The organism is Pseudomonas sp. SO81 (assembly GCF_030374125.1).
Classification (GTDB): domain Bacteria; phylum Pseudomonadota; class Gammaproteobacteria; order Pseudomonadales; family Pseudomonadaceae; genus Aquipseudomonas.
Genome location: NZ_CP126126.1, coordinates 1,284,686 through 1,341,566, shown reverse-complemented (window position 1 = coordinate 1,341,566; position 56,881 = coordinate 1,284,686). Strand labels below are relative to the sequence as shown.

Genomic DNA, 56,881 nt, shown 5'->3' with positions numbered 1-56,881 from the left:
CTAACCAAGCGTTTTGCCCAACATACGGCCGTCGATGGCCTCAGCTTTCAGGTCCAGCAGGGGGAAGTGCTGGGCTTTCTCGGCCCCAACGGCGCCGGTAAATCCACCACCATGAAGATGCTCACCGGGTTCCTGGCGCCGACCTCCGGCACGGCCAGCATTCTCGGCTTCGACATCCAGCGCGACACCCTCAAGGCCCAGCAGCAGATCGGCTACCTGCCCGAAGGCGCGCCCTGCTATGGCGACATGACGGTGCGCGGCTTCCTCGAATTCATCGCCGAGGTTCGCGGTTATCGCGGCGCCGAGAAGAAGCAGCGGGTGCTGCGCGCGGTGGCCCAGGTGGAGCTGGACAAGGTGCTGGAGCAGAGCATCGAGACCCTGTCCAAGGGCTTCAAGCGCCGTGTCGGCCTGGCCCAGGCGATCCTCCATGATCCCAAGGTGCTGATCCTCGACGAGCCCACCGACGGCCTCGACCCCAACCAGAAGCACCAGGTGCGCCAGCTGATCCAGAGCCTGGCCAAGGACAAGATCGTGATCATCTCCACCCACATCCTCGAAGAGGTGTCGGCGGTGTGCACCCGCGCCGTGGTGATCGCCGCCGGCAAGGTGGTGGCCGACGGCACGCCGCTGGAGCTGGAGAGCCGCTCGCGCTACCACCAGGCGGTGACCCTGGTCGCCGAAGGCGACTTGGATCGCCAGGCCCTGGCCGCGCTGCCGGGGGTGATTGCCGTGGAAGACAACGCCGAGGGCAGCCTGACCCTGGTGGCCGCGCCTGGCCAGGTGATCTTCCCGCAGATCAATGAACTGATCCGCCAGCGCGGCTGGCAAGTGACGGAGCTGGACGTGGAACGCGGCCGGCTCGATGAAGTGTTCCGCAGCCTGACCCGGGGAGAGGCGGCATGAAGCAGTTGCCCGTGATCTTCAAGCGCGAGCTGGCCAGCTATTTCGCCACGCCGCTCGCCTATGTGTTCATCCTGATCTTCCTGGTGCTGTCCGGGGTCTTCACCTTCTACCTCGGCGGCTTCTACGAGAGCGGCCAGGCGGACCTGTCGCCGTTCTTCAACTTCCACCCCTGGCTGTACCTGTTCCTGGTGCCGGCCATCGCCATGCGCCTGTGGGCCGAGGAGCGCAAGTCCGGCTCCATCGAACTGCTGATGACCCTGCCGATCACCCGCGCCGAGGCGGTGCTGGGCAAGTTCCTCGCCGCCTGGGTGTTCGCCGGCATCGCCCTGCTGCTGACCTTCCCGATGATCATCACGGTCAACTACCTGGGCGAGCCGGACAACGGCGCGATCTTCACCGGCTACTTCGGCAGCTGGCTGCTGGCCGGTTCCTACCTGGCCATCGGCTCGTGCATGTCGGCCCTGGCGAAGAACCAGGTGATCGCCTTCATCCTCGCCGTCAGCGCCTGCTTCCTGTTCATCGTCAGCGGTTTCCCGATGGTGCTCGATGCACTGGCCTGGGCGCCGCAGTGGGCCGTCGACGCGGTCGCCTCGCTGTCCTTCCTGACCCGCTTCGACGCGATCAGCAAGGGCGTGATCGACCTGCGTGACCTGCTCTATTTCATCACCCTGATGGGCGCCTGGCTGGCTGCCACCGCCATCGTGGTCGATCTGAAGAAGGCTGACTGACCATGAAGAAACTGATGTATTCCGGCGCCGGCCTGCTGCTGATCGCCGTGGCCTTCCTGGCCTTCAACATGCTCTCGGCCCTGGGCCTGGGCAACGTGCGCCTGGACCTGACCGAGCAGAAGCTCTACACCATCTCCGAAGGCACCGAGCGCATCCTTGGCGAGCTGGAAGAGCCGATCAACCTGTACTTCTTCTACTCCGACAAGTCCGCCCGCGACCTGGCCGTGCTGCGCAATTACGCGGTGCGCGTGGAGGAGATGCTCAAGGCCTACGAGCGTGCGGCCAACGGCAAGATCAAGCTGCACATCATCGACCCCGAGCCGTTCTCCGAGGACGAGGACAAGGCCGCCGGCTTCGGCCTGCAGGCCGTGCCGGCGAACCAGAGCGGCGAGCAGATCTACTTCGGCCTGGCCGGCACCAACGCGGTGGACGACAAGCAGGTCATCCCGTTCTTCCCGCTGGACCAGGAGGAGTTTCTCGAATACCAGCTGAGCCAGCTGGTGCAGGGCCTGGCCAAGCCGGAGCGGCCGGTGGTCGGCCTGCTCTCCGGGCTGCAGCTCAACGGTGGCTTCGACATGATGGCGCGCCAGCCGATGGCGCCCTGGATGGTGATGGAGGAAGTGCGCCAGCTGTTCAAGATCGACAGCCTCAAGGCCGGCATCGACAAGATCCCGGACCAGGTCTCGGTGCTGTTGCTGGTGCACCCGAAGAACCTGCCGCAGCCGACCCTGTACGCCATCGATCAGTTCGTCCTGCGCGGCGGCAAGCTGCTGGTGTTCGTCGACCCGCTCAGCGAGGCGGACAACGCGCCGCCGATGATGCCGGGCGATGACGAAGGCAAGGCCTCCGACCTGGAGCCGCTGTTCAAGGCCTGGGGCCTGCGCATGGTGCCGGGCAAGGTACTCGGCGACGGCTCCTACGCGCTGTCCGTGAGCATGGGCCAGGGCCAGCGTCCGGCGCGCCATGCCGCCTGGCTGGCGCTGCCGAAGCGGGCGATGAACCAGGACGACGTGGCCACCTCCAGCCTGGAAAGCCTGAACATCGCCACCGCCGGTATCCTCGAGCCGGTCGAGGGCGCCAAGACCCAGTTCGTGCCGCTGCTGCAGAGCTCGGAATACGCCATGCCGTTCGACGCCGCGCGCTTCGCCGCCCTGGGCAACCCGGAGGAGCTGATCCGCGACCTCGAGCCGACCGGCGAGCGCTACGCCATCGCCGCGCGCATCAGCGGCCCGGCGCAGTCGGCCTATCCCAACGGCATCGAAGGGCAGAAGGATGGCCTGAAGTCAGCGGACAACATCAACGTGATCGCCGTGGCCGATACCGATCTGCTCACCGACCGCATGTGGGTGCAGGTGCAGGACTTCTTCGGCCAGCGCGTGCCGCAGCCGTTCGCCGATAACGCCGGTTTCGCCATCAACGCGCTGGACAACCTGTCCGGCAGCGATGCGCTGATCAGCGTGCGTTCGCGTGGTCGCTTCAGCCGTCCGTTCGAGGTGGTCGAGGCCCTGCAGCGCGACGCCGAGGCGCAGTTCCGGGTCAAGGAAGAGGACCTGCAGAAGCGCCTGGCCGAGACCGACCAGAAGCTCGCCTCGCTGCAGCAGCAGGACCCGAGCAAGCCTCTGGAGCTGACCCCCGAGCAGCAGGCCACGGTGCAGCAGTTCATTGCCGAGAAGCTGCGCATCCGCAAGGAGCTGCGTGAGGTGCGCTTCCAGCTGAACGCGCAGATCGAGGACCTCGGCCGCACCCTCAAGCTGGTCAACATCCTCGCCGTGCCGCTGCTGCTGACCCTCGGCGTGCTGGCCCTGTGGCTGTGGCGCCGGCGCAAGGCCGCGTGACCCGTGGAAGGGGAGAGGGCCTGGCCCTTTCCCCTTCGCTCTCCCTTTCCCATTCCCATTCACCGACTCCTTGATCGAGGAGAACAGCCTATGAGTCGCAAAACCCTGTTCGTGCTGGGCGTGCTGGCGCTCGCCCTGGTAGCCGGCTGGTACTTCACCAGCCAGGTACAGAAACCCCGTGCGTCCGTGCAGGCCGAGGCCTGGTTGCCGGGGCTGCAGGCACCGCAGGTCGAAGCCATCGAGATCCAGCGCGTCGGCCAGCCGCTGGTGCGTCTGCAGCGTCGCGAGTCGGGCTGGGTGTTGCCGGACAAGGCCGATTACCCGGCCGATCAGGCCGCAGCGAACAAGCTGCTGAAGGCGCTGACCGAGGCACGCAAGGTCGAGCCGCGCACGGCCAATCCCGAGTTGTACGGGCGTCTAGGCCTGGCCGACAAGGGCGACCCCGAGCAGCAGGGCGTGCGTGTCACCCTGCAGGCGGCGGGCCAGCCGCCGCTGCCGTTGCTGATCGGCAAACCCGGTCAGCAGTCCGGGCAACTGGTGCGCCGCGCCGACGAGGCGCAGAGCTGGCTGGTCAGCCAGCGCATCGAGCTGCCGGCCACCGAACTGGAGTGGCTGGATCGCCGCGTCACCGCAGTGCCGTTCAGTGCGGTGCGTGAACTGGATCTGCAACATGCCTCCGGCGAGCACCTGAGCCTGGTCCGCGACAAGCCCGAGGATGGCAGTCTGCAGCCGCGCGAACTGCCCAAGGGCAAGCGCCTGGCCTTCGAGGGTGCCGCCAACGGCATGGGCCAGTTCTTCGCCGACCTGCGTTTCGCCGATGCCGCGCCGCTGGCGCAGCTGACCTTCGAGGGCAAGCCGACGCTGCAATTCAGCCTCACCACCTTCGCCGGCAAGACCCTCAAGGGCCGTCTGTATGGCAAGGCCGATCAGCACTGGCTGTTGCTGGAAAAGGGCAGCGACCTCGCGCCCGAGGAACTGTTCGGACGTAGCGACTGGGCCTATCGGCTAGAGGCTTACCAGTACCAGAGCCTGGCCAGAAAGCTGACCGATCTGCTCGCCGCGGATTGATCGAAAAAGCGCTGCAGGCCAGGTTTCACGGGGCCTGCAGACGGCCGAAAAAATCCCTTGGCAAGACGAACGCTTGTTTTATACTCGCCAGGCGGTCGCATCAGGACGCCTTTCGGAATACCGCTCCACGCTCGTTTTGGTCGGGGTCGGAAAGAAGAAGAAGAACGTTTGCGCCGAACCGTCGAAGCCCATCAGGGCAACAACAAAATCGAGAATCGAGGGAAGTGGTAATGGCTGATCGTGAGGTCGGAACCGTCAAGTGGTTCAATGATTCCAAGGGGTATGGCTTCATTCAACGCGAAAGCGGTCCGGACGTATTCGTCCACTACCGCGCCATCCGTGGCGAGGGTCACCGTTCACTGGTTGAAGGCCAGCAGGTCGAGTTCTCCGTGATCCAGGGCCAGAAAGGCCTGCAAGCGGAAGACGTATCCAAGGTCTGACAGAAGACCCGCTGCACAACAAAAGGCCCGTCATCGACGGGCCTTTTGCTTTTCTGCTTCTCAGGTCGCCTTCACATCCAGCACGTAGGAGGAATGGCCGGCGGGGAACGCGCGCACCGTGAACGGCCCCGAATACTTACCGGACGTCACCAACTGACCGTCATGCGAGATGCCGAGGTGGAAGTGCCCACTGGCGACTCTCTCGCAGCTGACCTGCAGCACCAGGCCGGAGGGAAGCGTCGCGCTCATTGGGGCAGGCAGGGAGAACAAGCCAGGACTGGCCGAGCTTTCCGTCATCTGTGCGGATGCGAGGCGGACAGCTGTACTCTCGGAAAAACTGTCCGGATTGGAGTCGATCCAGATCTCAACCGAAAACATATGGCCATCCTGGCTGTCGTCGGCGGAGCAGGAAACCAATAGCGGAGCGCTTGCCAGAACAGGCAATGCGCTTAACAGCTCGCGTCGCTTCATTTAGGCCTCGACGATCAATGAAAAGGGGGCTGCTCACTCCGTACGCCAGATAAATTCCTGCTCGCCCTCGGCGTTGACCTTGATCCAGCGGTCGGCGTCTTCCTCGCCCTGTTCCTCGCTCCAGCCGCCGGTGGAGCAGCGGATCTCCACGCCGAGCGCGGCGAAGGCGGCATGGGCGCAGGCGACGTCGTCGCCCCAGGGCGTGGCGTCGCTCTCCAGCATCAGGCTGTGCCACTTGCCCACGGCCTTGGGCAGGAACACCACCGGAATCGCACCGGCCTGGCATTTGAAGGTCTGGCCGCGCTGCTGCCACTCGGTGCAGGAGCCGAAGACCTCGCTCAGCCAGGCAGTGATGGCGTCCTGGCTGGCGTCCTTGAGGTAGATCTCGATATCGGGTTGGCGCATGGCGGGCTCTCTAGATTTTCTCGATCCAATCGTAGCGAATGGATACGGTCACTTCGAAGTCTTCGGCAATCACCGCGGCGCGACGTTCGGCGCTGGCGCGCCAGCCGTGCGGGGTCATGGCCAGCAGGTCGGCACGGGCCTGGGCATCGGCCAGCAGCAGCGGGAAGCCGATGGTCTCGCTGTGGGCCAGGCGCATGCCCGCGGGGATCAGCTCCAGGTGCTTCTGGTCATCGTAGTCGCGCACCTCGTCGTACAGCTTCTGCCGTAGCTGCATCAGGTGCACGCTGGTCGGGCCCATGCGCAACAGGCCGCCGCCGGGCCTGAGCAGGCGCAGCGCTTCCTGCCAGTCCAGCGGGCTGAACACGCTGGCCAGCAGGTCGCAGCTGGCATCGCTCAACGGCACGCGGGCCATGCTCGCCACCAGCCAGCTCAGCTGTGGGGCGCGCTTACAGGCGCGTTTCACCGCCTCGCGGGAGATGTCCAGGGCATAGCCGTCGGCCTCGGGCAACAGTTCGGCGAGCTGCGCGGTGTAGTAGCCCTCGCCACATCCGATATCCAGCCAGGTGCGCGGGCCGCGTTCGGCGGCCAGCTCGGCCAGGCGCTTGGCCAGCGGCGCGTAGTGACCGCCGTCGAGGAAGCGCCGGCGTGCCTCGACCATGGCCTGGTTGTCACCGGGGTCGCGACTGTTCTTGTGCTGCACCGGCAGCAGGTTGTAGTAGCCCTGGCGGGCACGGTCGAAGCGGTGGTTGGCCGGGCAGGCCAGGCCGTTGTCGACCGCACTGAGCGGCGCCTGGCAGATCGGGCAGATCAGACTCATGCGAGGAGTTTGACCAGGGTCTGGTAGTAGACCTCGGTGAGCAGGTCCAGGTCGCTGGCCAGCACGCGCTCGTTGATCTGATGGATGGTGGCGTTGACCGGGCCCAGCTCGACCACCTGCGTACCCAGGGTGGCGATAAAGCGCCCGTCCGAGGTGCCACCGGAGGTGGACGGCTTGGTCTCGCGACCGGTGACGGCGCGGATAGAGGCGGCCACGGCATCGAGCAGCTCACCCGGCTGGGTGAGGAACGGCAGGCCGGACAGGGCCCAGTCGATGTGGTAGTCCAGGCCGTGCTTGTCGAGGATGGCATTCACTCGCTGCTGCAGGCCTTCCACGGTCGACTCGGTAGAAAAGCGGAAGTTGAACACCGCCTTCAGCTCGCCGGGAATGACGTTGGTGGCGCCGGTACCGGAGTTGAGGTTGGACACCTGGAAGCTGGTCGGTGGGAAGTAGGCGTTGCCGTCGTCCCAGTGCTCGGCGGCCAGTTCGGCCAGGGCGCCGGCGGCCAGGTGGATGGGATTCTTGGCCAGGTGCGGGTAGGCCACGTGACCCTGTTTGCCGTACACGGTGAGGGTGGCGCCGAGGGAGCCGCGGCGGCCGTTCTTCACCACGTCACCGAGCAGGCTGGTGCTGGAGGGTTCGCCGACGATGCACCAGTCCAGGCGCTCGCCGCGCTCGCGCAGGCGCTCGACCACGGCCTTGGTGCCGTGGTGGGCCGGGCCTTCCTCGTCGCTGGTAATGAGAAAGGCAATGGCACCCTTGTGGTTCGGATGGTTGGCGACAAAGCGCTCCACGGCGATGATCATCGACGCCAGGCTGCCCTTCATGTCCGCCGCGCCACGGCCGCAGAGCATGCCCTCGTCATCCACGCGCACGTCGAACGGCTGGTACTGCCAGGCTTCCAGCGGGCCGGTGGGCACCACGTCGGTGTGGCCGGCGAAGCACAGCACGGGGCCTTCACCACCACGCTTGGCCCAGAAGTTCTCCACTTCCTCGATGCGCATGCGCTCCACCGCGAAGCCGGCAGCGGCCAGGCGGCGCATCATCAGCTCCTGACAGCCCTCGTCGACCGGGGTCACGGAGGGGCGGCGGATCAGGTCGAAGGCGAGCTCCAGGGTGGGGGTGAGGGCGGTCATTGCGGCTCCGGAACAGCGGAATTCAGAAAGGCCGCCATCTTAAAGCAAAACGGCGGCCTCAAGGCCGCCGTTTCGACAGACAGGTCACCCTATCAGGCCGCGCCAGCCGGCTCGCCGGCGTCCGTTTCCTGCGGTTTGGGCAGGGAGGACAGCAGGGCCATCAGCAGCGCCGCCAGGTACGGCAGCGACTGCACCAGCAGGGTGGCGACCCAGAACTTCACGTCGGCATTGCCGATGTCCTGGGCGAAGCTGATGCCGATCGCCGCGCCCCACAGCAGGAGCATGACGAACACCTCTTCGCGGGCTTCCGCCAGGGCCACCATGATGCCGTGGTTGCTGGCCATCTTCGGCGTGCGGAAGAACGGGATGGTCTTGGTGAAGGTCCCGTACAGCACGGCCTTAGCGATGGTGTGCGACAGCGCCAGGCCGGCGATGGCGGCCTGGAACGAGCGTGCCAGGTCCACGCCCACCGCCTTGCGGTAGAGGAACATGATCTTGCCGAACTTGAAGAAGAACAGCGCCAGCGGCGGGATGGCGAAGATCATCAGCGGCGGGTCGACCCGGTTCGGCACGATGATCATCGCGGCCGACCAGAGCAGGGCGCCGACGGTGAAGAAGATGTTCAGGCCATCGGCGATCCATGGCAGCCAGCCGGCGATGAAGTGGTAGCGCTGGCCGCGGGTCAGCTCCGAGCCTTCGCCGCGGAACAGGCTGCGCGCGTGGCCCTTCATGATCTGGATGGCGCCGTAGGCCCAGCGGAAGCGCTGCTTCTTGTAGTCGATGAAGGTGTCCGGCATCAGGCCGCGGCCGAAGCTCTCGTGGGCGTAGGCCGCCGAGTAGCCCTTCTCGAACACGCGCAGGCCCAGCTCGGCGTCTTCGCAGATGGTCCAGTCGGCCCACTTCAGCTCGTCCATCACGCTGCGGCGGATCATGGTCATGGTGCCGTGCTGGATGATCGCGTCGCGGTCGTTGCGGGTGACCATGCCGATGTGGAAGAAGCCCTTGTACTCGGCGTAGCAGAGCTTCTTGAAGGTGCTTTCGTCACCGTCGCGGTAGTCCTGCGGCGACTGCACCACGGCGATCTGCGGATCGCTGAAGTGCGGCACCATGTGCTTGAGCCAGTTCTTGTTGACGCAGTAGTCGGAGTCGATCACCGCGATCACTTCGGCATCCGGCGCGGTGTGCGGCAGGATGTAGTTCAGCGCGCCGCCCTTGAAGCCTTCGATGGGCGCCACGTGGAAGAAGCGGAAGCGCGGACCCAGCTGCTGGCAGTAGGCCTCGACCGGCTCCCAGACCTTCGGGTCCTTGGTGTTGTTGTCGATGATGATGACTTCGTAGTCCGGGTAGTCCAGGGCCGCCAGGGCGTCCAGGGTCTGCTTCACCATCTCCGGCGGTTCGTTGTAGCAGGGCACGTGGATCGACACCTTGGGCCGGTAGGCGGTGTCGGCCAGCACCGGCAGGAACGGCCGGCGACGGGTCTTGGTCCAGGCAGTCTCGGCCAGCTCGTGGGCCTCGGTGAGCAGGACGATGAACACGCCCAGCGCGCCGATGCCGAGCAGGCCGCCGACGGTCAGGCTGAACCAGGTGCTGTACTGCTGGCTGTAGTCGTAGGCGATCCACACCAGGGCGGAGCCGCCGACGAAGGCGACGAAGGTGAGGAAGGTGCGGCCGCGCTGACGCAGGGCCGAGCCGTCGATCAGCATCAGGGCCAGGGCCAGCAGGCCCATCACCACCGAGGCCACGGCCAGCATGCGCCATTGCGGAATGGCCACCACCGGGCCCTCGAAGGCGAACTTGGCCTGGCGGTCGAGGTTGTACACGCCCCAGTAGGCGCCCACCGAGCCCTCTTCGCTGGCCTTCCACGGCTGGTCGAAGGCCTCGATGACGAAGTAGTTGTAGCCCTTGGCGTTCAGTGCGTTGACCAGGGTGCGCAGGTACACCGCCTGCTCGGCCTGGTCGGCCTCGGCGCCGCCACGGGTGCGGCCGTTGCTCGGCCAGCCCACTTCGGAGAGCAGCAGCGGCTTCTTCGGGAACAGGCGCTTCATGTCCTTGGCGCGTTCGAGGACGAACTCGGTGGAGTCCTCCATCGGCACGAACTCCCAGTAAGGCAGCACGTGGGCGGCGATCAGGTCGACGTGCTTGGCCAGCTCGGGATTTTCCTGCCAGATGTGCCACTGCTCGGAGGTACTCACCGGCACCTTGACCGCGGCGCGCACCCGGTCGATGTAGGCGATCAGGTCCTTGACCTCGATCTCCTGGCGGAACAACGCCTCGTTGCCCACGGTGACCCGCACCACGCTGCGCGACTCGTTGGCCAGCTCGATGGCCTTGGCGATCTCGCGCTCGTTGCGCTCCAGGTCGTTGCCGATCCACACGCCGAGGGTCACGCGCAGGCCGAATTCCTCGGCCAGGCGCGGGATGTCCGCCAGCTTGCCGTCCACCGAGTAGGTGCGGATGCTGTCGGTGTGCTTGCTCAGCAGTTCCAGGTCGGAGCGGATCTGCGCGTCGCTCGGGTAGACGCCGGTCTGCGGGCTCTGCCCGACACGGAACGGCGAGAAGGAGAAGCCGGATATCTGCTCCGGCCAGTCCGGGGCACTGACCGGACGGTTGTAGAGTGCCCAGAGGCCGGTGAACAGGGCGGCGACCGCCACGATGACCACCAGATTGATACCGAGTTTGCGCGTTGGCATGGCTGCTTAGAGGTTCCGCGAAAAGGAACAGGGAAAGGGCCGGCGGACGCCGGTCGGCGCGCATGCTACCCCGCAGCCACTGGCCTGTATAGCACCGCCGGGCCTGCGACAGGCGCACCTGTCCGGCTTGGGCAGGCGCAGCCGCCGTGGAGTTCCATCGCGCATCGTCACAGGGCGCGCAGGAGGATGCGTTCACAGGCCGGCAGGTCGATCGCCGGGGACTCGCCGCTGGCATCGCGGCGCTGCAGCTGGGTCAGCACCGCTTCCACGGCCTCGGCATCCAGGCCGTGGGCGGACAGGCGCGTGGCCACGCCCATGCGGCGGAAGAAGCCCTCGGTGGCGATGATGGCGGCGGCGATGCGCTGTTCCGAGCCGCCCTGCAGGCCCCACACCCGCTCGGCGTACTGCAGCTGCTTGGCCAGGTGCACCGGCTCGCGCTCGCCGAGCAGCGCCGGCAGCAGTAGCGCCATGCTCTGCGCGTGATCGAGGTGGTAGAGCAGGCTGAGCTGGCGGCCGAGCACGTCCAGGCCGTCGTCCTGCGCTGCGCCGCAGCCGAGCAGGCCACTGCGCGCCTGGCTGGCGCACCACATCAGGTTGGCCCGGCTGGCGTAGTCCAGCGGGTTGGCCAGGGCCTTGGGCCCTTCCTCCAGCAGGGTCAGCAGCAGGCCCTCGGCCTGGCGATCCTGCAGCGGCGTGTCGCCGGGCAGGGTGAGGTACTGCTGCAGGGTATGGACGAAGGTGGCGACCACACCGTTGCCGATCTGCCGAGGTGGCAGGCTGAAGGTGGCGCAGGGGTCGAGCACGGCGAAGCGCGGGTACAGGCAGGGGCTGGAGAACGGCAGGCGCGCCTGCAGGCCGGCGTGGCAGAGCACACCGTGGGGGTTGCTCTCCGAGCCGGTGGCGGCCAGGGTCGGCACGCAGCCCAGGGGCAGGGCGCGGCGGATCGGCGTACCGCTGAGCAGGTCGAAGGGCTCGCCAGGGTAGGCGAGGGCGGCGGCGATGAACTTGCTGCCGTCGATCACCGAGCCGCCACCGACGGCGAGGATGAAGTCGCAGTGCTCGTGGCGGGCCTGCTCCACCGCGCGCAGCAGGGTGTCGTACTGCGGGTTGGCCTCGATCCCGGCGAAACGGCTGACCCAGTGGCCGGCCAGGGCCTGCTCGACCTCCTGCCACACGCCGTTCTGCAGGATGCTGCCGCCGCCGTGGGTGACCAGCACCCGACTGTCGGCGGGGATCTGCTGGGCCAGGCCGGCGATCTGCCCGGCGCCGAACAGGATGCGCGTCGGGTTGTAGTAGTTGAAGTTGCGCATGGCGTAACTCCTGCGGAGCGTCCTTGCACTATAGAAGCGTGCGCCGGGCCAGGGTCGTATAATGCCGGCCGAATTCTGAGGGTGCGACGAGATGGCAGATGAACAGCGCTTCGGCGGTATAGCCCGGCTCTATGGGCGTGAGGGGCTGGAGCGCCTGGCGGCGGCGCATGTGGCGGTGGTCGGCATCGGCGGCGTCGGTTCCTGGGCGGCCGAGGCCCTGGCCCGCTCAGGGGTGGGCGAGATCTCCCTGTTCGACCTGGACGACGTATGCATCACCAACACCAATCGTCAGGTCCACGCCATCGACGGCGCCGTGGGCAAGGCCAAGGTCGACGAGATGGCCGCGCGCATCCTCGCCATCAACCCGGCCTGCAAGGTGCACGCGGTGGCCGACTTCGTCACCCGCGAGACGATGGCCCAGTACATCACCGAGCAACTCGATGCGGTGATCGACTGCATCGACAGCGTGGCGGCCAAGGCCGCGCTGATCGCCTGGTGCAAGCGGCGCAAGATCCAGGTCGTCACCACCGGCGGTGCCGGCGGCCAGGTCGACCCGACGCAGATCCAGGTCGCCGACCTCAACAAGACCTTCAACGACCCGCTCGCGGCCAAGGTGCGCAGCACCCTGCGCCGCGACTACAACTTCTCCCGTACGCCGGGGCGCACCTACAGCGTGCCCTGCGTGTTCTCCACCGAGCAGCTGCGCTACCCCAAGCCGGACGGCACCGTGTGCCAGGCCAAGGGCTTCGTCGGCGAGGGCGTCAAGCTCGACTGCGCCGGTGGTTTCGGCGCGGTGATGATGGTCACCGCCAGCTTCGGCATGGCTGCGGCGGCGCGCATCATCGACAAGCTGGTGGCCGGCGCACGGCGCCCGGCCGAGCGTGCGGGCAAGCCCGACTAGCCTTTTTCCGCGCCGCATGGCGCCCCTGAGAGTTCCCATGAACAACAATGACGTGCTGCGCAGCCTGCGCTACCTGCTGGACATCAGCGACGCCCAGCTGGCCGATATCTGCCGCCTGGCCGATTACCCGCTGGAGGCGGAGGCCGTTGCGCCGCTGCTGAAGAAGGACGACGAAGAGGGCTTCCTGCCCTGTACCGATGCGGTGCTGGGGCATTTCCTCGCCGGCCTGGTGCTGCACAAGCGCGGTCGCGACGAGAGCCGCCCGCCGCTGCCGGTGGAGAAGCGCCTGACCAACAACATCATCCTGAAGAAGCTGCGGGTGGCCTTCGAACTGCGTGACGACGACATGCACGAGATCCTGCGCTCCGCCGACCTGCCGATGACCAAGGCCGAGCTCAGCGCCCTGTTCCGCAGCCCCGAGCACAAGAACTACCGCGCCTGTGGCGACCAGCTGTTACGCAACTTCCTGCGGGGCCTGACCCAGCGCCTGCGCGGCTGACGGGTGGGGCCGCCCGTCCGTGCGGCTCGGCTAAGCTCTACTGGGTATGGGGTGGCCTGGCCACTCCTGCAGCGGGACGTGTGTCGTGAGGTGCCCAGTGTTTCAGCCGTCTGTCTGCCCCTGCTACAGGTTGTCACGCCTATCGCTGCTGCGCTGGCTGCTGGTCGGCGTGCTGCTGGCGCTCGCCCCGCTGGCTAAGGCCGAGCGGGTGGTACGGATCGGCACCGGTGACTGGGTGCCCTACGTCGACCAGCAGCGCGAGGATGCAGGAGCCCTGGCACGCCTGGTCAAGGCCGTGTTCGCCGCCGCGGGCCACCGGGTGGAGTTCGTCTTCTATCCCTGGGATCGCAACGTGCTGATGCTGCAGCAGGGTGCGCTGGACGCGATCATGCCCTACAGCTGCAGCCCCATGCGCCTGGACTACGGGGTGTGCAGCGAGCCGCTGGTGCGTGGCGAGGTGGTTCTGTTCCACCGCAAGGACCTGGCGTTCGACTGGACCCGCGTCGAAGACCTGAAGAACTACCGCATCGGCACCACCCTCGGCTATTCCTACGGGCCGCAGTTCGACGCCGCCCTGCAGAAGGGCCAGCTGCGCATCGAGCAAAACAGCAAGGAAGACACCGCCTTCCGCCTGCTCGAGCTCAAACGCATCGACCTGCATCCTCAGGACCGCGCCGTCGGCTATTCCATGCTGCGCCGCCTGTTCCCCGGCGAGCAGGGCATCACCCACCACCCGCGCTACCTCAACACCGAGCCGCTGCGCCTGCTGTTCCGCAAGGACGACCCGGAGGCCGAAGAGCTGCTGCGCAGCTTCAACCAGGAGCTGGCGCGCTTCGCCGAGCGCGGCGAGCTCAAGCTCCTGCAGGAGGCGTTGTACTCCGGCGATGCCGACAGCTGGCGGCCGCGTCCCTAGTGCGCACGGCTGGCGAACAGCGGTAGCAACACCGGCAGCACGGCGAGGCCGGACAGCAGGTGCTTGATGCTGTGGCCGGACAGCCATTCGCCACTCAGCTGGAACAGGCCACCGTCGTTCAGCTCGCACAGCTTGGCTAGGGCATACCAGGCCACGCACAGGCCCAGCCGCAAACCATGGGCATCGCGCCGCGACCGGCAGCAGGCGAGCGTGGCCAGCAAAAGCATGCCGCCGGCCTGCAGCACTATCCAGGGCAGCAGGTTGTCTCCGGAGTGCCAGGCCCACAGCGCCGCAGCGCCGCCCAGTGCCACGCCGAGCACGGTCATGCGAGCCGCGCCGAAGCCCAGGCGATCGGCCGCGGCCAGGCCGAGAATGGCGGCGAACAGCACCAGCATGCCGAGCCGGTCATAGAGCAGGCCGGCGTCCGCGGGTGCCAGGTGGTAGGCGCTGGAGCCGAGGAAGGTCAGCAGCAGCCCCAGGCACAGCAGCAGATACAGGCCTTTCCAGCGTGCGTCGGCGACAAGCCGCAGGCGGCTCATGCCGAACAGGCCGAGCAGCAGGAACGGCAGGTTGCTGAGCACGTCGAGGGCATGGGGGATGCCGAGCAGGGCGCGCTGGTCGGCGAAGGCATGGTACAGGGCCGGCTGTTGCACCGCCGGGCCGAAGGCGGCGATGAGCGCCAGACAGAGGCCGAACAGGCGGAGGATGGTAGTGCTGCCGTTACTGCGTTGTGGTGCCGAGATGCTGTGCATGGCCTGCTCCTTCAGGTCGTTGCTGTGGCGGCAGTCTGGTTTTCCTTGCGATGAAAGTCTCTTCCCGGTGTGCTCGGTAGCGTATAACTGCCTGTCTGGTTCATCAGGGCGATACTCATGGGCGCAACCACGGATCTGATCGACATCATTAAGCGCGAGCTGAAGGCGCAGCAGCTGACCTACGCCGACCTGGCACGCGAGCTGGGCATGTCCGAATCCAACGTCAAGCGCATGCTGGCCAAGGCGGATATGCCACTGTCGCGAGTGGACGCGATCTGCCGGGTGCTGCAGCTGGAGTTCGCCGACCTGGCCCGCCAAGTGGCGGACGCCCAGCCGCTGCTCGCGACCCTGAGCCTGGAGCAGGAGCAGGCCGTGGTAGGGGACGAGAAGCTGCTGCTGGTGGCCATCTGCGTGCTCAGCCAGTGGACCTTCGAGCAGATGGTGGCGGCCTATCGCCTGAGCGATGCCGAGGCGGTGCGTGCGCTGATCCGCCTGGACCGGCTCGGGGTGATCGAGCTGAAGCCGCTGAATCGCTACCGCCTGAAACTGGCCAAGACCTTCCGCTGGCAGCCGGACGGGCCGGTGATGCGCTACTTCCGCAAGCAGGCGCTGCAGGACTATTACGCCGGTGACTTCGCCGGCAGCGACGAGGGCCTGCTGCTGGTGCACGGGCGCATCAGTCGGGCGCTGGCGCCGACTTTCGTCGAGCGCCTGCAGCGGGTGGCCCAGGAGTTCGCCCAGCAGCACCTGGCCGACCAGAAGCTGGCCGAGGCCGAGCGGGAGGGGTACACCCTGGTGCTGGCGATGCGGCGCTGGGAGTTCGCCCTGTTCGAGGCGATGCGGCGCTGATCAGCCCGCCGCCAGTTCGCGCATGCGTTGCAGCACGGCGTTCAGGCCGTTGCTGCGCGAGGGGGAGAGCTGACGGGCCAGGCCCAGCTGGTTGAACCAGTCAGGTAGATCCAATTGTTGCAGTTCGACGCCCTCCAGGCCGTCGACCCGGGCCAGCAGCACAGCCAGCAGGCCGCGGATCAGGCGCGCATCGCTGGCGGCGCGGAACTGCCAGACCTCGCCGCTGCGCGCGCCGACCAGCCAGACCTGGCTCTCGCAGCCGCTGACCCGATTGGCCTCGCTGCGTTCGTCCTCGCTCAGTGGCTGCAGGCGTTCGCCCCATTGCATCAGCAGACGCGCCCGCTGCTCCCAGCCGAGGCAGGCGGCGAAGGCATCCAGCGCCTCCTGGGCGGCGGCCGGCAGGTTCATCGCAGCAGCTCCAGGGCCTTGTCCAGGGCGGCGAAGAAGCGCTCCAGGTCGGCGCCGTCGTTGTACAGGCCGAGGGAGACGCGGATCGCGCCGGACAGACCCAGCTGCTTGAGCAGCGGCATGGCGCAGTGATGGCCGGTGCGCACGGCGATGCCCTGGTCGGTCAGCAGATGGGCCAGGTCGGCACTGTGCACGCCGTCCACGGTGAAGCTGGCCAGGGCCAGCTGTGGTTCGCCGAGCAGGTGCACGTCGTCGCGCACGGCCAGGCCGGCGAGCAGCTTGGCGTGCAGCGCGGCCTCGTGGCCGGCCACGGTGGCAGCGTCCAGGCCGCTCAGGTAGTCCAGCGTCGCACCCAGGGCGATGACGCCGGAGATCGGCGGCGTGCCGGCCTCGAAGCCCAGGGGGGCAGGGCGGAAGCGCGATTCCCGGTAGTCGGCCTGCAGCACCATCTCGCCGCCGAACTGCCAGTGGCGCAGCTGTTCGAGCGCCTCGCGGCGGCCATGCAGCAGGCCGACGCCATCCGGGCCGTACAGCTTGTGACTGGAGCAGACATAGAAGTCGTAGCCCAGTGCCTGGATATCGTGGCGGCCGTGCACCGCGCCCTGGGCGCCGTCGATCACTGTCAGCGCGCCTTGGGTGCGGGCCAGGGCGATCAGCTCATGCACCGGCTGCCAGCGACCGAGCACGTTGGAAAGCTGCGACACCGCCAGCAGGCGGGTGCGCGGGCCGATCAGCCTGGCCGCCTGCTGCAGGTCGACGCTGCCACTGGCGTCCAGCGGCAGGACTACCAGCTCCAGGCCGCGGCGCAGTGCCAGCTGCTGCCAGGGCAGCAGGTTGGCGTGGTGCTCGAGGGCGCTGACGACTATCTGCTCGCCGGGCTGGAACAGGTGCTCCAGGCCGTAGGCCAGCAGATTCAGGGATTCGCTGGTGCCACGGGTGAAGACGATCTCCTCGCGGCTGGCGGCGTTCAGCCAGGCCGCGGCCTTGTCCCGGGTCGCCTCGAAGGCGCGGGTGGCGCGCTCGCCGGGTAGGTGCTGGGCGCGGTGCACGTTGGCCGCACCGCTGGCCAGGTAGCCGAACAGGCTGTCCAGCATGACCTGGGGCTTCTGCGCGGTGGCGGCGCTGTCCAGGTAGGTCTGGCCTTCGGCGTCGAGGGCCAGGATGCCGGGGAAGTCGGCGCGCCAGGGAGAGGTGAGGGACATGGGCTTCGGCACTGCTGGGATATGTGCTGAGTATAAATAGACAGGCCGGGCATGGGCCCGGCCTGTGGCAACTGCGCTGCGCTTAGTTGTGCGCGTGCAGCGCCTCGTTCAGTTCGATCGCGGTCTTGTTGGTCTTGCATTCCACCGCGCCGGTCTGCGAGTTGCGGCGGAACAGCAGGTCCGGCTGGCCGGCCAGGTCGCGGGCCTTGAGTACCTTGACCAGGTTGTTCTGCTCGTCGAGCAGGGCCACCTTGGTGCCGGCGGTGATGTACAGGCCGGACTCCACGGTGTTGCGGTCGCCCAGTGGGATGCCGATGCCGGCATTGGCGCCGATCAGGCAGCCTTCGCCGACGCTGATGACGATGTTGCCGCCGCCGGACAGGGTACCCATGGTCGAGCAGCCGCCGCCCAGGTCCGAGCCCTTGCCGACGAACACGCCGGCGGAAACGCGGCCTTCGATCATGCCCGGACCGGCGGTACCGGCGTTGAAGTTGACGAAGCCTTCGTGCATCACGGTGGTGCCTTCACCGATGTAGGCACCCAGGCGCACGCGGGCGCTGTCGGCGATACGCACGCCGGCCGGCACCACGTAGTCGGTCATCTTGGGGAACTTGTCCACCGAGAACACTTCCAGCAGCTCGCCCTTCAGGCGGGCTTCCAGCTGGCGCTCGGCTAGTTCGCCCAGGTCGACGGCGCCCTGGCTGGTCCAGGCAACATTCGGCAGCAGCGGGAAGATGCCGGTCAGGTTCAGGCCGTGAGGCTTGGCCAGGCGGTGCGACAGCAGGTGCAGCTTGAGATAGGCCTCGGGGGTGGAGGTCAGCGCGGCGTCTTCGGCCAGCAGGGTGACCACCAGCGGACGCTGGCTCTCGGCCAGGCGAGTGAGCAGGGCGGCCTGGGTGGCGTCGATGCCCTTGAGCGCGTTGGCCAGCTCGCCGGCCTGGTTGGTGGTGATGGCGATGGCCTGGTTACCACCGGCATAGCCCAGCTTCTCGGCAACGGCAGCAACCAGCTCGGCGGCCGGGTTCAGCAGCGGCTGGGCGTAGAAGACTTCCAGCCAGGCGCCCTGGCGGTTCTGGGTGCCGACGCCGAAGGCCAGGCTGAACAGGGATTGCGACATGGTGTGTTCCTCGTAAATCGAAATAGGTGGAAATCAGGCGGTGCGCCCGTTCACTTGAGTGCTGCGGCGTAGAGATCCGGCTTGAAGCCGATCAGGGTCTTGCCGCCTAGGTCCAGTACCGGACGCTTGATCATCGACGGCTGGGCCAGCATCAGTTCGATGGCCTTGTCCTGGTTCAGGTCGGCCTTCTGCGCGTCGTCCAGCTTGCGGAAGGTGGTGCCGGCACGGTTCAGCACGGTTTCCCAGCCATGTTCGGTGCACCACTTCTGCAGGTTGGCGCGGTCGATGGCGGAAGTCTTGTAGTCGTGGAAGGCATAGCTCACGCCCTGCTCGTCGAGCCAGGTGCGGGCCTTCTTCATGGTGTCGCACGCTTTTATGCCGTAGAGGGTGTAGGACATCGGGGTTCCTCGCGGGGCTGTCGGCCCACTGCGCTTGCTTCGCGTAAATCGGGGTGGCGATTATGCCATGTCGGACCAGCGACAGCCCGGCATGCTGCCGGAAGATCGTTTCACGATCCTTTCACGCGTGGCCGGGCAGGGTGAGCGTGACGCTCCTACTGCCCGGCCCTCGTGCCGGGCTTCTTTTTTCCTGCCATCAGCCCTGCACGAAGCGGCGAATGCGTTCGGCGGCTTCGATGCATTCGGCCAGCGGCGCGACCAGGGCCAGGCGCACGCGCCCGGCGCCCGGATTCTCGCCATTCACTTCACGCGACAGGTAGGAGCCGGGCACCACGGTTACGTGCTCGCGGGCGAACAGCTCGCGGGTGAAGGTGGCGTCGTCGCCCGGGGTCTTGGCCCACAGGTAGAAGCTGCCGTCCGGGCGCTGTACGTCCAGCACCGGCTGCAGGATCTCCAGCACGGCGTCGTACTTGGCGCGGTACTGGTCGCGGTTGGCGCGCACGTGGGCCTCGTCCTGCCAGGCGGCGACGCTGGCCAGCTGGGTCTGAATCGGCATGGCGCAGCCGTGGTAGGTGCGATACAGCAGGAAGGCCTTGAGGATGTCGGCATCGCCGGCGACGAAGCCGGAGCGCAGGCCCGGCAGGTTGGAGCGCTTGGACAGGCTGTGGAACACCACACAGCGCTTGAAGTCGCTGCGGCCCAGCTCGGCGCAGGCGGTCAGCAGGCCGGGCGGCGGATTCTCTTCATCGAAGTACAGCTCGCTGTAGCACTCGTCGGCGGCGATCACGAAGTCGTGCTCATCGGCCAGGGCGATCAGCTTCTTCAGTTGCTCCATCGGCACCAGGGCGCCGGTGGGGTTGCCCGGCGAGCAGAGGAAGAGGATCTGGCAGCGCTGCCAGATCTCAGCAGGCACGGCGTCGAAGTCCGGGTTGAAGCCGTTGTCTTCCAGGCACGGCAGGTAGTGCGGCTCGGCGCCGGCCAGCAGGGCCGCACCCTCGTAGATCTGATAGAAGGGGTTGGGGCTGACCACCAGGCCGCCCACGTCACGCTGCACCACGGTCTGGGTAAAGGCGAACAGCGCCTCGCGGGTGCCATTGACCGGCAGCACGTGGCGGGTGGCATCCAGCCAGCCGTTTGGTACGCCGAAGCGGCGCTCGCACCAGGCGGCGATGGCTTCGCGCAGCGCCGGGATGCCCAGGGTGGTGGGGTACACGGCCAGCTGGTCGAGATTGTCCGCCAGGGCCTTGGCCACGAAGTCCGGCGACTTGTGCTTGGGCTCGCCGATGGACAGGGCGATCGGGCGCTTGTCCGCCGGCGGGGTGGCGCCGGCGAGCAGGGCGCGCAGCTTCTCGAAGGGGTAAGGCTGCAGCTGGGTCAGTGCGTGGTTCATAGCGTCTCTTTCTTGCGGGGCGGGCCGCCGGCTGTTGCCGGGGCCCGGTTCAGATACTGATCGAGCCGAGGTTGACGGTCTCGCCGTTGGCCTGCGACAGCTGCTGGACGATGGCGTCCTGCAGGCGCGCGCACAGCTCCGGGTCGGACAGCGGCTGGTTGTGCGCGTCGGTGATGAAGAACACGTCTTCCACGCGCTCGCCGAGGGTGGCGATCTTGGCGTTCTGCAGCGACAGATCGAAGTCGAGGAAGATCTTGCCGATCCGCGCCAGCAGGCCGGGGCGGTCTGGCGCGGTGATCTCCAGCACGGTGACCGGGCGCTGGGCGTCGTTGTGGATGGTCACCTGCGGCGCGAAGGCGAAGTGCTTGAGCTGGCGCGGCACCCGCCGCTGGATGATGTTCGGGTAGTCGTCCGGGTTCTTCAGCGCTTCCACCAGGCCGTCGCGGATCTCCTTGATGCGCGCCGGGTTCTCGCCGATACGGCCGCCGTCGGCGTCCAGGACGATGTAGGTGTCGAGGGTGAACTGGCTGGTGGAGGTGATCACCCGGGCGTCATGGATGTTCAGGTTGAGCTGGTCCATGGCAGCCACGGTCACGGCGAAGAAGTCGTGTTGGTCCGGGGCGTAGATGAAGATCTGGGTGGCGCCCTCGAACTCGCGCTGGGCGGTTTCCTTGATCAGCACCAGGGGGTTCTTGCCGGCCGGGTGCTGGAGGATGGCCTCGGTGTGCCAGGCCACGTCGGCCGCGGCGTGGCGCAGGAAATAGTCGTCGCCGAGCTGGCTCCACAGCTGCTCGGCGTCGTCCTGGTCGGTGCCGTTGCGCACCAGGATGTCGATGGCCGAGGTCTGGGTCTGGCGAATCTGCTCCTCGCGATCCAGCGGGTTCTCCAGACCGCGGCGCAGGGCGCGCTTGGTCTCGGTATAGAGCTGGCGCAGCAGGCTGGCGCGCCAGGAGTTCCACAGGCTGGGGTTGGTGGCGTTGATATCGGCCACGGTCAGCACGTAGAGGTAGTCCAGGCGGGTCTGATCGCCGACCAGCTGGGCGAAGTCGAAGATCACCTGCGGGTCGGACAAGTCCTTGCGCTGGGCGGTGGTCGACATCACCAGGTGGTTCTGCACCAGCCAGACGATCAGGCGGCTATCCCACAGCGGCAGCTGATGGCGGGCGCAGAAGGCCTCGGCGTCCACCGCGCCGAGCTCGGAGTGATCGCCACCGCGGCCCTTGCCGATGTCGTGGTAGAGGCCGGCGAGGTAGATCAGCTCGGGCTTGGGCAGCTTGTCGATGACCTTGCTGGCCAGCGGGAACTTCTCCGACAGCTCCGGCCACTTCAGCTTGCGCAGGTGCTTGATCAGGTTGAGGGTGTGGGCGTCCACGGTATAGATGTGGAACAGGTCGTGCTGCATCTGCCCGACTATGTGGCCGAACTCCGGCAGGTAGCGGCCGAGGATGCCGTAGCGGTTCATTCGCCGCAGGTTGCGGTGGATGCCCTGGGGCGACTTGAACAGCTCGATGAACAGGCTGGTGTTGCGGATGTCGCGACGGAATTCGTCGTCGATCAGGCCACGGCTGTCGCGCAGCAGGCGGATGGTGTCGGCGCGCACGCCCTTGATCTCGGGGTGCTGGGCCATCAGCACGAAGACTTCGAGGATGGCGAACGGGGTGCGCCTGAACACGCCGGGACTGGTCACCTCGATATAGCCATCGCGCACCTGGAAGCGGCTGTTCAGCGGCTGCGCCTGACCGCGTTCGCCCTCGCGCAGCAGCACATCCTCGAAGTGCTGGTTGATCAGCTCGGACAGCTCGGCAACGCCCATCACCACCCGGTAGTACTTCTGCATGAAGCGCTCGACGGCAAGCCGGCCGTCGCCGTCCTCGAAGCCGAGCAGGGCGGCGATCTTGCGCTGGTGGTCGAACAGCAGGCGGTCCTCGGCGCGGCCGGCCAGCATGTGCAGGGCGTAGCGAACCTTCCACAGGAACTCCTGGGCGGAGGCCAGCATGCTGTACTCGCTGTCGACCAGGAAGCCCTCTTGCACCAGGGAGTGCAGATTCAGGCTGCCGAACTGGCGGCGGGCGACCCAGAGGATGGTCTGGATATCGCGCAGGCCGCCGGGCGAGCCCTTCACATTGGGTTCGAGGTTGTATTCGGTGTCGTTGTACTTGGCGTGGCGCGCCTTGGCTTCCTTGCGCTTGGCCAGGAAGAAGTGCTTGCTCGGCCACATCTGCTCGGTGTTGGTGACCTGCTGCATGCGCTGGCGCAGGCGCTCGGGGCCGGCGATGGTGCGGCTTTCCATCAGGTTGGTGACTACCGTCAGGTCGGCGCGGGCCTCCTCGGCGCATTCGTCGACGCTGCGCACACTCTGGCCGACTTCTAGGCCGATGTCCCAGAGCAGAGTGAGGAAGCCCTCGATGGCGTCGCGGAAGATCTCGTGGTCGGCGCTGTCGAGCAGGATCAGCAGGTCGATGTCGGAGTTGGGGTGCAGCTCGCCGCGGCCGTAGCCGCCGACGGCCAGCAGGGCGATGTCGGCGTCCTCGCTCCAGGCGAAGCGCTTCCAGGCCTCCTGGAGGATCTGGTCGACGAACCAGGCGCGGTCCTCGACCAGGCGCCGAATGTCGCGGCCCTCGCGAAAGCGCCCGTCGAGCACCTCGCGCGCCTGCTTGATGGCCTTCTTGAAGGCCGCGATGGGACTGGACTTGAGCGCCAGTTCCGCCTGGAACTGGCCGCGGTCAAACAACTCCGGGTCCATCTGCGGCATGCGTGCCTACCTTCTATCTATATGGATGGGCTCAGGCCGAGGTGCGCGGCAGGGTGTCGTCGCTGCGCAGGGTGAGGATCTCGTAGCCGTCGGCGGTGACCAGCACGGTGTGCTCCCACTGGGCAGAGAGCTTGCGATCCTTGGTGATGGCGGTCCAGCCATCGCCGAGCAGGCGGGTTTCCGGGCGGCCCTGGTTGATCATCGGCTCGATGGTGAAGGTCATGCCTTCCTGCAACTCCATGCCGGTGCCGGCGCGGCCGTAGTGCAGAACCTGCGGCTCCTCGTGGAACACCGCGCCGATGCCGTGGCCGCAGTACTCACGCACCACGGAGAAGCCCTGCTTCTCGGCATGCTTCTGGATCACTTCGCCGATGTCGCCCAGGCGTGCGCCCGGCTTGACCAGCTGAATGCCCTTGTACATGCATTCCTGGGTGACCTGCGCCAGGCGCTGGGCCCACTCCGGCACCTTGCCGACCATGAACATCTTGCTGGTGTCGCCGTGGTAGCCGTCCTTGATCACGGTGACGTCTATGTTCAGCACGTCGCCATCCTTGAGCGGTTTGTCGTTGGGGATGCCGTGGCAGACCACGTGGTTGATCGAGGTGCAGACCGACTTGGGGAAGCCCGGGCGGCCCGGTGCGGCGCCGTAGTTGAGCGGGGCGGGAATGGCCTTCTGCACGTTGACGATATAGTCGTGGCAGATGCGGTCGATTTCCTCGGTGGTTACGCCGGGTTTGACGTGTTCGCCGATCATCTCCAGCACTTCGGCGGCCAGGCGGCCGGCCACTCGCATCTTTTCGATTTCGGCAGGAGTCTTGATGGTGACGGTCATGCGGTCTCTCTCGGCGCCGGCGGCGCTAGGTAAATCGGGGAAGACGGCGATTCTAGCAGAAAGCCGCCCGGCGGCGGCATGGCGCTAAAGTGGGGTTTGGCTAGCCTGTCCGGGCTTTGTGTGGTATAAAACGCGCCGCTTTACGGCCAGTGGGCTCGTAAAGCACTAACCCGCACACGTATCGACACGATTTCCTGGGTGCCCGCAAGGGTTGGAGATTGGGATGCGTGGAGGCCTAACCCGACTTATCAAGGAACTATCATGTCCCAAGTCAACATGCGCGATATGCTGAAGGCCGGTGTGCACTTCGGCCACCAGACCCGTTACTGGAACCCGAAAATGGGCAAGTTCATTTTCGGCGCGCGTAACAAGATCCACATCATCAACCTCGAAAAGACCCTGCCGATGTTCAACGACGCTCTGTCGTTCGTCGAGAAGCTGGCTTCGGGTAAAAACAAGATTCTGTTCGTCGGCACCAAGCGTTCCGCTGGCAAGATCGTCGCTGAAGAAGCCGCACGTTGCGGTTCCCCGTACGTCGATCACCGCTGGCTCGGCGGCATGCTGACCAACTTCAAGACCATCCGTGCTTCGATCAAGCGCCTGCGCGAGCTGGAAACCCAGTCCCAGGACGGCACCTTCGCCAAGCTGACCAAGAAAGAAGCCCTGATGCGCACCCGCGACCTGGAAAAACTGGATCGCAGCCTGGGCGGCATCAAGGACATGGGCGGTCTGCCGGACGCGCTGTTCGTGATCGACGTCGACCACGAGCGCATCGCCATCACCGAAGCCAACAAGCTGGGCATTCCGGTCATCGGCATCGTCGATACCAACAGCAGCCCGGAAGGCGTTGACTACATCATCCCGGGTAACGACGACGCCATCCGCGCCATCCAGCTGTACATGGGTGCCATGGCCGACGCCGTGATCCGTGGTCGTGGCAACTCCGCTGGCGGCACCGACGAGTTCGTCGAAGAAGCTGCCTCCGAGGCCAGCGAAGGCTGATAACGGGATAAAGCATCCCGTTGCGCGAGAAGGGGGCTAGGCCCCCTTTTTGCCACTTACGAATTTTGTGCCCGGCGTGGCCGGGTTGAATGGTTGAAACACCACTTCAAGAGGATTAGGAACATGGCAGAAATCACTGCAGCCCTGGTTAAAGAACTGCGCGAGCGTACTGGCCAAGGCATGATGGAGTGCAAGAAGGCTCTGGTTGCCGCCGGTGGCGACATCGAGAAGGCCATCGACGACATGCGCGCTTCCGGTGCCATCAAGGCCGCCAAGAAGGCTGGTAACGTCGCTGCCGAAGGCTCCATCGCCGCTCGCGTCGAAGGTGGCCGTGGCCTGCTGATCGAAGTCAACTCGCAGACCGACTTCCTGGCCCTGCAGGATGACTTCAAGGCCTTCGTCAAAGAAAGCCTGGACGAAGCGTTCGCCCAGAAGCTGACTGAAGCCGCTCCGCTGATCGCTTCCCGCGAATCCGCCCGTGAGGCCCTGGTTGCCAAGTGCGGCGAGAACGTCAATATCCGTCGTCTGGCCGCTGTTGAAGGCGACGTCGTGGGTTCCTACCTGCACGGCCACCGTATCGGTGTTCTGGTTGTCCTGAAAGGCGGCAACGAAGAGCTGGCCAAGCACGTTGCCATGCACGTCGCTGCTTCCAACCCTGCCGTTCTGAGCCCGTCGGATGTTTCCGAAGAGCTGATCGCCAAGGAAAAGGAAATCTTCCTGCAGCTGAACGCCGAGAAGATCGCCGGCAAGCCGGAAAACATCGTCGAGAACATGGTCAAGGGTCGTATCGCCAAGTTCCTGGCCGAAGCCAGCCTGGTCGAGCAGGCCTTCGTCATGGATCCGGAAGTCAAGGTCGGTGACCTGGTCAAGAAGGCCGGCGCCGAAATTGTTTCCTTCACCCGCTTCGAAGTGGGTGAGGGCATCGAGAAGGTCGAGGCTGACTTCGCTGCCGAAGTTGCTGCTCAGGTAGCCGCTGCCAAGCAGTAAGACGGTTTCGCACTGTTGAACAGAAGAGGCTGCCCGCTCACGCGTGCAGCCTCTTTTGCAAAGCGCGGGGGCATCCCGCACGAATTCACCGGGCAGCAGTCTGACTGCCGGGTAAGATAAGTAGCCAAACAACGCCGCAGGAGAGACTCGCAATGGCTCAGCAGGTGAGTGGTCGTCAACCTCGCTATAAACGCATTCTGCTCAAACTAAGCGGCGAAGCCCTGATGGGTTCGGAAGAGTTCGGTATCGATCCCAAGGTGCTGGACCGCATGGCGCTGGAAGTCGGCCAGCTGGTCGGCATCGGCGTGCAGGTCGGTCTGGTGATCGGTGGTGGCAACCTGTTCCGCGGCGCGGCCTTGTCTGCCGCCGGCATGGATCGGGTCACCGGCGACCACATGGGCATGCTGGCCACCGTGATGAACGCCCTGGCCATGCGCGATGCCCTGGAGCGCTCGAATATCCCGGCACTGGTGATGTCGGCCATCTCCATGGTCGGCGTGACCGATCACTACGATCGCCGCAAGGCCATGCGCCACCTGGGCACCGGTGAAGTGGTGATCTTCGCCGCCGGCACCGGCAATCCCTTCTTCACCACCGACTCGGCGGCCTGCCTGCGTGCCATCGAGATCGATGCCGACCTGGTGCTGAAAGCCACCAAGGTCGATGGCGTGTACACTGCCGATCCTTTCAAGGACCCCAATGCCGAGAAGTTCGAACGCCTGACCTACGACGAGGTGCTCGACCGCAAGCTCGGCGTGATGGACCTGACGGCCATCTGCCTGGTGCGCGATCACAAGATGCCGCTGCGGGTCTTCAATATGAACAAGCCTGGCGCCCTGCTGAACATCGTGGTGGGCGGCGCCGAAGGAACCCTGATCGAGGAGGATGCACAATGATCAACGAGATCAAGAAAGACGCCCAAGAGCGCATGGTCAAATCCCTGGAGTCGCTGGGGCGCAACCTGGCCTCCATTCGTACCGGTCGTGCGCATCCGAGCATTCTGGATAGCGTCAAGGTCCCGGCCTACGGCAGCGACATGCCGCTGAACCAGGTTGCTGCGATCACCGTGGAAGATGCTCGTACCCTGAAGATCGTCGCTCACGACAAGACCCTCAGTGCGGCGATCGAGAAGGCCATCATGACCTCCGACCTCGGCCTGAACCCGAGCAGCGCCGGCGCCACCATTCGTGTGCCGATGCCTGCCCTGACCGAGGAGACCCGCAAGGGCTACACCAAACAGGCGCGCGGCGTTGCCGAAGATGCCAAGGTCGCCGTGCGCAACGTGCGCCGTGATGCTCTGGCCGAGCTGAAGAAGCTGTCCAAGGACAAGGAGATCAGCGAAGACGAAGAGCGCCGCGCCGCCGACGAAGTGCAGAAGCTCACCGACAAGTTCGTTGCAGAAGTCGACAAGGCCCTGGAAGCCAAAGAAGCCGACCTGATGGCGGTGTGATGTGAGCAAGGCCAAGCAGGAAGCGCCGCCGGCGATACCGCGTCATGTCGCCATCATCATGGATGGCAACAACCGCTGGGCGAAGAAACGCCTGTTGCCCGGCGTGGCCGGGCACAAGGCTGGCGTCGATGCCGTGCGTGCGGTCATCGAGGTGTGCGCCGAGGCCGGCGTCGAGGTGCTGACCCTGTTCGCCTTCTCCAGCGAGAACTGGCAGCGGCCGGCCGAGGAGGTCGGCGCGCTGATGGAGCTGTTTCTCAGTGCCCTGCGTCGCGAGGCGCGCAAGCTCAAGGACAACGCCATCAGCCTGCGCATCATCGGTGATCGCTCGCGCTTCCATCCGGAGCTCCAGGCGGCCATGCGCGACGCCGAGCTGCAGACCGCCGGCGAGAATCGCTTCGTGCTGCAGATCGCCGCCAACTATGGCGGCCAGTGGGACATCGCCCAGGCTGCCCAGCGTCTCGCCCGGGAAGTCCAGGCCGGTCACCTGCAGAGCGAAGACATCACCCCCGAGCTGCTGCAGAGCTGCCTGGCCACCGGTGATCTGCCGTTGCCAGACCTGTGCATCCGTACCGGCGGCGAGCATCGCATCAGCAACTTCCTGCTCTGGCAGCTGGCCTATTCCGAGCTGTACTTCTCCGACCTGTTCTGGCCGGATTTCAAGCACGAGGCCATGCGCAAGGCGCTGGCCGATTTCGCTACCCGCCAGCGTCGCTTCGGCAAGACCAGCGAGCAGGTGGAAGCCGAGGCTCGCCAATGCTGAAGCAGCGCATCATCACTGCCCTGATCCTGTTGCCCATCGCCCTGGGCGGCTTCTTCCTGCTCGATGGCTGGGCGTTCGCCCTGTTCATCGGTGCCGTCGTCACCCTGGGTGCCTGGGAGTGGGCGCGCCTGGCGGGCCTCGCATCCCAGCCGCAGCGCGTGGCTTATGCGTTGGTCGTGGCGGCATCGCTCTACGGCGCATACCTGGTTCCGGCTCTGGCGCCCTGGTTGCTGGGTGCCGCGGTGCTCTGGTGGCTGCTGGCGACCCTGCTGGTGCTGAATTACCCGGATAGCAGTCGCTACTGGGGCGGCTTGCCCGGCAAGCTGCTGATCGGCCTGCTGATCCTGCTGCCGGCCTGGCAGGGGCTGGTGCAGCTCAAGCAGTGGCCGCAGGCCAACGGCCTGATCATCGCAGTGATGGTGCTGGTGTGGGGTGCCGATATCGGCGCCTATTTCGCCGGCAAGGCGTTCGGCAAGCGCAAGCTGGCGCCGCGCGTCAGTCCCGGCAAGAGCTGGGAAGGTTTCTTCGGTGGCCTGGCTGCCAGTTTGCTGATCACCCTGGCGGTAGGTCTGCAGCAGGGCTGGCAGACCCCTGGGCTGCTGCTGGCGCTGGCGGGTGCCGCGCTGGTGGTGGCGGGGTCGGTGATCGGTGACCTGACCGAGAGCATGTTCAAGCGTCAGTCCGGGATCAAGGACAGCAGCAATCTGCTGCCCGGTCATGGCGGTGTGCTGGATCGCATCGACAGCCTGACCGCTGCCATTCCGCTGTTTGCCGTGCTGCTGTGGCTGGCGGGCTGGGGCGCGCAGTGAGTCAGCCGCAACGCATCGTCGTACTGGGGGCGACCGGTTCGATCGGCCTCAGCACCCTGGATGTCATCGCACGCCACCCGCAGCGCTACCAGGCCTTCGCCCTCAGTGGCTTCTCCCGTCTGGCCGAGCTCGAACAGCTGTGCCTAAAACATCGCCCGCAGTTTGCCGTAACCGCCGATGAGGGCAGTGCGCTAAGGCTGCAGGACTCGCTGCGGGCTGCGGGCCTGCCGACGCAGGTGCTGGTAGGCGAGGGCGGTCTGTGCGAGGTGGCTGCCCATCCAGAGGTGGATGCGGTGATGGCCGCCATCGTCGGTGCCGCCGGCCTCAAGCCGACCCTGGCTGCCGTGTGCGCGGGCAAGAAGGTGCTGCTGGCCAACAAGGAGGCGCTGGTGATGTCCGGCGACCTCTTCATGCGGGCGGTGCATGAGCATGGCGCCACGCTGCTGCCGATCGACAGCGAGCACAATGCGATCTTCCAGTGCCTGCCCGGCGATTACGCCCGCGGCCTCGGTGCAGTGGGGGTGCGGCGGATTCTGCTGACTGCCTCCGGCGGTCCGTTCCGCGAAACGCCGCTGAGCGAGCTGGAGCATGTCTCGCCGGAGCAGGCCTGTGCTCACCCGAACTGGTCCATGGGGCGCAAGATCTCCGTGGATTCGGCGAGTATGATGAACAAGGGGCTGGAGCTGATCGAGGCCTGCTGGCTGTTCGATGCGCGCCCGTCCCAGGTCGAGGTGGTGATCCACCCGCAAAGCGTGATCCATTCCCTGGTCGATTACGTGGATGGTTCGGTGCTGGCCCAGTTGGGCAACCCGGATATGCGTACGCCCATTGCCAATGCCCTGGCCTGGCCGGAGCGGATCGATTCGGGCGTGGCGCCGCTGGACCTGTTTGCCGTTGCCCGGCTGGATTTCCAGCATCCCGACGAGCAGCGTTTCCCCTGTCTGCGCCTGGCGCGCCAGGCTGCGGAGGCCGGCGGTAGCGCGCCGGCGATGCTCAATGCGGCGAACGAGGTGGCGGTGGCGGCGTTTCTCGAACGGCGCATCCGCTTCCCGGAGATCGCGCGTATCATCGAGGACACCCTGAGTCGTCAGGCATCGGCCGCGGTCGCGGACCTGGATGCGGTGCTGGCGGCGGATGCCCGGGCCAGAACCCTGGCAGTCGACTGGTTGAATCGCCACGGGCGCTGAGGCCCGGAGGAAGACGGAATGAGCGGGTTGTACATGATCTTCGGCACCCTGATCGCACTCGGGGTGCTGGTTACCTTCCATGAGTTCGGCCATTTCTGGGTGGCGCGGCGCTGCGGCGTCAAGGTGCTGCGCTTCTCAGTGGGCTTCGGCACGCCGCTGGTGCGCTGGCACGACCGCCATGGCACCGAGTTCATGGTCGCGGCCATTCCCCTGGGCGGTTACGTAAAGATGCTCGACGAGCGCGAGGGTGATGTGCCGCTCGAGCAGCTTGACCAGGCCTTCAATCGCAAGTCGGTCAAACAGCGCATCGCCATAGTCGCGGCTGGCCCGATCGCCAACTTCCTGCTCGCCATCCTGTTCTTCTGGATCATCGCCCTGCTTGGCTCCCAGCAGGTACGACCGGTGATCGGCCAGGTCGAACCGGAAAGTCTCGCGGCGGCGGCGGGACTGCGTGCCGGTCAGGAGATCGTGGCGGTGGATGGCGAGAGCACGCCCGGCTGGTCGGCGGTCAATCTGCAGTTGGTGCGCCGCCTCGGCGAGAGCGGCATCGTTCAGCTGCAGGTGCGCGAGCAGGGTTCGTCGCTGGTCGCCGAGCGGCAGCTGGTGCTGCGTGACTGGCTGCGCGGCGTCGACGAGCCGGAGCCTCTGGCCTCCCTTGGCATCACCCCGTGGCGCCCGGCGACTCAGCCGGTAGTCAACGAGCTTGATCCGGAAGGGCCGGCACAGAAGGCTGGTGTGCGTCTGGGCGACCGCCTGCTGGCGCTGGATGATCAGCGTCTGGACGAGTGGCAGCAAGTGATCGACTGGGTGCGCACGCGCGCCGGCGATCAGGTGACTCTGCGCCTGCAGCGCGATGGCCAGCAGCTTGAATTGCCAGTGACTCTTGGGGCTCGTGGCGAAGGCAAGGCTCGCGGTGGTTATCTGGGGGTAGGGGTAAAGGGCGGCGAGTGGCCGGCGCAGATGCTGCACGAGGTCAGTTTCGGCCCTCTGGACGCAGTCACCGAGAGCCTGCGTCGTACCTGGAGCATGACCGCGCTAACCCTTGATTCGCTGAAGAAAATGCTGTTCGGCGAGCTGTCGGTAAAAAACTTGAGTGGGCCGATAACCATTGCTAAAGTGGCGGGCGCTTCGGCTCAGTCCGGCGTGGCGGATTTCCTCAATTTCCTCGCCTATCTGAGCATTAGCTTGGGGGTTCTCAATTTGCTGCCCATTCCCGTTCTGGATGGGGGGCATTTGCTGTTCTACCTGGTCGAGTGGGCGCGTGGTCGTCCGCTGTCCGAGCGGGTGCAGGGTTGGGGCATTCAGATCGGTATCAGTCTGGTGCTTGGGGTGATGTTGCTGGCCCTGGTCAATGACTTGAGTCGTCTGTAACGAATAGCTGAATTCCGAATCTGCCGCGTATCGCGGCAGTTTCTTTATTATCAGTTGGAATAAGAAAGGACTTCATGAAACGTCTGCTGCTACCTGCGGTCCTCGCCGCCCTGATGATCGCCGAAGTTCACGCTGAGTCCTTCACCATCACAGATATCCGCGTCAATGGCCTGCAGCGGGTCTCCGCCGGTAGCCTGTTCGGCGCTTTGCCGCTCAATGTTGGTGACCAGGTCGACGACCGCCGTCTGGTGGACGCTACCCGCTCCCTGTTCAAGACCGGTTTCTTCCAGGATATCCAGCTCGGTCGCGAAGGCGATGTGCTGGTGATCAGCGTGGTCGAGCGCCCGTCGATCTCCACCGTCGAGATTGAAGGCAACAAGGCGATCACCACCGAAGACCTGATGAAGGGCCTGCAGCAGTCCGGCCTGGCCGAAGGCGAGATCTTCCAGCGCGCTACGCTGGAAGGCGTGCGCAACGAGCTCCTGCGCCAGTACGTGGCCCAGGGCCGCTACTCGGCCGAGATCGAGGCCGAGGTGATTCCCCAGCCACGTAACCGCGTGGCGCTGAAGATCACCATCAACGAGGGCTCGGTCGCCGCCATCCAGCACATCAACGTGGTCGGCAACAGCGTCTTCCCGGACGAAGACCTCACTGCCCTGTTCGAGCTGAAGACCACCAACTGGCTATCCTTCTTCAAGAACGACGACAAGTACGCCCGCGAGAAACTGTCCGGTGACCTGGAGCGCCTGCGCTCCTACTACCTGGACCGCGGCTATATCAATATGGATATCTCCTCCACCCAGGTATCCATCACCCCGGACAAGAAGCACGTCTACATCACCGTCAACGTCGAAGAAGGCGAGAAGTACAGCGTCAGCGAAGTCAAACTCTCCGGCGATCTGAAGGTGCCGGAAGAAGAAGTGAAGAAGCTGTTGCTGGTTAAGGAAGGACAGGTCTTCTCGCGCAAGGTGATGACCACCACCTCCGAGCTGATCACCCGTCGCCTGGGCAACGAAGGCTATACCTTCGCCAACGTCAACGGCGTGCCGCAGCCCAACGATGCGGACAAGACCGTCGCCATCACCTTCGTGGTCGATCCGGGCAAGCGTGCCTACGTCAACCGCATCAACTTCCGAGGCAACACCAAGACCGAAGACGAAGTGCTGCGCCGCGAGATGCGCCAGATGGAAGGCGGCTGGGCCTCGACCTACCTGATCGACCAGTCCAAGACCCGTCTGGAGCGCCTGGGCTACTTCAAGGAAGTCAACGTCGAGACCCCGCAGGTGCCGGGCACCGACGACCAGGTCGACGTCAACTACAGCGTGGAAGAGCAGGCATCCGGCTCGATCACCGCCAGCGTCGGCTTCGCCCAGAACGCCGGTCTGATCCTCGGTGGCTCGATCAGCCAGAACAACTTCCTGGGTAGCGGTAACAAGGTCAGCGTCGGCCTGACCCGCTCCGAATACCAGACCCGCTACAACTTCGGCTTCGTCGACCCCTACTGGACGGTCGACGGCGTCAGCCTGGGTTACAACGCCTTCTACCGCACCACCGACTACGACGACCTCGACGTCGACGTGTCCAGCTACTCGGTGGACAGTTACGGTGCGGGCATGAGCATCGGCTATCCGATCAGCGAGACCTCGCGCCTGACTTACGGCCTGACCATACAGCAGGACAGCATCGATACTGGCGACTATACCGTCGACGAGATCATCGACTTCATCGAGCAGGAAGGCGACAGCTACCTGAACCTGAAGGCCTCCATCGGCTGGTCCGAGTCGACCCTGAACCGCGGCGTGCTGGCCAACCGTGGTCATTCCCAGAGCTTGGTGCTGGAAAGCACCGTGCCGGGCAGCGACCTGTCGTTCTTCAAGCTCGACTACCGCGGTCAGCTGTTCACGCCGATCAACGACAAGTACACCCTGCGCTTCCATACCGAGCTGGGCTTCGGTGATGCCTATGGTTCCACCTCGGAGCTGCCGTTCTACGAGCACTACTTCGCCGGCGGCTTCAACTCGGTACGTGGTTTCGAAGACAGCAGCCTGGGTCCGCGCAGTACCCCGAGTCAGGTCTACGAAGACGGCAAACTTGTTTATAACAAGCGCGATCAATACGGGCGTTACACCGACCCGGATCAAGACCCGCTGCCCTTCGGTGGCAACGTGCTGATCCAGGGTGGCGCGGAGCTGCTGTTCCCGCTGCCGTTCGTCAAGGATCAACGCTCCCTGCGTACCGCCCTGTTCTGGGACGTGGGTAACGTATACGACACCTCTTGTGCCTCCTCGTCGCCGAGCTGCAACAACATTGACTTCGGCGACCTGGCGAGCTCCGTGGGTGTCGGGGTGACCTGGGTCACCGCGCTCGGCCCGCTGAGTTTCAGCCTGGCGGCTCCGATCAAGAAGCCGGAAGAGGCGGATACTCAGATATTCCAGTTCTCCCTGGGCCAAACTTTCTAATTTGCTAGACAACAGTGTTTTGTTGCAGGAGTGCATCGTGCGTAAGTTGACTCAACTGGTTCTGGTTGCCGCCACCCTGATGGCAACCCCGGCCTTCGCCGAGATGAAAATCGCGGTGATGAACTATCAGATGGCCCTGCTCGAGTCCGATGCCGCCAAGAAATATGCCGTGGATGCGGAGAAGAAGTTCGGTCCGCAGCTGAACAAGCTCAAGCAGCTGGAAGCCGATGCCAAGCGTATCCAGGATCGTCTGGTCAAGGATGCCGAGAAGATGCAGCAGGCCGAGCGTGAACGCCTGGAGCTGGAATTCAAGCAGAAGGCCCGCGATTTCCAGTTCCAGTCCAAGGAGCTGAACGAGGCCAAGGCGATTTCCGACCGCGACATGCTCAAGCAGCTCAAGCCGAAGCTGGATAAGGCCGTCGAGGAAGTGATCAAGCAGGGTAACTACGACCTGGTTCTGGAGCGTGGCGCCGTGGTCGACGTCAAGCCGCAGTACGAGATCACCCGTCAGGTCATCCAGCGCATGAACTCGCAGCGCTGAGCATGAGCGCCGTGGTCTTCACCCTCGGTCAGCTGGCCGAGCGTCTCGGCGCCACCTTGCGTGGCGCCGCTGACAAGCCGATTCGCGGTCTGGCGACCCTGCAGGACGCCGGCCCCGATCAGCTGAGTTTTCTCGCCAATGCGCAGTACCGCAAGTTCCTGGCCGAGACTCGTGCCGGCGTGGTGCTGCTGACCGCCGCCGATGCCGAGGGCTATGCCGGCGACGCTCTGTTGGTGGACAGCCCCTATCTGGCCTTCGCCCAGCTTTCCCATCTGTTCGATAGCAAGCCCGTCGCGGCTGCTGGTGTGCACCCGACTGCGGTGATCGCTGCCGATGCCCAGGTCGATCCGAGTGCCAGCATCGGTGCCTATGCGGTGATCGAGAGCGGTGCGCAGATCGGCGCGGCCGTCACCATTGGTGCGCACTGTGTGATCGGTGCGCGCAGCGTGGTGGGCGAGGGCGGCTGGCTGGCGCCGAGCGTCACGCTCTATCACGATGTGAGGATCGGCAAGCGCGTGGTCATTCAGTCCGGCGCGGTGCTCGGCGGCGAGGGCTTCGGCTTCGCCAACGAGAAAGGTGTATGGCTCAAGATCGCGCAGATTGGCGGTGTGGTGCTGGGTGACGACGTGGAAGTCGGCGCCAATACCACCATCGATCGCGGCGCCCTGGCCGATACGGTGATCGGCAACGGCGTGAAGCTGGATAACCAGATCATGATTGCGCACAACGTGCAGATCGGCGACCACACCGCCATGGCCGGCTGCGTCGGTATTTCCGGCAGCACCAAGATCGGCAAGCACTGCATGATCGCCGGTGGTGTAGGCATGGTTGGCCACATCGAAGTGTGTGACAACGTGTTCGTGACCGGCATGACCATGGTCACCCGCTCGATCACCGAGCCGGGCGCCTATTCTTCCGGTACTGCCATGCAGACCGCGGGTGACTGGAAGAAGAGCGCCGCCCGCATCCGTCAATTGGACGACATGGCGCGGCGCCTGCGCGAGCTGGAAAAGCGCCTCGCCGCCGTGACCCCGGGCGATCAGGCCTCATCTGATGCCTGATCGTGCCTCTGGCACGCCCCTCTTTTTAGTACAGGCTTTCTGCAAATGATGGACATCAACGAGATTCGCGAATATCTGCCGCACCGCTACCCGTTTCTGCTGGTAGATCGCGTCGCCGAGCTGGATATCGAAGGCAAGACCATTCGCGCCTACAAGAATGTCAGCATCAACGAGCCATTCTTCAACGGTCACTTCCCCGAGCACCCGATCATGCCGGGTGTGCTGATCATCGAGGCCATGGCCCAGGCGGCCGGTATCCTCGGCTTCAAGATGCTCGACGTGAAGCCGGCCGATGGCACCCTGTATTACTTCGTCGGCTCCGACAAGCTGCGCTTCCGCCAGCCGGTCCTGCCGGGCGATCAGTTGGTGCTCGAGGCCAAGTTCCTCAGCGTCAAGCGCAGCATCTGGAAATTCGCCTGTCAGGCCAGCGTCGATGGCAAGGAAGTCTGCTCGGCCGAAATCATCTGTGCGGAACGCAAGCTATGAGTTTGATCGACCCTCGCGCCATCATCGATCCGTCGGCCAAGCTGGCGGATGACGTTCAGGTCGGCCCCTGGTCGATCATCGGACCGGATGTGGAAATCGGCGAGGGTACGGTGGTCGGCCCGCATGTGGTCCTCAAGGGCCCGACCGCCATCGGCAAGCACAACAAGATCTACCAGTTCTCTTCGGTGGGTGAAGATACTCCGGACCTTAAGTACAACGGCGAGCCGACCCGGCTGGTGATCGGCGATCACAACGTGATTCGCGAAGGCGTGACCATTCACCGTGGCACCGTGCAGGATCGCTCCGAGACCACCATCGGCGACCACAACCTGCTGATGGCCTACGTGCACATCGGCCACGACAGCGTGATCGGCAACCACTGCATCCTGGTCAACAATACCGCGCTGGCCGGCCATGTGCACATGGACGACTGGGCGATCCTCTCCGGCTTCACCCTGGTCCACCAGTTCTGCCGCATCGGCGCCCACAGTTTCTCCGGCATGGGCACCGCCATCGGCAAGGACGTCCCGGCCTACGTCACCGTGTTCGGCAACCCGGCCGAGGCGCGCAGCATGAACTTTGAGGGCATGCGCCGTCGTGGCTTCAGCGCCGAGGCCATCGCCGCCCTGCGTCGCGCCTACAAGGTGGTGTATCGCCAGGGGCTGACCGTCGAGCAGGCGCTGGCCGAACTGGCCGAATCCGCCGCGCAGTTTCCGGAAGTGGCGGTGTTCCGCGATTCCGTCCAGGCTTCGACCCGCGGCATCACCCGCTGATCATGAGCCGTCCCCTTCTCGTTGCGCTGGTGGCTGGAGAGGCCTCCGGCGATATCCTCGGCGCCGGCCTGATGCAGGCGCTCAAGATCAAACACCCGGAAGTCGAATTTATCGGCGTCGGCGGTCCGCGTATGGAGGCCGAAGGCCTGGTGTCGAGCTTCCCCATGGAGCGTCTGGCGGTGATGGGCCTGGTCGAAGTGCTCGGTCGTCTGCGTGAGCTGCTGGGCCGCCGCAAGCGCCTGATCAAGGAGCTCATCGCCGCCAAGCCGGATGTATTCATTGGCATCGATGCCCCGGACTTCAACCTCGGCCTCGAGCTCAAGCTGCGCCAGGCCGGGATCAAGACGGTGCATTACGTCAGCCCGTCCGTCTGGGCCTGGCGGCAGAAGCGCGTGCTGAAGATTCGCGAAGCCTGCGACCTGATGCTGACGCTGTTTCCCTTCGAGGCGCGCTTCTACCTGGATCACCAGGTGCCGGTGCGTTTCGTCGGCCATCCGTTGGCCAACACCATTCCGCTGCAGGCCGATCGCGACGGCGCGCGCGAAGCCCTGGGCCTGGCGCCGGACGACAGTGTGGTTGCCCTGCTGCCGGGCAGTCGTGGCGGCGAGGTGGCGCGTCTCGGTGAGCTGTTCCTCGATGCCGCCGAGCGTCTGCGCGCGTTGCGACCGGGCGTGCAATTCGTGTTGCCCTGCGCCAACGCCGAGCGCCGCGCCCAGCTGGAAGCCATGCTTGCCGGACGCAACCTGCCGCTGCGCCTGCTCGACGGTCGCTCCCACGAAGCCCTGGCCGCCTGCGACGCGGTGCTGATCGCCTCCGGTACCGCGACTCTGGAAGCCCTGCTGCACAAGCGGCCGATGGTGGTGGCCTACAAGGTGGCGCCGCTGACCTACCGCATCCTCAAGCGTCTGGTGAAGAGCCCCTACATCTCGCTGCCCAACCTGCTGGCCGAGCGCATGCTGGTCCCGGAGCTGATTCAGGATGCCGCGACTCCCGACGCTCTGGCCCAGACCCTGGCGCCGTTGCTGGACGACGGCGCGGTGCAGACCCTGGGTTTCGACGTGATTCATCGGGCTCTGCGCCAGGACGCCTCGGAGCAGGCCGCCGACGCCGTGCTCAAGCTGGTGGGGCAGGCCTGATGCAGCTCGGACTGGATTTCGCCCTGGTCGAGGAACTGGTCGCCGGTGTCGACGAAGTCGGCCGCGGTCCGCTCTGCGGGCCGGTGGTCACCGCCGCGGTGATCCTCGACCCGGCTCGGCCGATTGCAGGCCTCAACGATTCGAAGAAGCTCACCGAGGCGCGCCGCGAGAAGCTGTTCGACGAGATCTGCGAAAAGGCCCTGGCCTGGTGCATCGCCCGCGCCGAGGTGGAGGAGATCGACCAGCTCAACATCCTGCATGCCACCATGCTGGCCATGCAGCGCGCGGTGGAGGGCTTGAGCGTTACCCCGAAGCTGGCGCTGATCGATGGCAACCGCTGCCCCAAACTGGCGGTGCCCAGCGCGCCGGTGGTCGGTGGCGATGCCCAGGTGCCGGCCATCGCGGCGGCGTCGATCTTGGCCAAGGTCAGTCGTGATCGCGAGATGGCCGAGATGGAAAAACTCTACCCGGGCTACGGCATCGGCGGGCACAAGGGCTATCCGACGCCCGTCCATCTGGAGGCGCTCAAACGCCTGGGTGCCACGCCCATTCATCGGCGCTCGTTCGCGCCGGTACGCGATGTGCTGGAAGGGATCGAATAAGCGCCGCACGGCTGGTTCGCAAGCTGTTGTTTAAGTCGAGGCCCGGTACAATCCGGGCCTTATAGTTTCTGTGTCACCAACGGGATTGTCATGACCGCTACCTTCGTCCATCTGCGCCTGCACACCGAGTTTTCCCTGGTCGACGGGCTGGTACGGGTCAAGCCGCTGGTCAAGGCCGTCGCCGGGGCGGGCATGCCGGCGGTGGCCGTCACCGACATGAGCAACATGTGCTCGCTGGTGAAGTTCTACAAGACCGCCATGGGCGCGGGCATCAAGCCGATCTGCGGCGCCGATATCTGGCTGGCCAGCCCGGACGAGGATGGGCCGCTGTCGCGCCTGACCCTGCTGGCGATGAACGCCCAGGGCTATCGCAACCTCACCGAACTGATCTCCCGCGGCTGGGCCGAGGGTCAGGACAATGGCCTGGTGATCATCCAGCGCGACTGGGTCAAGGAGGCTGCCGAAGGCGTGATTGCACTGTCCGGCGCGCGTGAGGGCGAGGTCGGCATGGCCCTGCTGGCCGGCGAGCCGGGGCGCGCCGAGGCGCTGCTCGATGAGTGGCTGGCGGTGTTCCCGGAGCGCTTCTACCTGGAAGTGCAACGCACCAATAGGGTCAATGACGAAGAGCATCTGCATGCCGCGGTAGCGCTGGCCACGCGCACCGGTGTGCCGCTGGTGGCGACCAACGATGTGCGCTTCCTCAAGCCGGGTGACTTCGAGGCCCACGAGACCCGCGTGTGCATCGGCGAGGGCCGCACCCTGGATGACCCGCGCCGCCCGCGCAATTACTCCGAGGAGCAGTACCTCAAGTCGCCGGAGGAGATGGCGGAGCTGTTCGCCGACTTGCCCGAGGCGCTGGAAAACACGGTCGAGATCGCCAAGCGCTGCAACATCGACGTGCAGCTGGGCAAATACTTCCTGCCGGACTTCCCCACGCCCAACGGCATGGGCATCGACGACTACCTGCGTCACGCCTCCTTCGAGGGCCTGGAGGAGCGTCTGGCCGTGCTGTGGCCGAAGGACACCACGCCCAACTACGAGGAGAAGCGCCAGGTCTACGTCGACCGCCTGAACTTCGAGCTCGACATCATCATCCAGATGGGCTTCCCCGGTTACTTCCTCATCGTGATGGACTTCATCAAGTGGGCGAAGAACAACGGCGTGCCGGTCGGCCCGGGCCGGGGTTCGGGCGCCGGCTCGCTGGTGGCCTACGTGCTGAAGATCACCGACCTCGACCCGCTGGCCTATGACCTGCTGTTCGAGCGCTTCCTCAACCCCGAACGGATCTCCATGCCCGACTTCGACGTCGACTTCTGCATGGACGGTCGCGACCGGGTGATCGACTACGTGGCCGAGAAGTACGGCCGTAACGCGGTGAGCCAGATCATCACCTTCGGCTCCATGGCGGCCAAGGCGGTGGTGCGCGACGTGGCGCGGGTGCAGGGCAAGTCCTACGGCCTGGCCGACCGCCTGTCGAAGATGATCCCCTTCGAGGTCGGCATGACCCTGGAGGCGGCCTACGAGCAGGAAGAGGTGCTACGCGACTTCCTCAAGGCCGACGAGGAAGCCCAGGAAATCTGGGACATGGCCCTCAAGCTCGAGGGTGTGGTGCGCGGCACCGGCAAGCACGCCGGTGGTGTGGTGATCGCGCCGACCAAGCTGACCGACTTCGCGCCGACTTCCTGCGATGAAGAGGGCGGCGGCCTGGTCACCCAGTTCGACAAGGACGACGTGGAGGCGGCCGGCCTGGTGAAGTTCGACTTCCTCGGCCTGCGGACCCTGACCATCATCAAGTGGGCGATGGAGACCATCCATCGCATCCAGAAGCGCGAGGGCGCGTCGGATGAAGAGCTGATCAACATCGACTTCATCCCGCTGGACGACAAGCCGACCTACGCGATGCTGCAGAAGGCCGAGACCACGGCCGTGTTCCAGCTCGAATCCCGCGGCATGAAGGAGCTGATCAAGAAGCTCAAGCCCGACTGCCTGGAAGACATGATCGCACTGGTGGCCCTGTTCCGCCCCGGCCCGCTGCAGTCGGGCATGGTGGACGACTTCATCAACCGCAAGCACGGGCGCGAGCAGCTCTCCTACCCGCACCCCGACTACCAGTACGCCGGCCTGGAGCCCGTGCTCAAGCCCACCTACGGCATCATCCTGTACCAGGAACAGGTGATGCAGATCGCCCAGGTGATGGCGGGCTACACCCTCGGTGGCGCGGACATGCTGCGCCGCGCCATGGGCAAGAAGAAGCCCGAGGAAATGGCCAAGCAGCGCGGCGGCTTCATTGAAGGCTGCGCGAAGAACGGCATCGATGCGGAGCTGGCGGGCAACATCTTCGACCTGGTGGAAAAGTTCGCCGGCTACGGCTTCAACAAATCCCACTCCGCCGCCTACGGCCTGGTCTCCTACCAGACCGCCTGGCTCAAGGCGCACTACCCGGCGCCGTTCATGGCGGCGGTGCTGTCCGCGGATATGCACAACACCGACAAGGTGGTGATCCTCATCGAGGAGTGCCGCAGCATGAAGCTGCGCCTCGATGCGCCGGACGTGAACACCTCGGAGTTCAAGTTCACCGTCAACGAGGACGGGCGCATCGTCTACGGCCTGGGTGCGGTCAAGGGTGTGGGCGAGGGGCCGGTGGAGGCCATCGTCGAGTGCCGCGCCGAGGGCGGTCCGTTCAAGGATCTGTTCGACTTCTGCAACCGCGTCGACCTCAAGCGCATCAACAAGCGCACCCTGGAGGCGCTGGTGCGTTCCGGCGCGCTGGATCGCCTCGGTCCGTACTACCAGGATGAGCTCAAGGCCTACCAGGCCAGCGTCGACCGCAACCGCGCCGTGCTGCTGGCGGCCATGGAGGAGGCGGTACAGGCCGCCGAGCAGACCGCGCGCAGTCACGACAGCGGTCACATGGACCTGTTCGGTGGCGTGTTCGCCGAGCCGGAGGCGGACCTTTACGTCAATCACCGCAACGCCCGCGAGCTGTCGATCAAGGAACGCCTGAAGGGCGAGAAGGACACCCTGGGTCTGTACCTCACCGGCCACCCGATCGACGAATACGAGGGCGAGGTGCGCCGCTTCGCGCGCCAGCGCATCGTCGAGCTGCGCGCCGCCCGCGACACCCAGACCATCGCCGGGCTGATCGTGGCGTTGCGGGTGATGAAGAACAAGAAGGGCGACAAGATGGGCTTCATCACCCTCGACGACCGCTCCGGGCGGATCGAGGCCTCGCTGTTCGCCGACGCCTTCGCCAGCGCCCAGGCGCTGCTGCAGACCGATGCCCTGGTGGTGGTCGAGGGCGAGGTGAGCAACGACGAGTTCTCCGGCGGCCTGCGCCTGCGCGCCAAGCGGGTGATGAGTCTGGAAGAGGCGCGCACCGGCCTGGCCGAAAGCCTGCGTATTCGCGCCCCGCGCGAGGCGCTGCAGGGCGATCGTCTGCGCTGGCTGGGCGAGCTGTTCGGCAAGCACAAGGGCGCCTGCCCGCTGACTCTGGACTACAGCGGCAGCGAGGCCAAGGCGGTGCTGCAGTTTGGCGAGCAATGGCGCATCGACCCAGCAGACAACCTGATCCAGGCCCTGCGTGACCAGTTCGGCAAAGACAACGTCTTCCTCCAATACCGCTGAACGGCAGGCCTCGGGCCTGCCGCGTTCGGCCTCGACCACGGGCGCACTATCCCTTAAGGTAGGCGCCACATGGAACACCGCCCGGCCCCTGGGCCGCCGATGCTAGACGGACGCCTATGAACCCGAACTTCCTCGACTTCGAACAGCCGATTGCCGACCTGCAAGCCAAGATCGAAGAGCTGCGCCTGGTGGGCAACGACAACGCGCTGAACATCAGCGACGAGATTTCCCGCCTGCAGGACAAGAGCAGCGCGCTGACCGAGACCATCTTCGGCAACCTCAGCAGCTGGCAGATTTCCCAGCTGTCGCGTCACCCGCGCCGCCCCTACACCCTCGACTACATCGAGCATCTCTTCACCGAGTTCGACGAGCTGCACGGTGACCGTCATTTCTCCGATGACGCCGCCATCGTCGGCGGTACCGCGCGTCTGGATGGCCAGCCGGTGATGGTCATCGGTCACCAGAAGGGCCGCGAAGTGCGCGAGAAGGTACGCCGCAACTTCGGCATGCCGCGCCCCGAAGGCTACCGCAAGGCCTGCCGCCTGATGGAGATGGCCGAGCGCTTCAAGCTGCCGATCCTCACCTTCATCGACACGCCGGGTGCCTACCCGGGCATCGACGCCGAGGAGCGCAACCAGAGCGAGGCCATCGCCTGGAACCTGCGCGTGATGGCGCGCCTGAAGACCCCGATCATCGCCACCGTGATCGGCGAGGGCGGCTCCGGCGGCGCGCTGGCCATCGGCGTCTGCGATCAGCTGAACATGCTGCAGTACTCCACCTACTCGGTGATCTCGCCGGAAGGTTGCGCCTCGATCCTGTGGAAGACCGCCGAGAAGGCGCCGGACGCGGCCGAGGCCATGGGCATCACCGCCGAGCGTCTGAAGGGCCTGGGCATCGTCGACAAGGTGATTGCCGAGCCGCTGGGCGGCGCCCACCGCGATCCGGCCACCACTGCCCAATCGATTCGCGCGGAGCTGGCCGAGCAGCTCGACATGCTGCGCAAGCTGGACAGCACCAAGCTGCTGGAGCGCCGCTACGAACGCCTGATGAGCTACGGCATCGCCTGATTGGCGTCATGCATCAACCACGGGCCTTCGGGCCCGTTGTTGTTTAAGCTGGCGGCATGACCGCGCTCGAAACTTCCTTGCTCGATTCACTGGTTCCCTGGCGTAGCGCGCCGGCCTGGCGCGTCGCGCTGTCCGGCGGGCTGGATTCGACCGTATTGCTGCACCTGCTGGCACGCCTGCGCGAGCGCGAGGCGCTGCCGCCGCTGTCCGCCATCCATGTCCATCACGGCCTGCAGGCTGTTGCCGATACCTGGCCGGCCCACTGTCAGTCGCTCTGTGACGAGCTGGGCGTGCCGCTGCGCATCGAGCGGGTGCAGGTGGATAGTGGTGCCAGTCTGGAGCGGGCGGCGCGTGAGGCGCGCTATGCTGCCTTTGAGCGCCAGCTAGGTCAGGGTGAAATCCTGTTGACCGGCCAGCATCGTGACGATCAGGCCGAGACCCTGTTGTTCCGCCTGCTGCGTGGCGCCGGCGTGCGTGGCCTAGCCGGGATGCCGACGGCACGTCGTCTCGCCGAGGGATGGCTGGTGCGCCCGCTGCTGCAGGTGCCGCGCGCGCAGCTGGAGGCCTATGCCCGCCAGCATGACCTGCGCTGGGTGGAAGACCCCTCCAATGCCGATACCGGGCTGGCGCGCAATTTCCTGCGTCGCGAGGTATTGCCCGCGCTGGCGCCTCACTGGCCGCAGGCTAGCGCCAGCCTGGCGCGGACCGCTGAACATATGCGCGAGGCCGAGCAGCTGCTCGCCGAACTGGCCGAGCAGGATCTGGCCAGCGTTCGTGGCTCGGGTGCGTTCGATTGGCTGAATCTGCCGTCCGTGCAGCTGCAGCCCCTGATCGCCTTGTCCGAGGCGCGTCAGCGCAACGCGCTGCGTCATTGGCTTGCCTCCTATACCCGAATGCCCGATAGCGAGCACTGGGCTGGTTGGCGCGATCTACGCGATGCGGCGGTGGATGCCGCTGCGCTTTGGTCTCTGAATGGCGGCGAGCTGAGGCGTGCCGACGGGCGGTTGTGGTGGCTTTCCGGCGAGTGGCTGCAACAGCCGCCACAGCCCGCGGTCTGGGCCGATCCGGCGCAACCGCTGCGCTTGCCCGGCAATGGTCGGGTGCGGATAGCAGGAGAGGTGCCGGTCGCTCCGCTGCAAGTGCGCTATCGGCAAGGCGGCGAGGTCATGGTGCTGGCGGGACGTGGCCATCGCGATCTCAAGCGTCTGCTCAACGAGCGCGGTGTGCCGGCATTCGTGCGCGGGCGCCTGCCGCTGCTGTATCGCGGCGACGAGCTGCTGGCCGTGGCCAACCTGCCGGGCCTGGACGGTCCACCTTCGGGAGAGTGGCGGCTGCACTGGCTGCCGCCGACCAACGCACAAGGTTTGAGCTGAAAGGGCCTTTCCGGTAGACTACGCTCCCGTCTTGTTACTGCTTCTGTGGGCTCCCTCGGAACCCGCAGTGGCATGCTTATTTCAGGTTGGTCAAGGACCGGCCTGCGCTTTTACCCCGGCGGCGCTGACCGCTTGAACGCTGACTTCTAGGATTTTTCATGACGCGCTACATCTTCGTCACGGGCGGTGTTGTTTCTTCTTTGGGGAAAGGCATCGCCTCGGCTTCTTTGGCGGCCATCCTGGAGGCGCGGGGCCTGAAGGTCACGATGCTCAAGCTGGACCCCTACATCAACGTCGATCCGGGCACCATGAGCCCGTTCCAGCACGGCGAGGTGTTCGTCACCCACGACGGCGCCGAGACCGACCTCGACCTGGGTCACTACGAGCGGTTCATCCGCACCACGATGACCAAGAACAACAACTTCACCACTGGCCGCGTCTACGAAGACGTGCTGCGCAAGGAGCGCCGTGGTGACTACCTGGGCGCTACCATCCAGGTGATCCCGCATATCACCGACGAGATCAAGCGCCGCGTGATCAAAGGCGCCGGCGACGCCGACGTGGCCATGGTCGAGATCGGCGGCACCGTGGGCGACATCGAGTCCCAGCCGTTCCTCGAGGCCGCGCGTCAGCTGCGCGTGGAGCTGGGCGCCAAGCGCGCCATGTTCATGCACCTGACCCTGGTGCCGTACATCGCCACCGCTGGCGAGACAAAGACCAAGCCGACCCAGCATTCGGTCAAGGAGCTGCGCTCCATCGGCGTGCAGCCGGACGTGCTGGTGTGCCGCTCCGACCACGAGATCGACCTGGCCTCGCGTCGCAAGATCGCCCTGTTCACCAACGTCGAAGAGCGTGCGGTCATCGCCCTGGAAGACGTCGACACCATCTACAAGATTCCGTCGGTGCTGCATGCCCAGGGCCTGGACGACATCGTCGTTGAGCGCTTCGGCCTGCAATGCAACCCGGCCGACCTCTCCGAATGGGACCGCGTGGTGGATGCCAAGCTGAACCCGGAGAAGGAAGTCACCATCGCCATGGTCGGCAAGTACATGGAGCTGCTGGATGCCTACAAGTCGCTGATCGAGGCGATGGGCCATGCCGGCATCCAGAACCGTACCAAGGTCAAGCTGCGCTACATCGACTCCGAGGAGATCGAGAACGAAGGCACCGCCAAGCTGGAAGGCGTCGACGCCATCCTGGTGCCGGGCGGCTTCGGTCTGCGTGGCGTGGAAGGCAAGATCAAGACCGTGCAGTACGCCCGTGAGAACAAGATTCCCTACCTGGGCATCTGCCTCGGCATGCAGGTGGCGGTGATCGAGTACGCCCGCAACGTGCTGGGCTGGAAGGACGCCAACTCCACCGAATTCGACCAGAACAGCGGCCATCCGGTGGTCGGCCTGATCACCGAATGGCAGGACGCCACCGGCGCCACTGAGACCCGTACCGACGCTTCCGACCTGGGCGGCACCATGCGCCTGGGCGCCCAGGACTGCCAGCTGATCGGCGGTTCCAACGTGCGCGAGTGCTATGGCAAGGACGTGATCGTCGAGCGCCATCGCCACCGCTACGAAGTGAACAACAATCTGCTGCCGCAGCTGGAGCAGGCCGGCCTGAAGATCACTGGTCGCTCCGCCGACGGTGCGCTGGTCGAGGTGGTCGAGGCTCCGGATCATCCATGGTTCGTCGCCTGCCAGTTCCACCCGGAATTCACTTCCACCCCGCGTGACGGCCACCCGCTGTTCAGCGGCTTCGTCAAGGCCGCGCTGAAGCAGGCCGGCAAGGCATAAGGCAAAGGACATGACCCAGAAGATCATCAAGGTCGGCGATATCGAGATCGCCAACGACAAGCCGTTTGTGCTGTTCGGCGGCATCAACGTCCTCGAATCGCGCGACCTGGCCATGCAGGCCTGCGAAGAATACGTGCGGGTCACCGAGAAGCTCGGTATCCCCTACGTGTTCAAGGCCAGCTTCGACAAGGCCAACCGCTCCTCCGTCACCTCCTTCCGCGGCCCGGGCCTGGAAGAGGGCATGAAGATCTTCGAGGAAGTGAAGAAGACCTTCGGCGTGCCGGTGATCACCGACGTCCACGAGCCGCATCAGGCTGCCCCGGTGGCCGAGGTGTGCGACATCATCCAGCTGCCGGCCTTCCTCTCGCGGCAGACCGACCTGGTGGTGGCCATGGCCAAGACCAATGCGGTGATCAACATCAAGAAGGCCCAGTTCCTCGCGCCCCAGGAGATGAAACATATCCTGACCAAGTGCGAAGAGGCCGGTAACGACCGGCTGATCCTCTGCGAGCGCGGCTCCTCCTTCGGTTACAACAACCTGGTGGTGGACATGCTCGGCTTCGGCATCATGAAGCAGTTCAACTACCCGGTGTTCTTTGACGTCACCCACGCCCTGCAGATGCCGGGCGGCCGCGCCGATTCGGCCGGTGGTCGTCGTGCCCAGGTCACCGACCTGGCCAAGGCCGGCATGAGCCAGGGCCTGGCCGGCCTGTTCCTCGAGGCCCACCCGGATCCGAACAACGCCAAGTGCGATGGTCCTTGCGCCCTGCGCCTGGACAAGCTGGAACCCTTCCTCACCCAGCTCAAGCAGCTGGATGATCTGGTCAAAAGTTTTGCCCCGATCGAGACGGCATAAGCCTCTCGTTCACGCATCTTTCAACTGTTGGAGCTAGCAAGAATGGCAAAGATCGTCGACATCAAGGGCCGTGAGGTTCTCGACTCCCGTGGCAACCCCACCGTAGAAGCCGATGTAATCCTCGAAGGCGGCATCATCGGCTGCGCCTGCGCGCCGTCCGGTGCCTCCACCGGTTCCCGTGAAGCGCTGGAATTGCGCGATGGCGACAAGAGCCGTTACCTGGGCAAAGGCGTGCTGAAGGCCGTGGCCAACATCAACGGTCCGATCCGCGACCTGCTGCTGGGCAAAGACGCCCGTGATCAGAAGACCCTCGACCTGGCCATGATCGAACTGGACGGTACCGAGAACAAAGGCAAGCTGGGCGCCAACGCCATCCTCGCCGTGTCCCTGGCCGCCGCCAAGGCCGCCGCTCAGGCCAAGGGCGTGCCGCTGTATGCGCACATCGCCGACCTCAACGGCACCCCGGGCCAGTACTCCATGCCGGTACCGATGATGAACATCATCAACGGCGGCGAGCACGCCGATAACAATGTCGACATCCAGGAGTTCATGGTTCAGCCGGTCGGCGCCAAGAACTTCGCCGACGCCCTGCGCATGGGCGCCGAGATCTTCCATCACCTGAAAGCCGTGCTGAAGGCCCGTGGCCTGAACACCGCCGTGGGTGACGAGGGCGGCTTCGCGCCGAACCTGGCCTCCAACGAAGACGCCCTGGCCGCCATTGCCGAAGCCGTGGCCAACGCCGGCTACAAGCTGGGCACCGACATCACCCTGGCCCTGGACTGCGCCTCCTCCGAGTTCTTCAAGGGCGGCCAGTACGACCTGGAAGGCGAGGGCAAGGTCTTCAGCGCCGAAGGTTTCGCCGACTACCTGGCCGGCCTGACCCAGCGCTACCCGATCATCTCCATCGAAGACGGCATGGACGAGTCCGACTGGGCTGGCTGGAAAGTCCTGACCGACAAGATCGGCGACAAGGTACAGCTGGTCGGTGACGACTTGTTTGTAACGAATACCAAAATTCTCAAGCGCGGCATCGACGAGAAGATCGGCAACTCGATCCTGATCAAGTTCAACCAGATCGGCTCGCTGACCGAGACCCTGGAAGCCATCCAGATGGCCAAGGCCGCCGGCTTCACCGCGGTGATCTCGCACCGCTCCGGTGAGACCGAGGACAGCACCATCGCCGACCTGGCCGTGGGCACCGCCGCAGGCCAGATCAAGACCGGCTCCCTGTGCCGTTCCGACCGCGTCTCCAAGTACAACCAGCTGCTGCGTATCGAAGAGCAGCTCGGCGGGAAAGCGCCTTATAAAGGCCGCGCCGAGTTCCGCGGCTAAGCCGGGAATGGTAAAAGGGGCAGCGCAAGCTGCCCTTTTCATATGGATATTTCTGTACCGATGTCGAAAGCTCCCTACTGGCTGTTCGTCGCCCTCGTGCTGGTGCTGGCCGGCCTGCAGTATCGCCTGTGGGTGGGTGAGGGCAGCCTGGCCCAGGTCACCGAGCTCAAGCGCCAGATCGCCGATCAGCAGGGCGAGAACGAGCGCTTGCTCGAGCGCAACCGCATCCTCGAGGCCGAGGTGCTGGAGCTGAAGAAAGGCACCGAGACCGTGGAAGAGCGCGCCCGCCACGAGCTGGGCATGGTCAAAGAGGGCGAGACCCTCTACCAGTTGGCCGAATGAACAACCCCGAGCTTCCCGCCTTCTGGGTGGTGATTCCAGCCGCCGGCATCGGCTCGCGCATGCGCGCCGACCGCCCCAAGCAGTATCTGCAGCTGGCCGGGCGGACCATTCTCGAACACAGCCTCAACTGTTTCCTCGATCATCCGCGGCTCAAGGGCCTGGTGCTCAGCCTGGCGGCGGACGATCCCTTCTGGCCGACCCTGGCCTGTGCCAATGACCCGCGCATCTGCCGTGCCGCCGGCGGCGCCGAGCGCGCCGACTCGGTGCTGGCCGGCCTGCTGCAGCTGCTGGAACTGGGCGCCGAGGCCGAGGACTGGGTGCTGGTGCACGACGCCGCGCGTCCCAATCTGGCGCGCAGCGATCTGGATCAGCTGCTCGGCGAGCTGGCGAGCGATCCGGTCGGCGGCCTGCTGGCCGTGCCGGCCCGCGACACGCTCAAGCGCGCGGGTGCCGATGGCCGGGTGGCCGAGACGGTGGACCGCAGCCTGATCTGGCAGGCCTACACGCCGCAGATGTTCCGCTTTGCCGCTCTGCATCGGGCCTTGGCCGATGCGCTGGTGGCTGGCGTGGCCATCACCGACGAGGCCTCGGCCCTAGAGTGGGCCGGACAGGCGCCGAAGCTGGTGGAAGGGCGGGCGGACAATCTGAAGATCACCCGCCCGGAAGATCTGGAGTGGCTGCGCCAGCGCTGGGTGCACAAGGCCTGACGATCTGCTGCGCGTCGGCCAAATGGCGTTGAAAGCGGCCTGGATCGCCAGCCCGGTCGGACTGCTCATTTACGCTTTGTAAACTCCGCGTCCTCAGCCCCTTTCGCCACCATTTCGCTCTGGCTCGCGAGATCGTGTCGCTACTTATACCCGGAACTGATTGATCAACCGGCGCTGCTGCTCGGCCAGCTTCGTCAGCTCGGCGCTGGCGCCGCTGGCCTCGTCGGCGCCGCCCGCCACCTCGGCGGCCACCTGGCCGATGTTGGTGACGTTGCGGTTGATGTCCTCGGCCACCGCGCTCTGTTCCTCGGCGGCGCTGGCGATCTGGGTGTTCATGTCGTTGATCACCGATACCGCCTGGGTGATGTTCTCCAGCGCCGAGGCGGCGATCTGCGCCTGTTGCACGCTGTCGTCGGTGCGCGCCTGGCTCTGCTCCATCACGGTCACCACCTCGCGGGTGCCGTGCTGCAGCTGCTGGATCATGCTCTGGATCTCTTCGGTGGCCTGCTGGGTCTTCTGCGCCAGGTTGCGCACCTCGTCGGCCACCACGGCGAAGCCGCGGCCCTGCTCGCCGGCCCGCGCCGCCTCGATGGCGGCGTTGAGCGCCAGCAGGTTGGTCTGCTCGGCGATACCGCGGATCGCCACCAGGATGGCGTTGATGTTCTCGCTGTCCTTGGCCAGGGTCTGAACCACGCTCACGGCGCGGCCGATCTCGCCGGCCAGGGCGGAAATCGCCTTGGCGGTGCCCTCGACGATGCGCTTGCCGTCGTTGGCCGAGCGGTCGGCGTGGCTGGCCGCTTCCGCCGCCTGTGTGGCGTTGCGCGCCACGTCCTGGGCGGTGGCGGTCATCTCGTGCACGGCGGTGGCGACCTGGTCGATCTCGGCCATCTGCCGCTGCACGCCCTGGTTGGTGCGGATGGCGATGTCGGCGGTGTGCTCTGAGGAGTCGCTGACCTTCTGCACCGAGGTGACCACGTCGCGGATCATGTTCTGCAGCTTGTTGAGGAAGGTGTTGAAGCCGCTGGCGATCTGCCCCAGCTCGTCGGCGCGGTCCACCTGTAGGCGCACGGTGAGGTCGCCGTCGCCCTTGGCGATGTCGTCGAGCATGGCCGCCATGTCCTTCAGCGGACGGGCGATGCCGTAGCCGACGAACCAGATCACCAGCAGGCCGAGGGCGGCGATCAGCAGGCCGACCAGGGCCATGCCGAAGGTGTCCTGGTTGGCCTGTTCGGCCAGGCCGGCCTGCAGCTGCTGCAGATCGGCGAACACCGCCGAGGTCGGCAGGGTGATGGCCAGGGTCCAACGCGTGGAAGTGCCGGCCACCTGGAACGGCAGCAGCAGCTGGAACAGCTGTTGCTCCTCGTCCAGCTTGAGGATCGGCTCGGTGCCGCTGCTCTGCTTGAGGCGCTCTAGCAGCTCCGCGTCGAGGACCTTGGCGGCCGGCTGGCCGACCAGTGTGGCGTCCTTGGTGGCGGCGATCAGGGTGCCGTTGGCGGCGATCAGCGCCAGCTCGCCGGCGCCCTCGTAGAGTTCGCCGTTGGCGCTGGTGAGCAGGCCCTGGATGAAGTCCAGGGCCAGGTCGTTGCCGACCACGCCCTTGAACTGGCCATCGACCAGAATCGGTGCGTTGAACGAGGAGACCAGCACCTGCTTGCCGCCGAAGTCATAGGAGGCCGGGTCGACCACGCAGGGCTGCTTGCTGGCCTTGGGGCACAGGTAGTACTCGCCCTCGCGCACGCCGGTGGGCAGCAGCTTCTCGCTCTCCATCTGCACGGCGGTCAGCGGGGCGACCTTGAATTGTCCGCCATCGCGATACCACCAGGGCATGAAGCGCCCGGTGGCGTCGTAACCGGCGGCTTCCTGGCCGGCGTAGAGATCGTCGTCCTGATCGAAGGCGTTGGGTTCCCAGCCGATGTACAGGTCGATCAGCTCCGGATTCTTTTCCAGGTAGACGCCGACCAGCGTCGACAGCTCGTCGCGGCTCAGGCTGACCTTGGCCGCACCGTCCGCGCCTGGCGCCATCTGGCTGTTCAGCGTGGCGAGCGACTTCGAGAGGGTCATGGGCGCTTCGAACTGGCGCTGCAGCTTGCCGACCTGGGCTTCGGCCAGGGCGACCAGGCGTTGATCGATGACCTGCTCCAGCAGCCCCTGGGTGCGTTCATGCACCAGGGTCTGGGTGCGCGAGCTGGCGAACAGGGCGTACAGCACCAGTGCCACGACAACGGCCAGTACGCTGGCGCCCGCCAGGACGACCACGGAAAACTGGATGGACTTGAAGCGCATAGGGACTCCACATCATCGGGTTGTGCCTGTCCCTGGCTTATCGGCCGCGCCGCACAAAAGCATTAGCCGCCTCTGCAACTAGCAAAGATCGCCAGCGGTCAGAGCGCAAGCGGGAGCATTGTCCCGCTGCGTCTGGCGGCCTAGCATACGGCGCCTGTATTACCCGGAGATTCGATATGCACAGCCTGTTTCGCCTGACTGCCCTGGCCAGCCTTTCCCTGCTGGCGTCCTGCCAGGCCGTGAATACCACCAGCGGCGGCGCCGTGGGCGTGGAGCGCAAGCAGTACATGTTCAGCATGTTGTCCGCCCAGGAGGTGGACAGCATGTATTCCCAGGCCTACCAGCAGACCCTCAGCGAGGCCTCCAGCCAGGGCGCGCTGGACAAGAGCAGCCGCAATGCGCAGCGGGTCCAGAGCATCGCCCGCCGCCTGATCGCCCAGGCCCCGGTGTTCCGCGCCGATGCCGCGCAGTGGGACTGGCAGGTCAACCTGATCGACAGTGAGGAGCTCAATGCCAACTGCGGTCCGGGCGGCAAGATCATCGTCTACAGCGGTCTGATCGAGCAGCTGCAACTGAGCGATGCCGAGCTGGCGGCGGTGATGGGCCATGAGATCGCCCACGCCCTGCGCGAGCACAGCCGCGAGGCCATGTCCAAGGCCTATGGCACGCAGCTGGCGACCCAGGTGGGTTCGGCCCTGCTGGGTCTGGGCGAGGCCGGCAAGCAGGTGGCCGACACCGGGGTGGAATACCTGATGACCCTGCCCAACAGCCGCTCCAACGAGAACGAGGCGGACATCATCGGCCTGGAGCTGTCGGCGCGCGCCGGCTACGACCCGAACGCGGCGATCAGCCTGTGGCAGAAGATGAGCAAGGCTGGCGGTGGGGCGCCACCGGAGTTCATGAGCACCCACCCGTCGTCGGGCAGCCGCATCGCCGCGCTGCAGGCGGCGATTCCCAAGGTCATGCCGCTCTACGAGCAGGCCAGGAAGTAGCGAAAACGGCGCCCGAGGGCGCCGTTGTCATATCAGGGCAGGGCCTTCTCGGCGAAGGGGCGGGTTTCCAGGCCGAGCTGGGCGCGGAAGCTCTCCATGTCGAACATGGTGCAGATCTCGCGGATATCGCCGTTCGGCGCCAGGGTCCAGAAGGCCATGGCCGAGATGCTCAGCACCTTGTCGCTGGGCGGGTAGCCCAGGGCCGGCTTCTCGATGGTGCCGATCAGGGTGCTCCAGGTCACCACCTTGTTGCCTTCGGCGATGCAGTCCTCGATCACCACTTCCATGTCCGGCATGGCGCTGCGGATGTCCTGCACCATCTGGGCGAAGGCGGCGCTGCTCAGCGGGCGGCCGATGAACGAGCTCTTGTAGAGAAAGTCCGGGCTGTGCATCTGCTCGGCAAGTGCCATGCGCCCGCGGTTCCAGGTCAGATCGATATGCTGGCGCACGCGCTTTTTCATTTCATCCAGGGACATGTACTGCTCCTTCAGCACCGGACTGCGCAATTCGTTGCTCAGATTACCCAGTACTGCGACGCCATACACGCCCCGTTTGTGTGCCAGTTCTCGTGACCGGTGATCACAGACCGCCGACGAACCCTAGTGCCTGACAGGCTACATAGATGGCCAGGGCGGCGAAGGCGAGGGCAGCCAGGCGACGAATGAGCGCCAGCGGCAGACGATCGGCGGCGAAGTTGCCCATCAGCACCACCGGCACGTTGGCGATCAGCATGCCCAGGGTGGTGCCGATCACCACCATGAGGAAGTCCGGGTACTGCGCGGCCAGCATCACGGTGGCGATCTGGGTCTTGTCGCCCATCTCGGCGAGGAAGAAGGCGATCAGCGTGGTGAGGAAGGGGCCGTAGCGCTTGAGGTGGGACTCTTCGTCATCGTCCAGCTTGTCCGGAATCAGCGTCCACAGGGCCACGGCGGCGAAGCAGGCGGCGAGTACCCAGCTCAGGGCGGTCGGCGAGAAGAAACCGGCGACCCAGTTGCCTACCGCGCCGGCGGCGAAGTGGTTGGCCAGGGTGGCCAGGACGATGCCCCAGATGATCGGCCAGGGGCGACGGAAGCGGCAGGCCAGCAACAGCGCGAGCAGCTGCGTCTTGTCGCCGATTTCGGCGAGGGCAACGATTCCGGTGGGGACGAGCAGCGATTCCAGCATCAGGCATTCCTAAGGGGCGGGTTCGACTGTTCTATGACACGTACTACCTCCCCGCCCCGGGTGAGGTGTGCGTGTCATAGGTCTTGTCAAACCCAGGCCTGTGCGGGCCGCGGGCCGCATGCGCCATGCTCTGTGGAGCAAGTATGTTGACGCATGCCGGGTGAGCAGGCGCTCACGGGAGACTACTCCCCTAGGACGGCGCGCATTGTGCCCAAGCCGCCCGCGCGGGGCAAGCTCAGTCGTCGTCGCCGCGTACATTCATCTCGTTGTAGCGCACCAGCCGGCTGCCGTGGTTCAGGCGGTAGCCGAACCAGATGGCGAGGAACAGCGGCAGGCTGATGTAGGTGGCGACCAGGCCGGCCCAGTCGATCTCATGGGCGATGAACGCCTGGTAGTTCTGCCCCAGGGTGATGATCAGGCACAGGGCAAAGGCGAACAGCGGGCCGAAGGGGAACAGCTTGGCCCGGTAGGGCAGGTCTTCCAGGCGCCCGCCCTGGGCCAGGTAGCCCTTGCGGAAGCGGTAGTGGGACACGGCGATGCCCAGCCAGGCGATAAAGCCGCACATCCCGGAGGTGTTCAGCAGCCAGGTGTACAGCGTGCTGTCGCCGACGATGGAGGTGAAGAAGCACAGCGCGCCGACCAGGGTGGTGGCGTACAGCGCATTGCGCGGCACGCCGCTGGCGGACAGGCGGGCGAACAGGCGCGGCGCTTTGCCCTGTTTGGCCAGGTTGTAGAGCATGCGGGTCGAGGCGTACATGCCCGAGTTGCCGGCCGAGAGGATGGCGGTGAGGATCACCGCGTTCATCACGCTGGCCGCGGCGGCGAAGCCGGCGCGTTCGAACAGCAGGGTGAAGGGCGACACGCTGATATCGCTGGCATCGTTCTGCAGCAGGCTGGGGTCGGTGTAGGGGATCAGCATGCCGATCACGAAGATGGCTAGGATGTAGAACATCAGGATGCGCCAGAACACCTGGCGGATGGCGATGGGGATGTTCTTGCGCGGGTTCTCCGACTCGCCGGCGGCGATGCCGATCAGCTCGGTGCCCTGGAACGAGAAGCCGGCGATCATCGCCACCCCGACCATGGCCTGCAGGCCGCCGACGAAGGGTGCGTCGCCGCTGGTGAAGTTGCTGAAGCCGGGCGACTCGACGCCACTCATGATGCCGAGGATGCTGGCCAGACCGATGCCGATGAACACCAGCACGGCCACCACCTTGATCAGGGCGAACCAGAACTCGCTCTCGCCGAAGCCCTTCACCGAGACGACGTTGAGCAGGAACATCAGGCCGAGGAACAGGCCGCTCCAGTAGATGCCCGGCACCTCCGGCAGCCAGAAGCTCATGATCAGCTGTGCCGCGACCAGCTCGGCGGCGATGGTTACGGCCCAGTTGTACCAGTAGTTCCAGCCCTGGGCGAAACCGAAGCCTTCGTCGACGAAGCGGCCGCCGTAGGTGCTGAACGAGCCGGATACCGGCATGTGGGCGGCCATTTCGCCGAGGCTGGTCATCAGGAAGTACACCATCACCCCGATCAGCGCATAGGCCAGCAGGGCGCCGCCGGGGCCTGCAGTAGCCACGGTGGCGCCGGAGGCGACGAACAGGCCGGTGCCGATGGAGCCGCCGATGGCGATCATGTTCAGGTGGCGGGGTTTGAGCACGCGCTGCAGGTGCGGTTGCCGGGTATTGCTGTCGGTCACGAAAAATAGCTCCGGAGCGTCGGCCAGGGGCGGACGCTCAAGTGAGGTAGAGAGGGTGTCAGCGGCGGGCGCTATAGATGCGGAAGCCGTCGGCCTCGCTCAGTGTCTTGCAGGGGCCCAGGTGCTGTTCGATCAGGGGCGGGTACTTGAGGAAACTGTTGGCCACCAGGCGCAGCTCGCCACCCTTGTCCAGGTGCCGAGCAGCCTGGCGCAGCAGGTGCTCGCTGGCCTGGTAGTCGGTATGCACGCCGGTGTGGAAGGGCGGGTTGCTGACGATGGCCGCAAGGCCGGTAGGTGCCGCGTCGATGCCGTCGCCGGCGATCACCTCGGCCTCCAGGCCGTTGGCGGCCAGGGTTAGGCGGCTGCTTTCCACGGCAAAGGCATCCACGTCGAGCATGCTCACTTGGCTGTGTGGATAGCGGCGTTTGAGCGTGGCGCCGAGCACCCCGGCGCCGCAGCCGAAGTCGAGCAGATGGCCCTGCGGCAGGCCGTCCAGCTGCTCCAGCAGTAGGGCGCTGCCGCGGTCCAGGCGGCCGTGGCTGAACACGCCGGGCAGGCTCAGGACCCGCAGCGGACCGTCCGCCAGGGGCAGCTCGAAGCGCTGGGCCAGGGCCTGCAGATCGGGCGCGGCCGGGGCGTTGTCCACCGTCACCTGCCACAGCTGACAGTGGCGCGCGCTGTCCAGCTTGCGCGGCTTGCCATAGACGGCCAGCTGCTTGGCGGCGCGCTCGATGCCGCCGCGCTTCTCGCCGACCAGGTACAGCTCGCTGCCGGCCAGGCGTGCGGCCAGGGCCTGCAGCAGGTAGTCGGTGAGCTCGCGGGACTTGGGGAGGAACAGCACGGCGCCGTCGAAGCTGCGCTCGGGCACGCCGGTGCCGAACTGGCTGCGCCCGGCGAAGCGTGCGTCGAGGGTGTTCTGCTCGCCGGCATGCCAGCTCCAGCCATGGGCGCGCGGCAGCTGGCCGAGCAGGTCGTCGGCCGGCAGGCCGGCCAGCAGCAGGTCGCCCTGGAACAGCTCCGCCTGGCGCAGCAGCACCTCGCTTCGTGGGTCCATGGCGATCTCCGGGTCAAAAAAGCTGCGTAGTTTACCCGCTGACCACGCGGATGGGGGCGCCGGCGAAGAAGGCGCGGGCATTCTCCGACAGCTGACCGACGATGCGCTGCCGCGCTTCGCGGCTGCCCCAGGCGTTGTGCGGGGTGATGATCAGCCGCGGTATG

Annotated in this window: 52 protein-coding genes, 2 pseudogenes and 1 riboswitch (2 of these 55 cut by a window edge); of the genes and pseudogenes, 33 read left to right on the top strand and 21 right to left on the bottom strand. The window is 65.7% G+C overall.

What is annotated here, in order from left to right:
* The 5 genes from OH686_RS06485 to OH686_RS06465 form a co-directional block, all read left to right on the top strand.
* Positions 1-903, top strand: partial view of an ABC transporter ATP-binding protein gene (locus tag OH686_RS06485; RefSeq protein ID WP_289536971.1) — the 3' portion only. It extends 18 nt beyond the left edge of the window; 903 of the gene's 921 nt are visible here — the last part of the coding sequence; its start codon lies beyond the left edge, outside the window; its stop codon occupies positions 901-903.
* The gene (locus tag OH686_RS06480; RefSeq protein WP_192316304.1) at positions 900-1,631 is read left to right on the top strand and encodes an ABC transporter permease subunit; all 732 of its coding nucleotides are present in this window, start codon (positions 900-902) and stop codon (positions 1,629-1,631) included. The genes OH686_RS06485 and OH686_RS06480 overlap by 4 nt, the downstream gene beginning before the upstream one ends.
* A gap of 2 nt (positions 1,632-1,633) precedes the next feature.
* Positions 1,634-3,466 carry a GldG family protein gene (locus tag OH686_RS06475; RefSeq protein WP_289536966.1) on the top strand — a complete coding sequence of 611 codons (1,833 nt, stop codon included), beginning with the start codon at positions 1,634-1,636 and terminating at the stop codon, positions 3,464-3,466.
* A gap of 90 nt (positions 3,467-3,556) precedes the next feature.
* Entirely contained in the window at positions 3,557-4,534 is a 978-nt protein-coding gene (locus tag OH686_RS06470; protein WP_289536963.1) for a DUF4340 domain-containing protein, read from the top strand.
* A gap of 230 nt (positions 4,535-4,764) precedes the next feature.
* Positions 4,765-4,974, top strand: coding sequence for a cold-shock protein (locus tag OH686_RS06465; RefSeq protein WP_137974306.1), 210 nt, complete (start codon positions 4,765-4,767; stop codon positions 4,972-4,974).
* 60 nt (positions 4,975-5,034) lie between these two features.
* Here the strand turns inward: OH686_RS06465 and OH686_RS06460 are convergent, their stop codons facing one another.
* The 6 genes from OH686_RS06460 to OH686_RS06435 form a co-directional block, all read right to left on the bottom strand.
* Complete coding sequence (locus OH686_RS06460) at positions 5,035-5,445, bottom strand: hypothetical protein (protein ID WP_289536961.1); 411 nt, start codon at positions 5,443-5,445, stop codon at positions 5,035-5,037.
* 33 nt (positions 5,446-5,478) lie between these two features.
* Positions 5,479-5,850 (bottom strand): hypothetical protein, encoded by a 372-nt coding sequence (locus tag OH686_RS06455; protein WP_289536959.1) that lies wholly within the window; start codon positions 5,848-5,850, stop codon positions 5,479-5,481.
* A gap of 10 nt (positions 5,851-5,860) precedes the next feature.
* Positions 5,861-6,667: a putative RNA methyltransferase gene (locus OH686_RS06450; RefSeq protein ID WP_289536957.1), complete on the bottom strand. Its 807-nt coding sequence runs from the start codon at positions 6,665-6,667 to the stop codon at positions 5,861-5,863.
* Entirely contained in the window at positions 6,664-7,803 is a 1,140-nt protein-coding gene (gene dapE, locus OH686_RS06445; protein ID WP_289536955.1) for a succinyl-diaminopimelate desuccinylase, read from the bottom strand. The genes OH686_RS06450 and dapE overlap by 4 nt, the downstream gene beginning before the upstream one ends.
* A 92-nt stretch (positions 7,804-7,895) precedes the next feature.
* A complete protein-coding gene (locus OH686_RS06440; RefSeq protein WP_289536953.1) occupies positions 7,896-10,493 on the bottom strand; it encodes a glycosyltransferase in 2,598 nt (865 codons plus the stop codon).
* Positions 10,494-10,660: 167 nt separating this feature from the next.
* Positions 10,661-11,803, bottom strand: a complete 1,143-nt coding sequence (locus tag OH686_RS06435; RefSeq protein WP_289536951.1) for an iron-containing alcohol dehydrogenase — start codon at positions 11,801-11,803, stop codon at positions 10,661-10,663.
* A gap of 91 nt (positions 11,804-11,894) precedes the next feature.
* Between OH686_RS06435 and tcdA the strand changes: the two genes are divergently transcribed.
* From tcdA to OH686_RS06420, 3 genes are all read left to right on the top strand, one after another.
* Positions 11,895-12,704: a tRNA cyclic N6-threonylcarbamoyladenosine(37) synthase TcdA gene (gene tcdA / locus OH686_RS06430; RefSeq protein WP_289536949.1), complete on the top strand. Its 810-nt coding sequence runs from the start codon at positions 11,895-11,897 to the stop codon at positions 12,702-12,704.
* A gap of 37 nt (positions 12,705-12,741) precedes the next feature.
* Entirely contained in the window at positions 12,742-13,203 is a 462-nt protein-coding gene (locus tag OH686_RS06425; RefSeq protein ID WP_289536947.1) for a YehS family protein, read from the top strand.
* Positions 13,204-13,333: 130 nt separating this feature from the next.
* Complete coding sequence (locus OH686_RS06420; RefSeq protein ID WP_289536945.1) at positions 13,334-14,116, top strand: substrate-binding periplasmic protein; 783 nt, start codon at positions 13,334-13,336, stop codon at positions 14,114-14,116.
* Here the strand turns inward: OH686_RS06420 and OH686_RS06415 are convergent.
* A complete protein-coding gene (locus OH686_RS06415) occupies positions 14,113-14,868 on the bottom strand; it encodes a hypothetical protein (RefSeq protein ID WP_289536943.1) in 756 nt (251 codons plus the stop codon). The two genes, OH686_RS06420 and OH686_RS06415, sit on opposite strands and share 4 nt — an antisense overlap.
* 117 nt (positions 14,869-14,985) lie before the next feature.
* On the opposite strand from OH686_RS06415, the gene OH686_RS06410 reads away from it, so the two are divergent.
* Positions 14,986-15,717, top strand: a complete 732-nt coding sequence (locus tag OH686_RS06410; RefSeq protein ID WP_289536941.1) for a helix-turn-helix domain-containing protein — start codon at positions 14,986-14,988, stop codon at positions 15,715-15,717.
* Here OH686_RS06410 and OH686_RS06405 read toward each other — a convergent pair whose 3' ends face one another.
* The 7 genes from OH686_RS06405 to map all read right to left on the bottom strand — a co-directional run bounded on the left by OH686_RS06405 (position 15,718) and on the right by map (position 23,816).
* Positions 15,718-16,125 (bottom strand): SufE family protein, encoded by a 408-nt coding sequence (locus OH686_RS06405; protein WP_289536939.1) that lies wholly within the window; start codon positions 16,123-16,125, stop codon positions 15,718-15,720.
* Positions 16,122-17,327, bottom strand: a complete 1,206-nt coding sequence (locus tag OH686_RS06400; RefSeq protein WP_289536938.1) for an aminotransferase class V-fold PLP-dependent enzyme — start codon at positions 17,325-17,327, stop codon at positions 16,122-16,124. The genes OH686_RS06405 and OH686_RS06400 overlap by 4 nt, the downstream gene beginning before the upstream one ends.
* A gap of 82 nt (positions 17,328-17,409) precedes the next feature.
* Positions 17,410-18,444: a 2,3,4,5-tetrahydropyridine-2,6-dicarboxylate N-succinyltransferase gene (gene dapD, locus OH686_RS06395; protein ID WP_289536937.1), complete on the bottom strand. Its 1,035-nt coding sequence runs from the start codon at positions 18,442-18,444 to the stop codon at positions 17,410-17,412.
* Between the two features lie 50 nt (positions 18,445-18,494).
* On the bottom strand, positions 18,495-18,842 hold the full coding sequence (locus OH686_RS06390; RefSeq protein ID WP_289536935.1) for an ArsC family reductase: 348 nt from the start codon (positions 18,840-18,842) through the stop codon (positions 18,495-18,497).
* Between the two features lie 196 nt (positions 18,843-19,038).
* Positions 19,039-20,232 (bottom strand): succinyldiaminopimelate transaminase, encoded by a 1,194-nt coding sequence (dapC, locus tag OH686_RS06385; protein WP_289536933.1) that lies wholly within the window; start codon positions 20,230-20,232, stop codon positions 19,039-19,041.
* 49 nt (positions 20,233-20,281) lie between these two features.
* Positions 20,282-22,984, bottom strand: a complete 2,703-nt coding sequence (locus OH686_RS06380; protein ID WP_289536932.1) for a [protein-PII] uridylyltransferase — start codon at positions 22,982-22,984, stop codon at positions 20,282-20,284.
* Between the two features lie 31 nt (positions 22,985-23,015).
* A complete protein-coding gene (map, locus tag OH686_RS06375) occupies positions 23,016-23,816 on the bottom strand; it encodes a type I methionyl aminopeptidase (RefSeq protein ID WP_289536931.1) in 801 nt (266 codons plus the stop codon).
* A gap of 261 nt (positions 23,817-24,077) precedes the next feature.
* Here map and rpsB point away from each other — a divergent pair, with 261 nt between their 5' ends.
* The 23 genes from rpsB (at position 24,078) to ispD (ending at position 49,528) form a co-directional block, all read left to right on the top strand.
* Complete coding sequence (gene rpsB / locus OH686_RS06370; protein WP_289536930.1) at positions 24,078-24,818, top strand: 30S ribosomal protein S2; 741 nt, start codon at positions 24,078-24,080, stop codon at positions 24,816-24,818.
* Positions 24,819-24,941: 123 nt separating this feature from the next.
* Positions 24,942-25,805 (top strand): translation elongation factor Ts, encoded by an 864-nt coding sequence (gene tsf, locus OH686_RS06365; protein ID WP_289536929.1) that lies wholly within the window; start codon positions 24,942-24,944, stop codon positions 25,803-25,805.
* A 152-nt stretch (positions 25,806-25,957) separates the two neighbouring features.
* Positions 25,958-26,701, top strand: coding sequence for a UMP kinase (gene pyrH / locus OH686_RS06360; RefSeq protein ID WP_192396766.1), 744 nt, complete (start codon positions 25,958-25,960; stop codon positions 26,699-26,701).
* Positions 26,698-27,255, top strand: a complete 558-nt coding sequence (frr, locus tag OH686_RS06355; protein ID WP_043306946.1) for a ribosome recycling factor — start codon at positions 26,698-26,700, stop codon at positions 27,253-27,255. Before pyrH ends, frr begins: the two co-directional genes overlap by 4 nt.
* Position 27,256: 1 nt before the next feature.
* Positions 27,257-28,015, top strand: coding sequence for a polyprenyl diphosphate synthase (uppS, locus tag OH686_RS06350; RefSeq protein ID WP_289536926.1), 759 nt, complete (start codon positions 27,257-27,259; stop codon positions 28,013-28,015).
* Complete coding sequence (locus tag OH686_RS06345; protein ID WP_289536925.1) at positions 28,009-28,824, top strand: phosphatidate cytidylyltransferase; 816 nt, start codon at positions 28,009-28,011, stop codon at positions 28,822-28,824. The genes uppS and OH686_RS06345 overlap by 7 nt, the downstream gene beginning before the upstream one ends.
* A complete protein-coding gene (ispC, locus tag OH686_RS06340; protein ID WP_289536923.1) occupies positions 28,821-30,011 on the top strand; it encodes a 1-deoxy-D-xylulose-5-phosphate reductoisomerase in 1,191 nt (396 codons plus the stop codon). The genes OH686_RS06345 and ispC overlap by 4 nt, the downstream gene beginning before the upstream one ends.
* Before the next feature lie 18 nt (positions 30,012-30,029).
* On the top strand, positions 30,030-31,382 hold the full coding sequence (rseP, locus tag OH686_RS06335) for a sigma E protease regulator RseP (RefSeq protein WP_289536920.1): 1,353 nt from the start codon (positions 30,030-30,032) through the stop codon (positions 31,380-31,382).
* Between the two features lie 74 nt (positions 31,383-31,456).
* A complete protein-coding gene (bamA, locus tag OH686_RS06330) occupies positions 31,457-33,841 on the top strand; it encodes an outer membrane protein assembly factor BamA (RefSeq protein WP_289536918.1) in 2,385 nt (794 codons plus the stop codon).
* Positions 33,842-33,878: 37 nt separating this feature from the next.
* Complete coding sequence (locus tag OH686_RS06325; RefSeq protein ID WP_137974331.1) at positions 33,879-34,382, top strand: OmpH/Skp family outer membrane protein; 504 nt, start codon at positions 33,879-33,881, stop codon at positions 34,380-34,382.
* Between the two features lie 2 nt (positions 34,383-34,384).
* On the top strand, positions 34,385-35,443 hold the full coding sequence (lpxD, locus tag OH686_RS06320) for a UDP-3-O-(3-hydroxymyristoyl)glucosamine N-acyltransferase (RefSeq protein ID WP_289536916.1): 1,059 nt from the start codon (positions 34,385-34,387) through the stop codon (positions 35,441-35,443).
* Between the two features lie 45 nt (positions 35,444-35,488).
* Positions 35,489-35,929, top strand: coding sequence for a 3-hydroxyacyl-ACP dehydratase FabZ (fabZ, locus tag OH686_RS06315; protein WP_137974333.1), 441 nt, complete (start codon positions 35,489-35,491; stop codon positions 35,927-35,929).
* A complete protein-coding gene (gene lpxA / locus OH686_RS06310; RefSeq protein ID WP_289536914.1) occupies positions 35,926-36,702 on the top strand; it encodes an acyl-ACP--UDP-N-acetylglucosamine O-acyltransferase in 777 nt (258 codons plus the stop codon). Before fabZ ends, lpxA begins: the two co-directional genes overlap by 4 nt.
* A gap of 2 nt (positions 36,703-36,704) precedes the next feature.
* Positions 36,705-37,838, top strand: a complete 1,134-nt coding sequence (gene lpxB, locus OH686_RS06305; RefSeq protein WP_289536913.1) for a lipid-A-disaccharide synthase — start codon at positions 36,705-36,707, stop codon at positions 37,836-37,838.
* A complete protein-coding gene (gene rnhB, locus OH686_RS06300; protein ID WP_289536912.1) occupies positions 37,838-38,440 on the top strand; it encodes a ribonuclease HII in 603 nt (200 codons plus the stop codon). The genes lpxB and rnhB overlap by 1 nt, the downstream gene beginning before the upstream one ends.
* Before the next feature lie 90 nt (positions 38,441-38,530).
* The gene (dnaE, locus tag OH686_RS06295) at positions 38,531-42,064 is read left to right on the top strand and encodes a DNA polymerase III subunit alpha (protein WP_289536910.1); all 3,534 of its coding nucleotides are present in this window, start codon (positions 38,531-38,533) and stop codon (positions 42,062-42,064) included.
* A 116-nt stretch (positions 42,065-42,180) separates the two neighbouring features.
* Positions 42,181-43,131: an acetyl-CoA carboxylase carboxyltransferase subunit alpha gene (locus OH686_RS06290; protein WP_289536909.1), complete on the top strand. Its 951-nt coding sequence runs from the start codon at positions 42,181-42,183 to the stop codon at positions 43,129-43,131.
* Between the two features lie 56 nt (positions 43,132-43,187).
* Complete coding sequence (gene tilS / locus OH686_RS06285; protein WP_289536908.1) at positions 43,188-44,504, top strand: tRNA lysidine(34) synthetase TilS; 1,317 nt, start codon at positions 43,188-43,190, stop codon at positions 44,502-44,504.
* A 158-nt stretch (positions 44,505-44,662) separates the two neighbouring features.
* Positions 44,663-46,291 (top strand): CTP synthase, encoded by a 1,629-nt coding sequence (gene pyrG, locus OH686_RS06280; RefSeq protein ID WP_279866734.1) that lies wholly within the window; start codon positions 44,663-44,665, stop codon positions 46,289-46,291.
* Positions 46,292-46,301: 10 nt separating this feature from the next.
* Positions 46,302-47,147, top strand: a complete 846-nt coding sequence (gene kdsA / locus OH686_RS06275; RefSeq protein WP_289536905.1) for a 3-deoxy-8-phosphooctulonate synthase — start codon at positions 46,302-46,304, stop codon at positions 47,145-47,147.
* Positions 47,148-47,189: 42 nt separating this feature from the next.
* On the top strand, positions 47,190-48,479 hold the full coding sequence (gene eno / locus OH686_RS06270) for a phosphopyruvate hydratase (RefSeq protein WP_289536904.1): 1,290 nt from the start codon (positions 47,190-47,192) through the stop codon (positions 48,477-48,479).
* 60 nt (positions 48,480-48,539) lie between these two features.
* Positions 48,540-48,821, top strand: coding sequence for a cell division protein FtsB (gene ftsB, locus OH686_RS06265; RefSeq protein ID WP_137974343.1), 282 nt, complete (start codon positions 48,540-48,542; stop codon positions 48,819-48,821).
* Positions 48,818-49,528 (top strand): 2-C-methyl-D-erythritol 4-phosphate cytidylyltransferase, encoded by a 711-nt coding sequence (ispD, locus tag OH686_RS06260; RefSeq protein WP_289536902.1) that lies wholly within the window; start codon positions 48,818-48,820, stop codon positions 49,526-49,528. The genes ftsB and ispD overlap by 4 nt, the downstream gene beginning before the upstream one ends.
* A 144-nt stretch (positions 49,529-49,672) precedes the next feature.
* Here the strand turns inward: ispD and OH686_RS23335 are convergent.
* Positions 49,673-50,269 (bottom strand): annotated as a pseudogene (locus OH686_RS23335) (methyl-accepting chemotaxis protein); the annotation flags it as partial.
* A gap of 261 nt (positions 50,270-50,530) precedes the next feature.
* Positions 50,531-50,731, bottom strand: a pseudogene (locus OH686_RS23330) (HAMP domain-containing protein); the annotation flags it as partial.
* Between the two features lie 1,256 nt (positions 50,732-51,987).
* Here OH686_RS23330 and OH686_RS06250 point away from each other — a divergent pair.
* Positions 51,988-52,803: a M48 family metallopeptidase gene (locus OH686_RS06250; protein ID WP_289536899.1), complete on the top strand. Its 816-nt coding sequence runs from the start codon at positions 51,988-51,990 to the stop codon at positions 52,801-52,803.
* Between the two features lie 32 nt (positions 52,804-52,835).
* Here the strand turns inward: OH686_RS06250 and OH686_RS06245 are convergent, their stop codons facing one another.
* The 5 genes from OH686_RS06245 to OH686_RS06225 form a co-directional block, all read right to left on the bottom strand.
* Positions 52,836-53,279, bottom strand: coding sequence for a ketosteroid isomerase-related protein (locus OH686_RS06245; protein ID WP_289536898.1), 444 nt, complete (start codon positions 53,277-53,279; stop codon positions 52,836-52,838).
* Between the two features lie 103 nt (positions 53,280-53,382).
* Positions 53,383-53,964 (bottom strand): TMEM165/GDT1 family protein, encoded by a 582-nt coding sequence (locus OH686_RS06240; RefSeq protein WP_289538844.1) that lies wholly within the window; start codon positions 53,962-53,964, stop codon positions 53,383-53,385.
* Positions 53,965-54,055: 91 nt separating this feature from the next.
* Positions 54,056-54,170: riboswitch (yybP-ykoY riboswitch) on the bottom strand.
* Between the two features lie 32 nt (positions 54,171-54,202).
* Positions 54,203-55,663, bottom strand: coding sequence for an amino acid permease (locus tag OH686_RS06235; protein ID WP_289536897.1), 1,461 nt, complete (start codon positions 55,661-55,663; stop codon positions 54,203-54,205).
* 58 nt (positions 55,664-55,721) lie between these two features.
* Positions 55,722-56,717, bottom strand: coding sequence for a methyltransferase (locus tag OH686_RS06230; protein ID WP_289536895.1), 996 nt, complete (start codon positions 56,715-56,717; stop codon positions 55,722-55,724).
* A gap of 31 nt (positions 56,718-56,748) precedes the next feature.
* Positions 56,749-56,881 carry the 3' portion of a 2-hydroxyacid dehydrogenase gene (locus tag OH686_RS06225; protein ID WP_289536893.1) on the bottom strand. It continues 836 nt past the right edge of the window, so 133 of the gene's 969 nt are visible here — the last part of the coding sequence; its start codon lies off the right edge, out of view; the stop codon is at positions 56,749-56,751.

Bases quoted from the DNA above. Each gene is read 5' to 3' on its own strand.
- OH686_RS06480 (WP_192316304.1), top strand. From the start codon at position 900: ATGAAGCAGTTGCCCGTGATCTTCAAGCGCGAGCTGGCCAGCTATTTC.
- OH686_RS06475 (WP_289536966.1), top strand. From the start codon at position 1,634: ATGAAGAAACTGATGTATTCCGGCGCCGGCCTGCTGCTGATCGCCGTG.
- OH686_RS06470 (WP_289536963.1), top strand. From the start codon at position 3,557: ATGAGTCGCAAAACCCTGTTCGTGCTGGGCGTGCTGGCGCTCGCCCTG.
- OH686_RS06465 (WP_137974306.1), top strand. From the start codon at position 4,765: ATGGCTGATCGTGAGGTCGGAACCGTCAAGTGGTTCAATGATTCCAAG.
- OH686_RS06460 (WP_289536961.1), bottom strand. From the start codon at position 5,445: ATGAAGCGACGCGAGCTGTTAAGCGCATTGCCTGTTCTGGCAAGCGCT.
- OH686_RS06455 (WP_289536959.1), bottom strand. From the start codon at position 5,850: ATGCGCCAACCCGATATCGAGATCTACCTCAAGGACGCCAGCCAGGAC.
- OH686_RS06450 (WP_289536957.1), bottom strand. From the start codon at position 6,667: ATGAGTCTGATCTGCCCGATCTGCCAGGCGCCGCTCAGTGCGGTCGAC.
- dapE (WP_289536955.1), bottom strand. From the start codon at position 7,803: ATGACCGCCCTCACCCCCACCCTGGAGCTCGCCTTCGACCTGATCCGC.
- OH686_RS06440 (WP_289536953.1), bottom strand. From the start codon at position 10,493: ATGCCAACGCGCAAACTCGGTATCAATCTGGTGGTCATCGTGGCGGTC.
- OH686_RS06435 (WP_289536951.1), bottom strand. From the start codon at position 11,803: ATGCGCAACTTCAACTACTACAACCCGACGCGCATCCTGTTCGGCGCC.
- tcdA (WP_289536949.1), top strand. From the start codon at position 11,895: ATGGCAGATGAACAGCGCTTCGGCGGTATAGCCCGGCTCTATGGGCGT.
- OH686_RS06425 (WP_289536947.1), top strand. From the start codon at position 12,742: ATGAACAACAATGACGTGCTGCGCAGCCTGCGCTACCTGCTGGACATC.
- OH686_RS06415 (WP_289536943.1), bottom strand. From the start codon at position 14,868: ATGCACAGCATCTCGGCACCACAACGCAGTAACGGCAGCACTACCATC.
- OH686_RS06410 (WP_289536941.1), top strand. From the start codon at position 14,986: ATGGGCGCAACCACGGATCTGATCGACATCATTAAGCGCGAGCTGAAG.
- OH686_RS06405 (WP_289536939.1), bottom strand. From the start codon at position 16,125: ATGAACCTGCCGGCCGCCGCCCAGGAGGCGCTGGATGCCTTCGCCGCC.
- OH686_RS06400 (WP_289536938.1), bottom strand. From the start codon at position 17,327: ATGTCCCTCACCTCTCCCTGGCGCGCCGACTTCCCCGGCATCCTGGCC.
- dapD (WP_289536937.1), bottom strand. From the start codon at position 18,444: ATGTCGCAATCCCTGTTCAGCCTGGCCTTCGGCGTCGGCACCCAGAAC.
- OH686_RS06390 (WP_289536935.1), bottom strand. From the start codon at position 18,842: ATGTCCTACACCCTCTACGGCATAAAAGCGTGCGACACCATGAAGAAG.
- dapC (WP_289536933.1), bottom strand. From the start codon at position 20,232: ATGAACCACGCACTGACCCAGCTGCAGCCTTACCCCTTCGAGAAGCTG.
- OH686_RS06380 (WP_289536932.1), bottom strand. From the start codon at position 22,984: ATGCCGCAGATGGACCCGGAGTTGTTTGACCGCGGCCAGTTCCAGGCG.
- map (WP_289536931.1), bottom strand. From the start codon at position 23,816: ATGACCGTCACCATCAAGACTCCTGCCGAAATCGAAAAGATGCGAGTG.
- rpsB (WP_289536930.1), top strand. From the start codon at position 24,078: ATGTCCCAAGTCAACATGCGCGATATGCTGAAGGCCGGTGTGCACTTC.
- tsf (WP_289536929.1), top strand. From the start codon at position 24,942: ATGGCAGAAATCACTGCAGCCCTGGTTAAAGAACTGCGCGAGCGTACT.
- pyrH (WP_192396766.1), top strand. From the start codon at position 25,958: ATGGCTCAGCAGGTGAGTGGTCGTCAACCTCGCTATAAACGCATTCTG.
- frr (WP_043306946.1), top strand. From the start codon at position 26,698: ATGATCAACGAGATCAAGAAAGACGCCCAAGAGCGCATGGTCAAATCC.
- OH686_RS06345 (WP_289536925.1), top strand. From the start codon at position 28,009: ATGCTGAAGCAGCGCATCATCACTGCCCTGATCCTGTTGCCCATCGCC.
- rseP (WP_289536920.1), top strand. From the start codon at position 30,030: ATGAGCGGGTTGTACATGATCTTCGGCACCCTGATCGCACTCGGGGTG.
- bamA (WP_289536918.1), top strand. From the start codon at position 31,457: ATGAAACGTCTGCTGCTACCTGCGGTCCTCGCCGCCCTGATGATCGCC.
- lpxD (WP_289536916.1), top strand. From the start codon at position 34,385: ATGAGCGCCGTGGTCTTCACCCTCGGTCAGCTGGCCGAGCGTCTCGGC.
- fabZ (WP_137974333.1), top strand. From the start codon at position 35,489: ATGATGGACATCAACGAGATTCGCGAATATCTGCCGCACCGCTACCCG.
- lpxA (WP_289536914.1), top strand. From the start codon at position 35,926: ATGAGTTTGATCGACCCTCGCGCCATCATCGATCCGTCGGCCAAGCTG.
- lpxB (WP_289536913.1), top strand. From the start codon at position 36,705: ATGAGCCGTCCCCTTCTCGTTGCGCTGGTGGCTGGAGAGGCCTCCGGC.
- rnhB (WP_289536912.1), top strand. From the start codon at position 37,838: ATGCAGCTCGGACTGGATTTCGCCCTGGTCGAGGAACTGGTCGCCGGT.
- dnaE (WP_289536910.1), top strand. From the start codon at position 38,531: ATGACCGCTACCTTCGTCCATCTGCGCCTGCACACCGAGTTTTCCCTG.
- OH686_RS06290 (WP_289536909.1), top strand. From the start codon at position 42,181: ATGAACCCGAACTTCCTCGACTTCGAACAGCCGATTGCCGACCTGCAA.
- tilS (WP_289536908.1), top strand. From the start codon at position 43,188: ATGACCGCGCTCGAAACTTCCTTGCTCGATTCACTGGTTCCCTGGCGT.
- pyrG (WP_279866734.1), top strand. From the start codon at position 44,663: ATGACGCGCTACATCTTCGTCACGGGCGGTGTTGTTTCTTCTTTGGGG.
- kdsA (WP_289536905.1), top strand. From the start codon at position 46,302: ATGACCCAGAAGATCATCAAGGTCGGCGATATCGAGATCGCCAACGAC.
- eno (WP_289536904.1), top strand. From the start codon at position 47,190: ATGGCAAAGATCGTCGACATCAAGGGCCGTGAGGTTCTCGACTCCCGT.
- ftsB (WP_137974343.1), top strand. From the start codon at position 48,540: ATGTCGAAAGCTCCCTACTGGCTGTTCGTCGCCCTCGTGCTGGTGCTG.
- ispD (WP_289536902.1), top strand. From the start codon at position 48,818: ATGAACAACCCCGAGCTTCCCGCCTTCTGGGTGGTGATTCCAGCCGCC.
- OH686_RS06250 (WP_289536899.1), top strand. From the start codon at position 51,988: ATGCACAGCCTGTTTCGCCTGACTGCCCTGGCCAGCCTTTCCCTGCTG.
- OH686_RS06245 (WP_289536898.1), bottom strand. From the start codon at position 53,279: ATGTCCCTGGATGAAATGAAAAAGCGCGTGCGCCAGCATATCGATCTG.
- OH686_RS06230 (WP_289536895.1), bottom strand. From the start codon at position 56,717: ATGGACCCACGAAGCGAGGTGCTGCTGCGCCAGGCGGAGCTGTTCCAG.